Origin of the sequence: Plantibacter sp. MPB07, from assembly GCF_046619465.1 — a bacterium.
Lineage (GTDB): Bacteria > Actinomycetota > Actinomycetes > Actinomycetales > Microbacteriaceae > Plantibacter > Plantibacter auratus.
In genome coordinates, this window is record NZ_CP177043.1 from 3,243,557 (window position 1) to 3,300,376 (window position 56,820).

Sequence of the window (56,820 nt, forward strand, 5' to 3'; positions counted from 1 at the left end):
AGGAGCGCGCCGGCCAGGAGGGCGATGGCGGCGCTCAGGTACCACAGCAGCCCGGACCGACGGATGACGAGGTACAGCAGGCCGGCGATGCTGAGCCCGTCGAGCACCCAGACGAGTGGACCGTCGATGACGTCGAGGTTCCACAGCCAATCCATCGATGCTCCATCCTGCGTACCGCGATGGTTGTCAGGCTAGGCGGCCGCCCTGAGCGGGACAAGGGCCGTTGGGCGTCCTCACGGGCTCGCCCATAGGATTGAGGGGTTCCGGGAGCGGGCGCCAGCCAGGCGTCAGCACCGGAAGGTACCGCCGCGTGGCAAGCGGCACGGAGGATCCACACCCATGGCAGAGCAGTCCCATCTCGAGTCCGTCATCACCCTGGCCCAGCACCGCGGCTTCGTCTTCCCGTCGGGAGACATCTACGGCGGCACGCGGTCTGCGTGGGATTACGGGCCCCTGGGTGTCGAGCTCAAGGAGAACATCAAGCGCCAGTGGTGGAACGCGTTCGTCCGCGGCCGCGGCGACATGGTCGGTCTCGACTCCGCCGTCATCCTGCCCACCCCGGTCTGGGAGGCGTCCGGTCACGTCAAGGTCTTCAGCGACCCGCTGACCGAATCGCTCATCACCCACAAGCGGTACCGGGCCGACCACCTCTTCGAGGCGTACGAGGCCGAGCACGGCCACCCGCCGGAGAACGGCCTCGCCGACATCCCCGACCCCGAGCACCCCTCGAAGGTCGGCCAGTGGACCGAGATCCGTCAGATGTCCGGCCTCCTGAAGACCTTCCTCGGCGTCGTCGACGACGAGTCCGGTCTCCACTACCTGCGTCCCGAGACCGCCCAGGGCATCTTCACGAACTTCGCGAACGTGCTGCAGACGGCCCGCAAGAAGCCGCCGTTCGGCATCGGCCAGATCGGCAAGGCGTTCCGCAACGAGATCACGCCCGGTAACTTCATCTTCCGCACCCGCGAGTTCGAGCAGATGGAGATCGAGTTCTTCGTCGAGCCCGGCACCGACGACGAGTGGCAGCAGACCTGGATGGACCTGTGCTGGGCCTGGTTCATCGACCTCGGCATGACGCCCGACAACATCCGTTGGTTCGAGCACCCGCAGGAGAAGCTGGCGCACTACTCGAAGCGCACCGTCGACATCGAGTACAAGTTCGGCTTCGCCGGCAGCGAGTGGGGCGAGCTCATGGGCGTCGCGAACCGCACCGACTACGACCTCAAGGTGCACGCCGAGCAGTCCGGCAAGGACCTCAGCTACTTCGACCAGGCCAAGAACGAGCGGTACATGCCGTACGTCATCGAGCCGTCCTTCGGTCTGACCCGTGCGCTCATGGCTTTCCTCGTCGACGCGTACGAGGAGCAGGAGCTGCCGCCGAACGCCAAGGGCAAGATCGAGAAGCGCACCGTGCTGCACCTCGACCCGCGTCTCGCGCCCGTCAAGGTCGCCGTGCTGCCGCTGTCCCGCAACGAGGCGCTGTCGCCGCTCGCCCGCCAGATCGGCGACGAGCTGCGCGGCTCGTGGAACATCGACTTCGACGACTCGGGCGCGATCGGCCGCCGCTACCGTCGTCAGGACGAGATCGGCACCCCGTACTGCGTGACCGTCGACTTCGACTCGCTCGAGGACAACGCCGTGACGGTCCGCGACCGCGACAGCATGCAGCAGGAGCGTGTCGCCATCGACGAGCTGTACGCCTACCTCGCCACCCGCCTCAAGGGCGCGTAGGCCTCCGCCGTTTCACCCGAACGCCCGCTCGCCCATGTTTGGGCGAGCGGGCGTTTCTTCGCCCAGAAACGGGCGAACGGACGTGGATGGCTCGGGCTAGGCGTTGCCGAGTGAGGTGTCGAGGAACGCGAGCGTCTTCACCCAGGCGTCGGCGGCCGCGTCCTCGCGGTACGTGATCGTGTTGGTGTCGTTGAAGAAGGCGTGACCGGTGTCGGGGTAGACGGTCGCGGTGAACTCGACACGCGCGTCCTCCATCGTCGTGGTCAGCTCGGGCAGGCTCTGCATGAGGCCCTCGTCCTGGTCGCCGTAGAACGCGAGGACCGGGCAGGCGATCTCCGTCACGGCCTCGGGCTCCGGCGGGTAGCCGTAGAACGGGACGGCGGCACGGATGCGACGGTCGGCCGCGGCGAGCGCGAAGCTGTAGCCGCCACCGAAGCAGAAGCCGACGACGGCGACGCGCCCGTCGATCCCCTCCTCGTCGAACAGGGCGTCGACGGCCTTCACCAGGTACCCGAGCGCCTCCTCGGCGTACTCGGGCGACTTCGAGGCCGAGAGCTTCTCGCGCAGCTTCGGCTGTGCCGCGGTCCTCGTCGCCTCGTCACTGTTGAAGACGAGGCTCTCGAGCTCCGCACCGATCTCGGGTGTGACGCCGGCGCCACTCAGGATGTCGGGCGCGATGACGAGGTACCCCTCCGCGGCGAACCGGTCGGCGACGTCGGTGATGTGCGGGACGAGGCCCCAGATCTCGTGGATGAGCACGAGCCCGCCGCGGAGCTCGACGCCCTTCGGCGGATCGGCGCGGTAGGCGGTGAGGCCCTTGGTCAGCGTGATGGTCGTCATATCGCCAGTGTTCCAGCCGACCCTCCGCACCGGCTGGGGGTTGCGCTGCCCGCGAGTTATCCACAGATTCCGAACGAGCAACCGAACTGATGTTTCAGATGACTACAGTCGAGCTGTGGCGTGCCCACGGGCCAGCTCTCCTCACCGCGAGGTGGCCCCTGGACCTCGACCTACTCCGCTCGGAGTCGTCGACATGCCGACCTGCCCCCTCGTTCCATCCGCGATCAACACCCTCGGAGGTTCTCTCGTCGTGCCCGTTCGACCACTCGCCATCGTCGGCCTGTCCGCCCGCTTCGGTGGCGCGGCAGACGCCCACCAGTACTGGCGCAACATCCTGGCGGCCCGACGCAGCGGCTCCGCCGTCCCCCGCTCGAGATGGGATCACGCCTCCTTCTTCGCGCCGCACGACCCCCGAGCGGTGCATCACGCCTACTCCGACCAGGGGTCCTTCATCGACGGCGTCGAGCAGTTCGCGGCTCGGCACTTCCGCATCCCACCCAGTCGCGCGCACGCGATGGACCCGCAACATCGCCTGCTCCTCGAGGCAGCGCGAGCCGCCTGGATCGACGCCGGGTTCGAACGTCGTCGCATCGACCGGTCGTCCATCGGCGTCTTCGTCGGGATGGCTGCGAACGATTACCGCGAACTCTCCTCGCTCCGCATCCGGGCGCAACTCCTCGGCGACGACTCGGTCCACGCGGAACACGCCGGCCCCGACCTCGCGGCGGCGATGGGCGCGCGCGTCGCCGGTGTGCGCCCGTTCCACGCGTTCTCGATGCCGGGATGCCTGCCGAACATGGGGCCGGCGCTGGTGAGCAGCACGCTCGACCTCGGCGGCCCGAGCTTCGCGGTCGACGCCGCGTGCTCCAGCAGCCTCGTCGCGCTCCACCAGGCGATCGCCGCCATCCGGTCCGGGCAGTGCTCGGCGGCGCTCGTCGGCGGCGTCAACCTGAGCCTCGTCCCGGATGCGATGGTCGCCTTCTCCCGGATCGGTGCGCTGTCACGGAGCGGGGTGTGCCGACCGTTCGACGGCGATGCCGACGGATTCCTCCTCGGCGAGGGCGCCGGCATGATCGTCGTCAAACCGCTCGAGGCCGCCATCGACGACCACGACGACGTCTACGCGGTCATCCGCGGCTCCGGGGTGTCCAACGACGGCCGGGCCGAAGGGCCGATGACGCCGACGGCCGACGGACAGCTGGCAGCGCTCCGCCGGGCCTACGAGGACGCCGCTGCCGACCCCGCCGACCTGGGCGTCGTCGAGGCGCACGGCACGGCCACCCCGGTGGGCGACCGCACCGAGCTGGAATCGCTGGCGGCGCTGCGTCGTCTCGGGACATCGCCGCACCGGACCGCCACGGTCACGGCGGTGAAGGCGCTCGTGGGGCACACCATGGCGGCGGCCGGGATCGCCAGCATCGTCAAAGCAGCGCTCATGGCGAGGCATCGGGTCGTCCCCGGGCAGCCCCGCCTGCGTTCCGAGGCGCACGCCGAGACCCTCCGAGACGGCCGCCTTGCGCTCGCCTCCCGCACCATCGACCCGGGCGACGACGGTCTGGGCCTCATCGGCGTCAGCTCGTTCGGGTTCGGCGGCACCAACGCGCACGTCGTGCTCGAATCACCGCCAGCGCAAGCAGGTCGAGTCCGTCGGCGTGCCGCTGGGGGACCGGCCGACGAAACGCTCCCGCACCTCCTCGTGTTCTCGGCCGCCGATCCCACGCTGCTCGGCGAGCACCTCCGTGCGGTCCTCGCCGTCCTCCAGGCCGCCGACGCACCGTCCATCGCCGGCCTCGCACGGACCTTGAGCTTCCGCTCGCTCGCGAGCACCCGTCTGGCGATCGTGTGCCGCACCGCCGCCGAGCTGATCTCCGGGCTGTCGGCCGCCGTGGAGCAGCTCGCCCACGGCGCCACCGGGGTGATCTCCGCGGACGTCTGCACTGGTGTCCGTGTCGACGAGGTCGCTCGGCGGATCGCCTTCGTCTTCCCCGGGCAGGGCAGCCAGACCCCGCGGATGCAGTCGGACCTCCTCGATCGATTCCCCGCCTTCCGTGCAGCGGCCGAGACCTTGAACGAGCAGGTGCTCGACGAGACCGGGGTCGATGTGCTCGCGGCGCTCTCCGCGGCCGACGCCGACACCCCCTCCGGAGTCGACCGTCTCACGTCCACCGAGGTCTGCCAACCCGCGCTCGCGGTGACGGCGCTCGCCGCCGTGGCGCAGTTGCGCGAGATCGGCGTGGAGCCCGACCTCGTCATCGGGCACAGTGTCGGCGAGCTGCCCGCCATGGCGACGGCGGGCGCGCTCGATGCGCCCGAAGCCGTGCGGCTCGCCGCGGTCCGCGGACACCACATGCGGTCGGCTGCGACGCGACCCGGCGACGGCATGACGGCCCTCGGCTGCGACGCCGAGCGGGCCGCAGCGCTCCTCAGCGGCATCGACGACGCGTGGATCGCGGCCGCCAACGATCCCCGGCAGACGGTGGTGAGTGGAACCGGCGAGGCCCTGCGCACTGTTGCGGAACGGTGCGTCGAGCACGGGGTTTCGACACACCCGCTGCGCGTCGCCACCGGGTTCCACTCGCCCCTGCTCGAGCCGATCCGGCCGGCCCTCGTGGCGGACCTGTCGCGATTCCGGCCTCGCGCGCCGCAGGTGCAGCTCGTCTCCACCGTGACGGGCCGCACGGTGGAGACGAGCGAGGAGCTGGGCCGCCAGCTCGAGGAGAACGTGTTCTCCACGGTGCAGTTCCGCGAGGCGATCGAGTCGGTGTCCGCATCCGACGTCGGTGTCTACGTCCAGATCGGTGGGGGTTCGGCGCTGCTCGGGTCCATCCGGCGCTCCCTGGGCGATGCGCCCGACGTGCACGTCATCCCGAGCAGCGCGTCGGCGCCGGACGACGCGGCGACCTTCCTCCGACTGCTCGGTCGGCTGACGGTGCTGGGCGCCGACCTCGACCTGGCATCGCTCGTCCCACCAGACACCGCGGGTGTGGCGCTGCCGATCGCGCCGCTGCCGACCGAGCCGTACTGGGTCGTCCGACCGGACGCCACCGCCCCGACGACCACACCCCGAGAACCCACATCCGAACCGCACCGACCACCCTCCCCCGTCGAACAGGATCCCCACTCCATGCACCACAACCCTCGCGATCTGCCGTCCTCCCCCCTCGCCGGACCACCGTCGGCACGACCGCCGATCCAGCCGCGAGCCGCCGACGCCCAGGCCGACCACCTGCCCGGACTGCTCGCCCTCATGAACCGCCAGCTGAGCCTCATCGAGGGTTCCGGGCAGGCCGGTCACGTGCCCGTGTCGACGGATCCGTTCCGCTGGTCAACGGAACCCGGCTCGCCGCAGGCGGAGGTGGTCGCACGGATGGGCCTCGCAGCCTCCCGGTCGCATCGCGCCGAGTCCGACGCGGTCATCCTCGGCATGGTGTCGCGCATCAGCGGGTTCCCGCTGGACCTGATCCGGCCCGACATGCACCTCGTCGAGCAGCTCGGATTCGATTCGCTGATGATGCGTGAGCTGATCACCCAGCTGCACACCGAGTGGCCATCGCTGCCGACCCCCGCCCAGCTCGGCGAGCGCTTCGCCGGGCGGCCCACGGTGGAGCAGGTGCTGGACGGCGTCGGGTCCCTGCTGCACCCGTTCGCCGAGGAGCCGCAGCACCGGCTTCCGCGGGTCGAGACGGAACCGGTGGCTGCCGCTTTCCCGGCGCCGGCCGACCGCCCGACCCGATGGACCGAGGCCGACGCCCGCATCGAGTGCTTCCCGGAGGCGGTCGCCATGCGGGAACGCCGGCAGCAGACGGACCGCAACCCCTACTTCTTGCTCCATGAGGGGATCATCGACGCGACGACGACGATCGGCGACGCCCAGCTCGTGAGCTTCTCGAGCTACAACTACCTCGGTGTCACCGGCCACCCCGTGGTCGCCGAGACGATCGCCGACGCCGTGGCCCGATACGGCAGCTCGGTGTCCGCCAGTCGGTTCCTGTCCGGTGAGCGCCCGATCCATGCCGAGCTCGAGCAGGAGCTCGCCGACCTCCTCCAGGTGGAGTCCGCGCTCACCCTGGTGAGCGGCCACGCGACGAACGTCAGTGTCATCGGGCACCTGGTGGAACCGGGCGATCTCATCGTCCACGACAGCCTCGCGCACGACAGCATCATCCAGGGGGCGAAACTCTCCGGAGCCACCCGGCGGTCCTTCCCCCACAACGACCTGAGCGCGCTCGACGAGCTCCTCGGCGCGATCCGCGGCGGGTTCCGCCGAGTCCTCATCGTCGTGGAGGGCGTCTACAGCATGGACGGCGACCTCGTACCGCTCCCGCAACTCATCGAGCTGAAGAAGCGACACGGCGCACTGGTGCTCGTCGACGAAGCGCACAGCATCGGGACGGTCGGCGCGAACGGGGGCGGGGTCGGCGAACACTTCGGTGTCGACCGCGCGGACATCGACCTCTGGTGCGGCACGATGTCGAAGTCGCTCGCCGGATGCGGCGGCTACGTCGGTGGCACCGCCGCCGCGGTCGACTACCTCAAGTACTCGGTGCCCGGGTTCGTGTACAGCGTCGGCATCACCCCGGCGAACGCAGCCGCGTCGCTCGCCGCCCTCCGGCTCATGCGCGACGAGCCCGAGCGCCTCAGCCGCCTGCGGCAGAACGCCGACCGCTTCCGCGAGACGGCCCGGGCCGCCGGCATCGACATCGGCGACAGTGCCGACTCGCCCGTCGTGCCGTGCATCGTCGGCAGCTCGGAACGGGCGCTGGCACTGGCGACCGCGCTCTTCGACCACGGCTTCAGCGTCAACCCGATCCTGTACCCGGCCGTGCCGGACGACCAGGCGCGGCTCCGATTCTTCATCACCGCGGAGCACACCGCCGAGCAGATCCAGCGGGTCGTGGACATCACGGCATCCGAACTCAACCGCATCACCCACGACATCGAGGTATCCGCATGACGAACCACTCCAGAACGACTCCCAGACGACGGGCGGTGATCACGCTCCTGATCGGCCTGGTGTTCGCGATCGTGGCGGGCATCGCGGGGGCCGACGTCCTCGACAACCTCAAGACGGGCGGGTTCGACGACCCGCAGTCCGACTCCGTGGCTGCAGCGGACGTGCTCGCCGACCGGTTCCCCGGCAGCGACCCGAAACTCGTCCTCGTCGTGGACGTCTCCGACGGACTCGACAGCGCCGCCGGCAGGGAGGCGCTCGACGACATCGTCGGCGCTGTTGACGATGTGGACGGCGCCAGCGTCACCGGCTCCTACGCCGACTCGGAGCAGCTGCGGAGCGACACCGACCGCGGCGTCGTGCTCGTGGCGCTCGCCGGAGACGAGGACACCGTGCAACGCGCGACCACCGCGCTCCGCGGGACGATCACCGAGGAGGTGACGTCGGCCACGGTCCGGTTCGGCGGCATCGCGGGGATCAACGACGACCTGAACGCGCAGGTCAAGACGGACATCATCGTCGCGGAGACGATCGCCATCCCGATCACCCTCGTGCTGCTGTTCTTCGCGTTCCGCGGTGTGGTGGCCGCGCTGCTGCCCGTCGGCGTCGCGGGCGTCACGATCCTCGGTTCCCTCGGCCTGCTGAACGTGGTCGCGCAGCTCACCTCGGTCTCCCTGTTCGCAGTCAACCTCGTCACCGCGTTGGGCCTCGGACTCGCCATCGACTACTGCCTGCTGTTCCTCACCCGCTATCGGGACGAACGCTCGGGCGGAGCCACCGACGAGGAGGCGTTGCGGATCGCTCGGCGGACGACCGGCCGGACCATCGTGTTCAGCGGCGTCGTCGTCGCCGCGGCGCTCGCCACGCTGATGCTGTTCGACCAGTACTTCCTGCGCTCGTTCGCCATCGCCGGACTCGTCATCGTGGCCTGCTCCGTGGTGGGCGCGGTCGTCCTGCTGCCCGCAGCCCTCACCCTCCTGGGGCGCCGGATCGACTGGGGCCGTCTGCGCTCGCGGCGCCCGGCCGGGGCCGAGGGTCGATTCTGGTACCGGGTGGGCGACCACGCGTATCGCCGTCCGTGGTTGGCAGTGCCCGTGATCGCGCTGCTCATCGCCATGGCCGCGCCGTTCGCGCACGCGGAGTTCGGGGTACCCGACGAACGAGTGCTCCCCGCCGACGCCGAGAGTCGTGTCGTGGCGGACATCATGCGGTCCGACTTCGACGTCGCCGAGGCGGACGCCGTCTCCGTCGTCACCGAGGACTGGGCGGGGACGGACCGCGAGCTCGAGGAGTACGCCACCGGACTCTCCTCGATCGCGGGCGTCGAGGCCGTCACGACGTCCCTCGGCAGCTTCGTCGACGGACGCCTCGTCGTCCCGGCCGACGCGCGGACGGAGCAGCACTTCCGCGACGGTTCGGCGCTCTGGCTGCAGGTCGCGACCGACGTCGTCCCGTACTCGCCCGAGGGCTCGGAGCTCGTCCGCGACGTCCGTGCGGTGGACCCTGGAGCCGGCTCGACCGTCCTGGTCGGTGGCCTCGCGGCGCAGATGATCGACATCGGTGACTCCATCTCGGCGCGTCTGCCGTTCGCCGCCGCGGCCATCGCGCTCATGACGCTGATCATCCTCTTCCTGTTCACGGGGAGCGTGCTGCTCCCGATCAAGGCGCTGGTGCTGAACGTGGTCGGGCTGGTCGGCATCCTGGGCGTCATCGTGTTCCTCTTCCAGGACGGCAACCTGTCGGACGTGCTCGGCTTCACCCCGTCGCCCATCGCCATCTCGATCCCGATCCTGCTGTTCTGCATCGCCTTCGGACTCTCGATGGACTACGAGGTGTTCCTCCTCGCGCGGATCCAGGAACGGTTCCGTGCCACGGGCGATCTCGCGGAGGCGGTGCGGAGCGGGCTCGGTGCGAGCGGCCCGATCATCACGGCCGCTGCGGCGATCCTCGCGGTGTCGTTCTTCGCCATGGCGACCTCCGGGGTGTCGATCATCAAGATGCTCGGCATCGGTACCGGTATCGCGATCCTCATCGACGCCATCCTGATCCGCGGCGTGCTCGTCCCGGTCTTCATGCGCGTCGCCGGACGATACAACTGGTGGGCGCCGCGGTGGCTCGCGGCGATCCACCGTCGCATCGGGATCACGGAGGGCTGAATGGACGCGCGGTTCAGCGGCCTGTCGGCCGATGACGACCTCTCGGCGCTCGTGTCCGAGGCGGCTCGTGCGGCGAACGCCCACAACACGCAGCCGTGGGGCGTGGACTGTCAGGGCGACGAACTCGTCCTCCGCCGGGATCGCACTCGCACCCTCGGCGCGAGCGATCCGCGAGGACGCGACACGATGCTGTCGTTCGGGGCGTTCGTCGAGTCACTCCTCATCTGTGCGGCGTCGGCCGGTGTCGGACTGCGCTTCGAGGCCTCCGCCGGCGGTGACGCGGAGACCGATGAGGTCGGCCGGTTCTCGCGCCACCCGGAGGGCTACCAGACGACGTTCTCCTCGGCGGACGTCCGTGGACGACGCGTCTGGCGAGGGCGATGGCGGGACGGCGCTCCTCCGCCCGACGTCCTCACGGCGGCCGCTGCGGAGGCGGAGCGTGCAGGGTTCCGGCTCGTCTCGATGCCGACCCGGGACGCCCGTCCGTTCCTCATCCGAGCCAACCGGTGGTTCTTCGGCGACGCGGCGATCGTCGCCGAGCTCCACCGGTGGACCCGCCTGTCGCCGCGCCACCCCGACTACGGCGAGGACGGACTCAACGACGCGATGCTCGTGCTGTCGAAGGTCGAACGAGCCGGCCTGCGGACGCTGATCAGCCCGCGGGTGTTCCGCGCGCTTCGCGGCGTCGGGCTGCCCGGGTTGTTGGCGAGGATGTCGGCCTCCGCGACCCAGGGCTCCGGCACCGTCCTCGGCGTGGTCAGTCCCACCGAGGCTCCACAGGAACTCGCCGCTGGGCGACTGCTCACCCGGCTCTGGCTCGGCTTCCAGCGCCACGGCCTGTACGTGCATCCCCAGAGCGCGCCGCTCGACTGTCCGGAGACCAGAGCCATGCTCGAAGAACGCTGGCAAATCGCCCGGGACGAGCAGCTCGTCGCCTGGTTCCGGCTCGGCATCCCCGCCTCCGACCCCGCGGCGCGCGTGGCGTCCCCGCGTCGGTCGGGTGGTTGAATCCGCAGCCGCGGTCGTCGACGCTCTCCGGATGCAGGTGCCGTCGGGCGTCGTCGTCTCGGCGTCCGTCGGCACCGCACCCGGGCCGTTCGGGGCCCGTCCGACTCAGGCTCTTCGGAGCACCGAATCCCGCTCGGCGCGCGACTGCGCCGGGGCGGCACTCGCGATGCTCGGCCAGCGCTCCACGGACATCCCGACGGGGGAGGGCGGGCAACCGGTCTGGCCGACCGGCTTCGTCGGGAGTCTCTCGCACTGCCCCGGTTTCACGATCGCAGCCGTCGGTCGCGTCGGTGTCGCGAGTGCCATCGGGATCGACGTCGAGGTGCACCGGCCCGTCCGTCCTGCCGTCGCGGCGACGATCGTCTGCGGGAGTGAGGCGTCCATGCTCACGCGGCTCGCCTCGAGCCATCCGGCCGTCGCGTGGAGCGCAGTGCTGTGGAGCGTCAAGGAGAGCGTCTTCAAAGCGTGGTATCCGCTCACCGGCCGATGGGTCGACTACACGGCGTGTGAGGTGGTGATCCACCCGGTTCGTGGGTCGTTCGATGCGCGGGTCGTCGCGCCGGCCGGCCCGACAGAGTGTTCGACCATGCCGCGGGCCTTCGCCGGCCGGTGGTCGGTGGTGGGCACCCACCTCTGCAGCGTCGTCATCGTCCCGGCCTCGCAGCGACAGGACGGGTGATCGGCTGATCCGGTCGGCGCGGGTACCGTTGAGGACGATGTCGTAGACCGCAGGAGGAGGGGCCATGTCGGACGAGGAACGGACGACGACGGACTGGCGTGCAGTGGCCGCCGCCCTCGCGAACGACGACGCCCGGACGGTGTACGCGCAACTCGTCCTCGGGCAGGAGCCCGACCTCGGCGCCACCCAGCGTGCTGTGCGGCGAGCCGAGCAGAGCGTTCAGGCGTTGTCTCGGGTGGGCCTGCTGGACGTTGACGGACGCACTTCGGGCAGGGCGTTCCGGGACCTCCTCGCGGCCGCCGCACCGCCGAAGCGCGAAGGGATCGACCGCTTCCTGGTCGACGGTCGGATCGTGCAGTACCCGTCGAATCCGGACGAGCGGCAGGCGCTGTTGCAGCGCGTCGCGGCATCAGCGCTCCAGCCGGGCGAGGTGGTCGACGAAGCCGAGATCAACGAGCGGTTGTCCGCGTTCCACGACGACGTCGCGGTGCTCCGGCGGTACCTCGTCGACGCGCAGCTCGTCGAACGCACGCGCTCGGGGACCGAGTACGCGCTCGTCACCTGAGGAGGCCGCCCTTCGACAGGCTCAGGGACTGGGTGTAGCTCGGTGACCGGCGGCACGCCCACGGCCCGCCGGCCGGCGTCAGGCGCGGATGTCCTTCGTGAGCTCCTCCACGAGGGCGGCCCGCTGCTCGCGGGTGGACGGCCGACCCTCGGCGTCGGGACGCTCCTGCCACGGGAACGGTCCCGAAGCGCGGCGGTACTCGACCCCGAGGGCGTCGAGGCGGGCGAGGTGCTGCTGCAGCCGCGCCTCGAAGCCCGCGAGGTCGCGCTCGCGGCCGACCCAGGCGACCTCGGCGAGGGCGCACAGCCGCGGGTATGCCTGGTAGTCGATGACGCGGGCGGAGTCCATGTGCTCGGTCCAGATGTTCGCCTGCACCCCGATGATGTGCTCGGCCTGCGCCTCCGTCAGCTCAGCCGGCACCGGCTCGAAGGTGTACACCTCCGCGACGGTCAGCGGTGGCCCGACCGGGATCGGCTCACCTGGCAGCTCCGACTCGCGGTAGTCGAGGTAGACGCGGTCGTCCGGGCAGGCGATGACGTCGTACCCCTGGCGTGCGGCGGCGACCGCACCGAACTCGCCGCGCCATGAAGCGACGGTCGCGTCCTTCGGCAATCCGCCGCCCTCGAGGATCTCGTCCCAGCCGTACAGGCGTCGGCCGGCGGCGGACAGGTGCGCCTCGAGCTGGCGGATGAACCACGCCTGCAGCGCTTCGACGGAGTCGAGCCCGCGCTCGGCCATGAGGGCTCGCGTTCGAGCGCTCGCTGCCCAGCGGGTCTTCTTCGCCTCGTCGCCACCGACGCCGATGAAGGTCGATGGGAAGAGCTCCATGACCTCGTCGAACACGGTGCGGAAGAACGCGACCGTCTCCTCGCCCATGTCGAGGATCGCCTCGTTGATGCCCCACCTCGTCCACACCGACGGCTCGTCCGCGTCCTGCGCCACATCCGGCACGCCCAGCTCCGGGTACGCGGCGATGATCGCTCGCGCATGACCGGGCAGGTCGATCTCGGGGACGACCGTGATGGACCGCTCAGCGGCGTAGGCGACGATCTCGCGCAGGTCGTCCTTCGTGTAGAAGCCGCCGTGCGGGCGGCCGTCGCCGGGAGCGTGCCGTGCTGCGCCGTGCTGGCTCTCGGTCCGCCACCCGCCGACCTCGGTCAGCTTCGGGAACGCGTCGATCTGGATCCGCCAGCCCTGGTCGTCGGTGAGGTGGAAATGGAGGACGTTGAGCTTGTGGCGCGCGGCGAGGTCGATGAACCGCAGCACGTCGGACGTGGGGAGGAAGTGCCTGGCCACGTCGAGCATGACGCCGCGCCACCCGAAGCGCGGGGCGTCGTCGATGGTCGTCGCCGGGACGGTCCAGTCGACGCCGGGGACGAGCGCACGGCGGTTGACCGCAGGGGGGAGGAGCTGGGTCAGGGTCACCGCGCCGGAGAACGCGCCGGAGGCGTCGGCGGCGACGATGCGCACACCGTCCGCGTCGACCACGAGCCGGTAGCCGCCGGCCGCGACGGTGTCGTCGTGGATGAACGCGATGCTGTCGGTCCGCAGGTCGATCCGTGCGTCGAGGTCGAACCCGGTCGACGTCTGCAGCACCCCGCGCAACCAGCGGGTCGCGGCCGAGAAGCGGCGGTCACCGCCGAGCCCGGTCGTCTCGCTCAGCGTGAAGGCGCCGTCGTGCTGCTGGATGGACACGGGCAGTGGAAGCATCGGTGGTTCTCTCCTCGAGTGCTGATGGGCCGTTCTCAGGACATCTGCGGCGCGGCTGGCCGGGAACCCGGTGACACGCCGGAGGACTCCTGAGAACGGTCCCGGATGGTGGAGGTCAGGACGGGCGGTCGACGAGGGTGGTGAGCCGGTCGGCGATCAGCGTATCCGAGACGACGGTGAGCGGCGACTGACCGGCCTCGGCGGCGAGCTCGGCGATGCTGCGGCCGACGAGCTCGCGGAGGTCGGGGTGCGACACCTGCGCAATGCGCACAGCGGACCAGTCGACGCGCTCGTCGAACGGCGGCTCGGCGAAGGCGCGTTCGAGTTCGTCGACGATGGCGTCGTCCCGGAGACGGTCGATGACGGCGTCGCCGCCACCGCCCGTCACCCAGGTGGGCAGCAGGGCGGTGAGGGCGGTGCCGCGGAGGACGCCGCCCGGGAGGATGGTGCCGGTGCCGTGATCCATGGGCCGCTCTCCAGTCGTCGGGCGATTGCGCATGTTGCAACGGGGGTTGTGTCAATGCCCGACAACAGTAAAGGGTCCGAACAAACGTGTCAACGCTGTGGAGACGGGGTTGCGGGGGAGGGTTGCTCGGCACTTCGACAGGCTCAGTGACCGGGGAGGGGTGGGCCTCGTGACCGGGGAGGGGTGGGCCTCGTGACCGGGGAGGTGGCTCAGCACTTCGACAGGCTCAGTGACCGGGGAGGGGTGGGCGTCGTGACCGGGGAGGTGGCTCAGCACTTCGACAGGCTCAGTGACCGGGGAGGGGTGGGCGTCGTGACCGGGGAGGAGTGGGTCTCGTGACCGGGGAGGTGGCTCAGCACCCAGGGCCCCTCCGTACCCGGCTCGGCTACTCCACCAGGCGGAGGCGGACCGCCATGAACTGGCGGCCGGGCAGGTCGACCCGGACGGTACCGGTGTACGTGCCGGGCAGGGTCTCGACCGTCATGTTCCAGGTGTCCAGCACGTCGACGTGGAACTCGCCCTCGGGGAGGAAGACGTTGCGGAACCGCGGCCGGTTGAAGCCGAAGTAGCCGATGACGTACCGGCCGGCCACCCCGCCCCACGGCACGTCCCAGTCGCCGGGGAGCGGGTCGAGGACGCCCGTCGGGGACTCCGCCGAGATGCGCTCCAGGAACGCGATGCGGTCGGGACTCGAACCGATGAGCGGACCGCCCTTCGACCAGAACAGCTCCTCCCGGTCGTTGAGGTAGGTCTCGCCGTGGCCGACGTAGCCGCCGCGGATCGCCCCCTCCCAGAACCGTCGCACCATCTCCTCGCCGGTGATGTTGCCCCAGCCCTGGTCGATGTCGCCCTCGTAGGCGCACTCGTCGATGACGATCGGCTTGCCCCACTGCTCGCGCCAGGCGTCGGTGTTCTCCGCGGTCCGGTAGACGTCGACGCGCTGCACGCTGCAGTGCGTGATCCAGGGCTTCGTGTAGTCGTAGAACCCCTGGCAGTTGTGGATGGAGTTGAGGTGGCCGTGCGGGTCCTCCGCGCCGACGACCGCCGCGAGCCGCTCCCAGTCGTCGTTCGTCTTCGCCCAGAGCAGGTCGTACTCGTTCGCCATCGACCACCACACGTTCGCGAACGCGGCGAGCCGGCGGACGGCGTAGCGGAGGTACCGTTCGTCGACGGCCGGACCGAGGTCCGCGAAGCCCCAACGGTCGTAGGCGTGGAAGAGGATCAGGTCCGCTTCGATGCCGAGCGCGCCGAGCTGGGTGATGCGCCGCTCGAGGTTCGCCCAGTACGCCGGGTCGAAGCGCTCGTGGTCGAACCCGTCTGCGAGTGAGCCGACGAAGGGGAACGTCTCCGGCTCGTTCGCGTTGTAGAGGTATGACTTCGGGAACACGCACATACGGATCTTCGTGAACGGCGCGGCTTCGAGGGCGCGGAGCGTCTCCTCCTGCAGTTCCTCGGGCTGGTGCGTCCAGGCGTAGGCGGTCGTGCCGAGCGGGCGATGGCGGGTGCCGTCGGCGTGGGCGAAGTGGAAGCCGTCCACGCGCACCGGTCCGTGGCTGCCCGTCGTCGCGGCCGACACGGTGAACGCGCCTGCGACGCCGTCGAGTGATCGGGCGGTCGAGCTCGTGGTGAACGACCACTCGCCCTGCTCCTCGGCGAGCAGCCGCACCAGGTACCGGCCGTCGCCGTCGTAGAACCCGCCGACGGTGAGCTCGCGTGCGCCGTTCGTGAACGTCGCGCCGAGTTCCACGTCGACGAACGGGTTGCCGTGCGACGGCCCGTCCAGCCGGATCTCGACGACGCCGTACTGCGGGACGTCGCCGGGGACCGTCAGGGTCGCCGAGCCGCGCGGGACGTCCTGGCCCTCGTAGTCGGGAGCGGGCTCGATCGCGGCGCCGTAGGGTGCGCGGGCGTCGGGACCGTCGTCGACCTGTGCGAGCGCCGCCCAGAGACGATCCTTCGCCGCATCGTCCTGCAGCTCCGGCACGATCGCCGACAGCTGCCCGAGACGGATGCTGCGGAACTGCTTGGCCATCGGCGAGGCGGCGATGCCGGGCAGGAACTGCTCGAGGACGGTGCGACCCGCCGGGCTCTCGATGACGTCTCCGAAGGCGGAACTGCGGTCGAACATGGATCTCCTGTGATCAGCCGAGCGGGTCGGCGGCGGGTGCTACTGGTGCAGGCGGTGCGAGTGTTGCACGTGGAACAGTCGAGTGGGGGTTATCGCGCAACTCCTGATGCCGGAGTGGCTGCAGCAAGCGCTGCGTCCACGTCGTCGAGCATCGACGGCGGCGTGAACATGAGGAGCTGACGGACGGTCCGACCACGACTCCACTGGGTGCTGCGGCGGATGTCGTCGGCCTTGGCCTGATCGTGGGCACCCACCGAGCTGAGGAGGGCGTCGTACGCGGCCGGTCGGTCGATGATCTCGGAGAGCGGCGAGTCGAGGCCGAGCGTGATGTCGTCGTCGGCACTCGAGCCGGCGTCGGGGACCTCGACCGTCCAATCGTGGCGACCGGACCCGATCGTCTCCTCCGCGGCACCCGGCAACGCGACCGTCGCCGTCGTGTTCGGCGGCACGACCGCCGACACCCGGAGGGACGACCCTTCGCGCCGCCACGCCACCGACGCCTCGCCGTAGGGCGTGACGTGTCGGGCCTCGGCGTGGTCGAGCCCGTCGATCGGCCGCGGTGCGATCCGGAGTTCGCGGTAGCCGGGACCCGCGGGAGCGAGGCCGGCCACGGTGCGGTGCAGCCAGTCGGCGACGGCGCCGAGCGCGTAGTGGTTGAACGAGGTCATCTCGCCCGGGTTGACCGAGCCGTCCTCGAGCAGGCTGTCCCAACGCTCCCAGATCGTGGTCGCGCCCTTGGTGACGGGCGAGAGCCAGGAGGGGTTCTCGGTCTGGAGCATGAGGCGGCCGGCCGCGCGGAGGTGTCCGCCGTCGGCGAGTGCGTCGGTGATGAGCGGCGTCCCCACGAAGCCGGTGCCGATGCGGTAACCGTCGGCGCGGACGAGGTCGGCGAGGCGGTCCGCGAGGCGTTGCCGCAGGGCGGGGTCGTCGACGAGGTCGAACCGCAGGGCGAGGGCGTACGCGGTCGGCGCGTCGGACATCATCCGGCCGGCGGGCGTCACATACTCGGCGGTGAAGGCCGCCCGACTCCGCTCGGCCAGGTCGCCGTACCGCTCCGCGTCCGCCGTCTCCCCGAGGAGCCCGGCGGTGTCGGCGAGGATCCGGAGCGATCGCGCGTGATAGGCGCTCGCGACGATGTCCGAGTCGACCCTGGCCTTCGCCGGCTGGTCCGGCGGCGCGCTCGGGTCGAGCCAGTCGCCGAGCTGGAAGGTGTTCGACCAGAGACCGTCGGTGCTCACCCGGAGCACGGCCTCCACCCAGGAACGCATCGACGGGTACTGCTCGCGCAGGATCCCGAGGTCGCCGTAGCGCTCGTGGAGCACCCACGGCACGACGGTCGCGGCGTCGCCCCAGGCGGCCGTCGGCCCGCCGCCGGCGAATCCGGACAGCGCGGCCGGGACCACCATGGGGACGACACCGTCCTGGTGTCCCTGCTCGAGCGCGAGGTCGCGCAGCCAGGAGTCGAGGAAGGCGGAGCTGTCGTAGAGGAAGCTCGCGGTCGGGGCGAAGACCTGCAGGTCACCCGTCCAGCCGAGCCGTTCGTCGCGCTGCGGGCAGTCGGTCGGGATGCTCAGGAAGTTGCCGCGCATGCCCCAGACGACGTTCTCGTGGAGGCGGTCGAGCAGCTCGTGCGAGGAGGAGAACCAACCCGTGCGCGTGAGGTCGCTGTGGAGGACGACGGCGGTGACCGACGCCGGGTCGAATGCGCCCGGCCAGCCGTCGATCTGCGCGTAGCGGAAGCCGTGGAAGGTGAAGCGCGGCTCGATCGTCTGTTCGCCGTCGCCGTCGCCCGAGAGCGTGACGTGGTCGGTGGCTGCGGCGTTGCGGAGGGGACGCAGGGCGAGTTCGCCCTCGTCGAGGACCTCGGCGTGCCGGAGCGTGAGCGTCGTGCCCCGCTGGCCGGCGACGGTGAGCCGGAGGCGGCCGACGAGGTTCTGGCCGAAGTCGAGGATGGTCGCGCCCGACGGCGAGGTGAGCACCTCCGCGACCGCGCGCTCCTCGATGCGGCGGACGGGCGCGGCGATCCGGGCCTCCGGCACCGGGTGCGCAGCGTCGTCGACGAGGGCCGGGACCCAGGTGGACGCGTCGAGCGCCGTCGTCGACCAGCCGGGTTCGACCAGGGTGGTGTCGATCGCCTCGCCGGCGTAGATGCCGCTGTCGACGAGCTCGGCACCGTCTGCCGCCGACCAGCTCGCATCGGTGACGAGCGTCTCCGTCGTCCCGTCCAGGTAGTCGAGCTGCAGCTGGGCGGCGAAGCGTGGCTGGTCGCCGTAGATGCGCTCGGCGAACTGGAAGAACCCGTACCGCTCGGTGTACCAGGCGCCGGCGACGGTCGCGGCGATGACGTTCTCACCCGGCTCGACGAGCGCGGTGACGTCGACGGTCTCGTGCACGAGGCGGTCGCCGTAGGCGGTCCAGCCGGGGGAGAGGACGTCTTCCGAGGCGGGCATCCCGTTCAGCTGCGGTTCGGCGGCACCGAGCGCGGTCCAGAACAGCCGGGCGCGACGGACGGGCCCGCCGACCGTGAAGGTGCGGCGCACCCGGATCGGTTGCGCAGGACGCTCGGGCGCTGCGAGACCGATGAAGCGGGCGGTCCAGGCTCCGTCGGCCAGGAACGCGGCCTCGACGACGGTCGGCTCGCTCCAGGGTGTCTCCTCCCCAGCAGTCGACGCGGCACGGACCTCGACGGTGCGCACCTCGTCTGGGCCGAGTGGTGGGAACGGCCAGGAGACGAGGACGGAGTCGCGGCCCTCGACACGTGCCGTGGCACCACTGCCGTCCCGGAGCTCGGCCCAGGCCTGCACCCAGTCGGAGCCAGCGGTCTCGACGGTCCAGCTCAACCGAGGCGTCGGCGTCGCAACCGCGGGGCTGTCGTCACGGGTCTCCGCCCGCAGTCGGCCGATCCGCGCGACGTGCGCGGTCATCGGGAGGTCCCGGCTGCGATGGTGACGACGTGCTCGTCCACGAGGTCGACGACGGACGATCCGATCCGGAGGGTGACGTCGCCTGGCTCGACCTGCCAGCCGTCCGCCCAGTGGGCGAAGACCCGGGCGGGCAGCGCGACCTCCCAGGCGACCGACTCGCCGGCGCCCGCGCGGACGACGGCCGATCCGACGAGCCAGCGTACGGGGCGGTCGACCGAGGAGTCCGGTCGCTCCGCGTACACCTGGACGACGTGCTTGCCGGCGCGGTCGCCGGTGTTCGTCGCGGTCCCGGAGACGCGGGCGTCACCGGAGGCGATGTCACCCGAGACCTCGCCACCGTCGATGGACCAGCTCGTGTACCCGAGCCCGTGGCCGAACCAGTAGGCGGGCGTGGCACCCGAGCGGAGCCACGCGCGGTAGCCGATGTGGATGCCCTCCTCGTAGCGGAGCACGCCGTCCACCGGGGTGACGTCGAGCACCGGGACCTCGTCGAGCGCCGCAGCCCAGGTGGTGCTCAGGCGACCACCGGGTTCGGCGACCCCGAGCAGCACGTCGGCCAGGGCGTTGCCCATCTCCTGTCCGCCGAACCAGCCGAGGAGCACGGCGGCGACCTCGTCGCTCCAGGGGAGCAGGACCGGGGCGCCGGAGTTGACGATCACGACGGTGCGCGGGTTCACGGAGGCGACAGCCCGGACGAGCTCGTCCTGACGGCCGGGGAGTGTGAGGTCGCTGCGGTCCCAGCCCTCCGATTCGACCTTCGAGTTCGTGCCGACGACCACGACGGCGACATCGGCCGCGCGGGCCGCCTCGACCGCCTGGGCGATGAGGGCGTCGGGGTCGGAGTCGTCGGGAGCGCGACCGACGGTGACGCTGATCGCGCCGAGACCGTTCTCGCTCGGGGAGAGGTCGAACTCCGCACGGAGTTCGACGGCGACGTCGGCCTGGGCGGCGAACGCCCCGGTCGCCGACGGCGGGGCGAGCAGCGCCGCGCCGAGGTCGTTCCCGACGACCACGGGTTGCTCGTCGACGAGGAGGACGCCGTCGACGAAGAGTCGGCCGTGGAGCCCCGTGGCGAAACCGAGTCGCAGTTGCTCGGTGGCCTCCGGCGTGTACGTGGTGGTGAGGACGAGCTGCGACGCCGTGGTGACCGGGGCGTCGCCGCCGAACCAGACGAGCGCGGTGGACCGGCGGTCCTCGGTGAAGAGTTCCGCGCCGTCGGCATCGAGGAACGTGGCGACGAGACCGGGGTCACCCGTGCGCGGGTTGGTGAGGCGCTCGAGCGGAAGCTCGGCGACGCCCTCCTGCACGATCGCGCCGACGGCGTAGTCGATCGTCGCCTCGGGGAGCGCGAGTCGGAGTCCCTCGAGTGGGCTGACGGTGTGCTCGGGGAGGACCGTCGCACTGCCGCCGCCCTGGGTGCGCGAATCGCGGGCGTTGTGCCCGATGACGGCGACGCGGGTGAGCGAGGCCGCGTCGAGGGGGAGCGTGCCGTCGTTGTCGAGCAGCACGATGCCCTCAGTCTCGGCCTCGCGGGAGAAGGAGACCCCGTCGACCGGAGCGGGCGCCAGTGCTTCCTCGCCGAGGGCACCGACGCGGACCGCGAGCGCGAGGAGCCGGGCGACCTTGCGGTCGACGTCGGCTTCGGCGACGCGGCCGTCGCGGACGGCCTCGACGAGGGCCGCGCTCCATGCGGGAGCGGGGCCGGGCATGGCGAGGTCCTGGGACGCCGGCGCCGAGCCGAGGCTGCGGACGCCGGTCCAGTCGCTGACGACGACGCCGTCGAAGCCCCACTCCGAGTTGAGCGGCGTCTCCAGGAGGTCGTTCTCGCTCATCGTGACGCCGTCGACGGAGTTGTAGGCGCTCATGATCGCCCAGGTGCCGGCCTCGGCCACCGTGCGCTCGAACGGTGCGAGATAGAGCTCGCGGAGGGCACGCTCGCTCGCATGCACGTCGACCGTGAAGCGGTCGGTCTCGGAGTCGTTGGCGACGTAGTGCTTCGGGGTCGCGGCGACACCGTTGTCCTGCAGGCCACTGACGTAGGCGGCCGCGAGCGAACCGGTGAGTTCCGGGTCCTCGCTGAACGCCTCGAAGTGCCGCCCGCCGAGCGGGGAACGGTGGAGGTTGATGGTCGGGCCGAGGACGACGTCGACGCCCTTTCGGCGGGCCTCGGCCGCGGCGACGGCGCCGTATCGGTAGGCGAGCGACGGATCCCACGAGGACGCCAGCGCGGTCGCTGACGGGAGGTTGATCGACGGCGAGCGCTCGTCCCACAGCGGACCGCGGACGCCGGCCGGCCCGTCGGACAGGACCATGGCGCGCAGGCCGATCTTCTCGAGCGGCACCGTGGTCCAGAAGTCGGCGCCGGAGACGAGCGCGACCTTCTCCTCGAGGTCGAGTCGGGCGACGAGGGCGTCGATCGCCGCGGTGTCGACGGACTTCGTGGTGGCGGCGTGCCGGGGAGTGGTGATGGTCATGCGATGTGGGTCCGTTCTGGGGTGGCCCTTCGACAAGCTCAGGGACCGGATGGTGGGTCTCAGGGACCGGATGTGGGTCTCGGGGACCGGTGGTGCGCCCGGCCGGCCAGGTTCCTGGCCCCGGCCGACCGGGCGGTCGTGGTGATCCGGACGGATCAGGCGGCGGACTCCGCCGCACGCTGCTCGTCGATGAGGCGGCGTCGCTCCACCCGGCGGTCCTCCTGGCGGTCCGGGTCGGGGATCGGTGCCGCCATGAACAGGCGCTGCGTGTAGGGGTGGGCCGGGTGCGCCGTCACCTGGTCGCCGTCGCCGGACTCGACGATCTCGCCGTGGTACATGACCGCCACGCGGTGGCTGATGTGCCGGACGACTGCGAGGTCGTGCGAGATGAACAGGTAGGCGACGCCCGTCTGCTCCTGGATGTCGATGAAGAGGTCGAGGACCCGCGCCTGCGTCGACAGGTCGAGGGCCGACACCGGCTCGTCACACACGATGAGCTTCGGATCAAGGGCGAGCGCCCGGGCGATCGCGATGCGCTGCCGCTGGCCGCCCGAGAACTCCCGGGGGAGCCGTGAGGCTGCGCCGGTCGGCAGCTGCACCTGGTCGAGCAGGGATCCGACGCGCTTGCGGGCGTCGGCACCGGAGACACCGCGGACGGTGAGCGGCTCGGTGAGGATCTGCTCGATCGTGAGCGAGGGGTTGAGTGAGGAGTACGGGTCCTGGAACACGACCTGGATCTCCGAACTCAGCGCTCGGCGCTCCTTGCGCTTCAAATGCCCGATCTCCTGGTCGCGGTAGCGGATGCTGCCGCCGGTGACCGGGGCGAGGCCCAGCACGGCGCGACCGAGCGTGGTCTTGCCGGAGCCGGACTCGCCGACGAGACCGACGGTCTCACCGGGCTTGATGTCGATCGACACGCCCTTGAGCGCCTTGAACGACTGGGCACGGAACCCCTTGCCCGGGTACTCGACTTCGAGGTCCTTCACCTCGAGCAGTGACGACGTCATCGGGTCTCTCCTGTCAGGTTCGTCGCGAGTGCCGGTCGGGCGGGACCCTCGTCGAGGATCGCGCCGAGCAGCGACTGCGTGTACGGGTGCTGCGCGTGGTTGAAGATCGAGCGCACCGGCCCGGTCTCCACGATGAGACCGTTCTGCATGACCGAGACGCGGTCGCAGAGGTCGGCGACCACCCCGAAGTTGTGCGTCACGAGGAGCATCGCCATGTGGCGCTCCGCCTGGAGGTCGCGCAACAGGTCGAGGACCTCCGCCTGCACGGTGACGTCGAGGGCGGTGGTGGGCTCGTCGGCGATGATGATGTCCGGGTCCGTGGAGACGGCGCCGGCGATGAGCACACGCTGCGCCATACCGCCCGAGACCTCGTGCGGGAACGCGGCGAAGGTGCGCTTGGGGTTCGGGATGCCGACCCGCTCGAGCAGGGCGAGCGCCTTGTCCGTCGCCTCCTTCTTGCTCAGGCCGAGGGTGACGCGCAGGGGTTCGACGAGCTGGCTGCCGATCGTGAACGCCGGGTCGAGGTTCGACATCGGCTCCTGCGGGATGTAGCCGATGCGCTTGCCGCGGATGGCCGTGTACTCGCGCTCCCCGAGGGTGTCGAGTCGGGTGCCCTCGTAGCGGATCGTGCCGTCGGTGACCCGGCCGCCGCGGGGCAGGAGTCCGAGGACGCCCCACGCCGTCTGGGTCTTGCCCGAGCCGGATTCACCGATGAGGCCGTGGACCTCGCCCTTGCGGATGTCGAGGTCGACGCCGTGGACGACCTCGGTGACCCGGCCGCCCTCCTGGTCGTAGCCGACGCGGAGGTCGCGGACGCTGAGGACGAGCTCCTCGGCGCGAGCGGAGGCGCGGGCGTCGTCGTCGTGACGGATGGGCGGGACGCCGACGATCTCGTCCTCGCTGATCCCGGAGGTGCTGATCGACTGGGTGACGATCGTGTTGGAGCCCGTCTTCGACGTCGTCACGATCTTGCGACGGCGCCGACGGACGGACACGGTGCGCTCGAGCTCGTCGCGCATCGCGTTGGCGAGCAGGGTGAGCGCGATGCAGGTGAGTGCGATTGCGAGCGACGGCCAGACCATGAGGATCGGTGCCTTGTAGATGTTCGTGAAGCCGTCGTTCAGCATCGAACCCCAGGTCGGCACCGACAGGTCGCCGAGACCGAGGAACTCGAGGCCGGACTGGATCGCGATGGCGATACCCGCGATGATCGCCGACTGGATGATGATCGGTGCGCGGACGACGGAGAGGATGTGCTTGCCGATGATGCGCGGGTCGCTGAGGCCTGAGACCCGGGCGGCGTCCACGTAGAGCTCCGAGCGCACGGCCGTGACCGCCGCATAGACGAGGCGGAAGTAGGAGGGCGAGAGCAGGATGCCGAAGATCGCCATCGAGATCCAGACCGACGGGCCGAGGACGGCGCGGGCGGCGAGGAGGACGACGATGCCGGGCAGCGCCATGATGAGGCCCGTGAACCAGGACGACACGGAGTCGAACCAGCCCTGGTAGTACCCGGCGATCAGCCCGGCGACGACCCCGATGACGATCGCGACGACGAGGGCGAGGAGTGCTGCGGCGACGCTGATCTGGGTGGCGGCGAGCAGACGGGAGAACACGTCGCGCCCGGCGCTGTCCGCTCCGAGGAGATGGTCGGCGCTCGGTGGCGCCAGGACCTGCTGCAGGGACGCGAGGTTCGGGTCCTGCGGGGCGATGAGCGGTCCGAAGATCGCGACGACCCCGATGAGCGCGAGGAACACGAGCGACGCGGCGCCGATCGGGCGCTTGAGGAGCCGACGCAGGAGGTTGACGCGGACCTGCGGGGTCGGGACGGTGAGGGGGGTTTCGATGGCGGTCATGACAGTCGCACCTTCGGGTTGAGCGCAGCCTGCGCGAGGTCGATGAGCAGGTTGACGACGACGACGATGATGGCCGTCGCGATGACGACCCCCATGACGATGGGGATGTCGCCCTGAGTCGTGGCCTGCACGGCGAGCTGACCGATCCCCGGGAGGGCGAAGATCTGCTCGATGATGACCGCGCCGCCGAGGAGGCCGATGAACTGCACGGCGAGGACCGCGAGGGCCGGGCCGCCGGCGTTCCGCAGCACGTGCTTGTAGATGACGCGGCCCGTGCCGAGCCCGCGACTGCGGAGCGTCCGGACGTAGTCCTTCGACATCGCGTCGACGACCGAACCGCGCACCTGCTGCGAGACCGTCGCGATGGCACCGATCGCGAGGGCGATGATCGGCAATGTCACCGAGGCGACCCAGCCGGAGAAGGACGTGGTGATCGGGATGTACCCGGTGGCCTTGAACAGGCGGAGGTTGATCGCGAAGGTGATGACGAGCACGAGCGCGATGAGGAAGCTGGGGATCGCGAAGCCGATGACGGAGATGAACTGGACGACGTTGTCGATCCATCCACCGCGACGGGCGGCGAGGACACCGAGGATGACGGACACGATCGCGGCGATGATGGTCGCGCCGAGCACGATCGAGAGGGTGACGGCGAGGCGGCCGGTGACGCCGGAGGAGACGAGCTGGCCGGTGAACCACGAGCGGCCGAGGTCGCCCTGGAAGGCGGAGGTGATCCAGTCGAAGTACTGCACCGGCAGCGGGCGGTCGAGGCCGAGTTCAGCCGCTTTCTTCGCGACGGTCTCGGTGGTGGCGCTCTGGCCGAGGATCCGGCGGGCGATGTCGCCGCCGCCGAGGTAGAGGAGGGAGTAGGCGATCACGGAGATCACGAAGATGAGGACGACGCCGGACACCAGGCGTCTGAGGATGAATCCGAGCATGGGTCACTCCAGGAAGTGGGTGAGTGAGGGGTGTTGGGGCCGGCCCGTCCGAGCGCTGGGCACTCGGGCGGGCCGGGGTCGAACCGACGTGCAGCCAGCCGGTCCCGGTCCCTGAGCCGGTCGACGGGCGAACCCCTCGACCGGCTCAAGGATCAGCGGACTACTTCGGCTGGATGTCGTAGATGGACGGGTACGCGTTCGTCGGGATCATCTTGACGGTCGTGTTGGCGTCCGTCGCGAAGCTGCCCTGCACCCGGTAGAAGGGGGCGAACCAGGCCTGCTCGACGATGTAGGCGTTCAGTTCCTTGGCGACCTTGCCCTGCGTCGCCTCATCGCCGTACTGGATCTGCTTGATGTACTCGTCGACCTTCGGGTCGTCGTACTTGAAGGGGTTGAAGACGGCGTTCGGGGCGATCATGAACTGGATGAGCTGCCAGTCCGGGTTCTGCTCCAGCGCCATGAAGGAGACGGGGAACTTCGGGGCCAGGAGGTCGGCGATGAAGTTGTTGCCCGGGTCCGTGTACTCGGCGGTGATGCCGACGTCGGCCAGCTGCTGCGAGATCAGCGTGTAGGTGGTGGCGCCGAGCACCGTGGAGGACGGCATCGAGAGCGTCAGGCCGTCGGCGTAGCCCGCCTCGGCGAGCAGTTCCTTGGCCTTCTCGGGGTCGTAGCCGTAGCGGTCGTCGAGCGACTTGTCGTAGGCGGGGGAGTTCTCCGGGAAGACCTGACCCGTGACCGTGCCGTTGTCGTTCTGCAGCGCCTTGAGCAGTGCCGGGCGGTCGAACGCGTAGTTGATGGCCTGACGGACGCGGACGTCGGCGATCGCCGGGTTCATCGTGCCGGCGCGGTCGAGGAGCAGCATGCCCTGGAAGTCGAGCTCGTTGGCGTTGACGGTCCAGCCGGCGCCCTCGACCTCGGCGAGGTTGTCGTTGTTTGCGAGCTTGATGCCGTTGACCTCGCCAGACTTGACGGCGTTCAGGCCGGCGGTCGCGTCCTGGAGGACGTTGATGGTCAGCTTGTCGTAGTGCTGCCAGTCCTTATTCCAGTAGTCGGGGTTCGCGGTGTAGCTGTAGCTCGTGCCCGTGACGGTCGCGGCCGTGTCGAGCATGTACGGTCCGGAGCCGACCGGGTTGGTGGCGAGGTCGGGGCTGTCGAACGACTCGGCGCTGGCGATCAGGCCGGGGTCGCGGGTGAGGTAGTTGAGCATGGCCGGGTCGGGTGCACTCAGGGTGATGACGACGGTGGTGTCGTCGGGTGCCTCGACGGAGGCGACCCCCGCGAAGTAGCCGGCGTCGGGGGAGGTGCCGGTCTTGAACCGCTCGAGGTTCTGCTTGACGACGTCGGCGGTGAGCTTCGACTTGTCGGTGAAGGTGACGTCGTCACGGATCTTGAGCGTCAGGACGGTGTTGTCGTCGTTGTACTCGTAGGAGGTCGCGAGCGACGGGACGATCTCACCGTCGGCGGTGGCGACGAGCAGGGTGTCGAAGACGGCCTGGTAGAAGGGCGAGCGGTTGCCCCACTCGGAGCCGGCCGGGTCGAACGTGGTGGGGGGAGTGATCGCACCCAGGATCAGGGTGCCACCGGAGCCGCTGTCAGAGCCGGAGGTGCTACCGGAGCATCCGGTGAGCACGAGTGCAGCAGCGGTGACCGCGACGGCTGCGGTCGTCTTCCATCGGAACATCTTTGTCCATTCGCTGTGAGCAATCCCTCATCGGATCGCTGGTGATTGAGGACGCTAGCATGAAACCCGAGTGGTCACTAGCTTTTTGTTTTCGGCCATGTCACAGTTGGATCACGACCAGGCCGCGGCGTTCGACGGGGAACGCGATATCGTGAAGCCGTCCGAAGGGGGAGGTCGTCCGATGACATCGGTCAAGACCGGGAACAAGCCGCAGGGGAAGCCCCGCGGCGCATATGCGAAAACCGGTATGAAGCGCGTCGCGATCCTCGACGCCGCGCTCGCCGTCTTCGCCAACGGGGGATATCGCGCGGGTTCGCTACGGGAGGTGGCCGCGCAGGTGGGGATGAGCGAGGCCGGGCTCCTGCACCACTTCCCGAACAAGAGCGCATTGCTCGCCGCCGTGCTCTCGCACCGCGACGACCTCTCGGCGACGCTCGTGCCGATGGACGGCGACGACCCGATCGAGACGCTCCGGGGGCTGGTCGCGCTCGCCCGGTACAACGCTTCCGTGCCCGGCGTGGTCGCGCTCTACTGCACGCTCTCGGCGGAGGCCACCTCGCCCGACCATCCGGCGCACGACTACTTCGTCGAACGCTACGAGGGCACGCGCGGGCGGCTCGAGCGCACCTTCGGGCTACTCGTCTCCGCAGGACGGGTGCGGGCTGACTTCCCCACCACCAGCGCGGCCTTCATGACCCTCGCGCTCATGGACGGACTGCAGGTCCAGTGGCTGCTCGCACCGGAATCGGTCGACATGGCGGACGAGCTCCACGCCTTCCTGTCGGGGCTCCTCGGCCAGGAGCTCTGAACCCGCGCCTCCTAGGCGTCGTGTGTGGCCCGCGAGGGCGGGCCGGCCTGCACGGCGGCGGAGCGCGCGTCTCGCAGCCCGGTCCCGGTGACCGCGAACGAGAGCCCGCGGTGCTGTCTCGTGAAAGGGACCGAGACGACGGCCGTCGTGACGATGACGAGGCTGAGGAGCGCGACCGCGCCGGACACGGTCTGGGTCAGTCCCTCCGCTCGGCCGGACAACTGGCCGGCCGACGTGGTGGCGATGTAGGGGACGGCGACGAGCGAGGCACGGTAGAGCCGTCGGGCCACCGAACCGCGGCCGTCCGGCCACTCGGGCTGCAGCCACACCAGCCGCTGGCCGAGGGACGCTCCACTGCCGACCAGTGCCGGGAGGACGACGACGAGGATCACCGTACCGGCACCGATGCTCAGCACCTCCGGGAGCGTCGGATCGTTGTCGGGGCCCGTCGCCCCGGTGAGGAGTACCCGCGGCACGACGAACACGAGCGACAGCACCGTGATCGACACCTGCACGGCCACGGCGTCGAGCACCATCGCGAACCACCGACGCCAGACCGTGATCGGACGCGCGCGATCGCGGCCGGCGCGGAGGACGCGAGTGCTCGGCATCCAGCTGAGGACGATCGGGGCGATGAGTGCCCCGACGGCCGCGCCGAGGGTGTTCGTGATGACGTCGTCGACGTCGGCGACCCGGTAGGCGCATTCGTACAGTCCCCAGATCCCGGTGTACTGCGTCGCCTCGATCAGGACGGAGACGAGGGCACCGAGCAGGATCGAGGAGCCGAGGCCGCGGCTCCAGTACCGGCGGGCGATGGCGCCGAACGGCACGAACAGGACCACGTTCAGCACGACCTGGAGGAACGCGTGGCTCGTGAGCGTGCTGAGGACCGAGAAGCCGGCGGTCTCGCGAGCGACGTCGGCGATCGAGTGCCCCGGGACGAGCTCGAGCGCACCGTGGGCCGTCGCGCAGTTCGCGCGCTCGTCGGGGAGTGGCAGCAGGGTGTAGGCGACGAGTGCCACCGCGTAGATGCTGACCCCTGCTGCGCCGAGCACCCGGGGGAGGGACATCTGGCCGTAGCGCCGTGTCTGGACGAGCAGGATCGGCCCGAGCACGGCGAAGAAGATCGCCGTACCACCGACGAGTCCGATCCACGCCTGCCAGGTCCACCCGCTCATGCCGACAACAGTAGGGCGAACGGGCCCCTCAGAGCATCAGTCGTCGGATGGATTCCCGGTGGGTCCGATCCTTCAGAGGTCGTACGCGTTCGCGCTGTCCGTCGGATGCCGGTCCTCGCTGGCGATCGACGGCGGTGAGGAGCGGAGCGCGATCTGCTCCTGCAGGTACGGCAGCGCGGTGGGGTTCTCGGGTTCGTTCATCGTGGAGTGGGTGGTCTCGCTCATGACGGGCGCTCCCGCATCGAGCAGCAGCGTCGCCTCCACCGACTGCCCGTCGGCACCGTAGGCCGAGACGGTCACCGAGTCGGCGTCTCCGGCGCGGGCGAGGAGCGCCGCGTACTCGAGGAGTGCGTCGGCCGTCGCATCGTCGATGAGCAGGGACTTGTCCGCGTAGGTCAGGTGCTTCATGCAATCGACCGTAGATCGATCAGAAATGTTGTCGGCGCGCTTGCAATTCGTCGTGAGGAGTGGGACCGCGTGCGGGCATGGGCGGGATCCGACCGGACCGATCGCCCGAAATGCAAGCGATCCGTCGGTGTTTCTCCCCCGGCGGGCAGCGGCGTACCGTCGTCGCCAGCGCATCGCTGGGAGGCCTGCATGGGAAAGATCATCTACGACGCCGACGTGAGCATCACCTTCGACGATCGGGTCATGGCGCATCTGCAGCACGTCATCGGCGTGAAGCTGCGCCGCTCGGAGAGCTTCTTCTTCAGCTGGCGGGACGATCCCCGAGCCGGCGACGGGCGCAGTGCGATCTGGTTGCACCCCGCCATGTCACTGCGGTTCAAGTACACCGGGAGCGTTCCGGTGGAACTCAACCGCGCCTGGCTGGACGTCCTCGCCGTGAGCGCCGACTCGTCGCAGGGCCTCGGTGTGCTGCCGGAGCCGACGGAGCGCCGCTCGTGAGCCGGCTCGAGATCCTCTACGACGGCGAGGTGTACACGGTGCCGGCCGAGGAGGACGCGTACCGGGCGCGGGTGCTCGAGCTCGTCTCGGACGGGGGGTTCCACTGGCTCGAGGTGAACCGCGGCGAGGGGCGTCTGGAACCCATCGGGCTCCTGATCGGTCCGGGCATCCCGATCGCGATCGGTGCTCTCGAGCCCAGCGCGCGCGCCGACGACGACGTGTACACCGCCCACGTCGAAGAAGCGTGAGGCTCCTCACTCCCGACGGGGCGATGGGGCTCCTCGTCGTCGCGGCTCCTCGGACGTCGAGCCGCCGGGGCCCGGTTCGTGGCTGAGGAACAGCCCGGCCGGGGAGGAGGCGGCGTCGAGCAGCTGCGCGATCCAGTCCTGGTTGATGTCGTCCATGACGTTGGCGTCGTCGATCACGAAGTGGAGCGGCAGGGCCGGGTGGATCCAGACGGTCTCCCGCCCCTCGCCGACCGTGTGGACGCGCCAGGTGAAGAAGAACGGTTCTCCCCGCCGCAGCTTGATGCCGACGACGACCTGGAGATGCCGCAGTGCGCGGTCCGGGATCGCGATGCTGAACTCGGACCCGTAGATGAGCTTGCCCATGATCGTCAGTGCGGCGACGCCGAGGAGCAGTTGATGGTCAACTCCCCGGAGTTCGCCTTCTGCATGAGCGCTTCGAGCAGCGGGCGGTCGAGCTCGCTGCGGTCGTCGCTCTCGAACCGGAACTGCAGCGGGATCGCGGGATGCAACCACAGGGTGGTGCGCCCCTGGTCGCTGTCGTCGAAGCGGATCATCAGGGCGAAGGACTCGTTCCTCCGCAGCTTCAACAGCGCGATCGCCTTGACGTGAGCCAGTTCCGGGTCCGGGAGCTGCACCTGAGCGCTCGAGATCCCGTAGACGAGTGTCCCCATGGTCGTGTTCATCCCCTCGACCCCAGGTGAGGCGCCGACGGGTACGCCGAACACGCACGCACGGTCCGACGGGGTCCGGGTCGAAGGTACGCGCTTCCAGGGTAGAAAACGTGGCCAGTTTCCGAAGAAGTATGGATACGCGACCGTAGCGTGACTATCATGCGGCTTCGGTCCGCCGGGGCCGTCCTGGCGTGCCGGAGGCAGCTGATCCGGGCGATGATGGGGTGTGCCAACCCTCATCGTGACCACTCATCCCGACGGCGACTCCCTCACCCGCTACCTCGCCGACCGCCTGGCCGAGGTGCTCACCCCCGACGCCGTCGAGGTCGCCGATCTGGCGGCGGAGGGCTTCGACCCGCGCTACCTGCTCAGTGACCGGCACACCTACCGCGTGGGCGGGGACTACACCCCCGATGTCGCGCGGGAACAGGATCGTCTCGACCGCGCGACGGATCTGGTGCTCGTGTTCCCCGTGTACTGGTGGTCGATGCCGGCGCTGTTGAAGGGCTGGTTCGACCGCGTCTTCGTCAACGGCTGGGCGTTCGGCGTCGACGCCGACGGCGGGATCGTGCGCAAGCTCGACCGCTTGCGGATCCACGTCGTCCCCGTGGCGGGCGACGACGCCGGCGTCTACGACCGTCACGGCTACGAGCAGGCGATGCGGACGCAGATCGAGCACGGCATCGTCGACTTCTGCGGAGCCCGGCGCGGGGTGACGGCGTACGTCCATGACTCGGAAGGCGAGGACGCGGATGCGCGGACGCGTGCGGTCGAGGCGGCGGTGGCCGCGGTCGTCGAGGCGATCCGCGCCTGACCGCCCTTCGACAGGCTCAGGGACCGGGACAAGCGCCCTTCGACAGGCTCAGGGACCGGGACTCGGTCACTGAGCCGCCCCCTCCGGTCACTGAGCCTGTCGAAGTGCTACGCCGTGAGCGTGCGGTTCAGTCGTTCGGTCGCGGTGTCCATGTGGTGCTGCATCGCGGCCGTCGCGGCGGCGGGGTCGCCCGACATGATCGCCTCGTAGACGGCCTCGTGCTCCTCGAAGGCGCGCTGGGCGTCGACGTCCTCGTGGATGCCGCGCTCCACCCATATGCGGAGGAGCGAGCGGATGCTCTGCAGGAGGTCGGACAGCACGCGGTTCCCGGTGGCCGAGGCGAGCTCCAGGTGGAACTTGAGGTCGGCCTCGATGAACTTGGTGCGGTTGGCACCCGCCTCGCTCATGGCGGTGAGGTGGTTGCGGAGCCGGTTGCGTGCCATGTCGTCCATGCGCGTCGCGGCGAGGCCCGCGGCGAAGACCTCGAGCTGCCCGCGCACCTCGATGAGTTCGCGGGTCCGTGGTTCGCCGAGCATGAGGCCCCAGCTGAGCGTCTCGGGGAGGAGCTCGGAGACGCTGCCGCGGAGGTAGGTGCCGCTGCCCGGGCGGACGTCGACGACGCCGAGGATCTCGAGCGCCGCGAGCGCCTCGCGGACGGCAGAGCGCCCGATGCCGAGGGATGCGGCGAGCTGGCGTTCCGGTGGGAGGCGGGTCCCCGGGGCGATCTCGCCGCTCGTGAAGTGGTCGAGCAGGCGCTTCGCGACGGCGGAGACGGCGGATCCCACGGCGACCGGTCCGAGGCTGGACGAGATGTCGTCGGTCGGCCGATCCGGGAACGCAGGCATGGGTTCACTGTATCGCGGCCCTTCGACAAGCTCAGGGACCGGGAGGGGTGCTTCAGGGACCGGGAGGGGGGCTTCAGGGACCGGGAGGGGGGCTTCAGGGACCGGGAGGGGTGCTTCAGGGACCGGGAGGGGTGTTCGGGGATCGGCAGAGGCTCGGGGGCCAGCGATGCTTGAATTGGTCAACCGGTTGATGTATCGTTCATTCCGGTCCGGCCCGGACCACGCCCTGCCCGCGGCATCGATGCCGCCCACCCGAGGAGTCATAGTGGACACCACCGCCCCCGCGGCCAATCCGGCTGTCGAGCGATCAGCCATCCGGAAGGTCTCGATCCGTCTCGTGCCGTTCGTGGCGCTGATGTTCTTCATCAACTACCTGGACCGCACCGCGATCGGGTTCGCCGCCCCCAACGGCATGAACGAGGACCTCGCGCTCTCCGCCGCCCAGTTCGGCTTCGCGTCCGGCGTCTTCTTCATCGGCTACATCCTGCTCGAGGTGCCCAGCAACCTCGCGCTCAACAAGTTCGGTGCCCGCCGCTGGCTCGCCCGCATCATGGTCACCTGGGGCATCGTCGCGGTCCTGTTCACCTGGGTCGCCAACTTCGAGCAGCTCGCGATCCTCCGCTTCGTGCTCGGTGTGGCCGAAGCCGGCTTCTTCCCCGGCGCGATCCTCTTCCTGAGCCTCTGGGTCCCGGCCAAGCACCGCAGCAAGATCCTCGCCCTCTTCTACCTGGCGCAGCCGCTCACCACCGTCATCGGCGCACCCCTCGCCGGGTGGCTCATCGGCCAGCACGGCGTGTTCTTCGGCCTCGAGGGCTGGCGGTTCATGTTCCTCGGCGTCGGTCTCCCGGCCATCCTCATCGGTGTCATCGCCTGGTTCTACCTGAAGGACCGCCCCGCGGACGCCAAGTGGCTGACCACCGAGGAGCAGGTCTGGCTCACGGCGGCTCTCGCACATGAGAAGGCCACCACGGAGCAGAAGCAGGGCCACGTCAGCCTCAAGCACGCGTTCACGAGCGGTCGTGTCTGGATGCTCGCGTTCATCTACTTCGGCTTCATCTACGGCCTCTACGCGCTCGGCTTCTTCCTCCCCACGATCATCGAGGGCTTCCAGGAGACGTTCGGGACCGAGTTCAACGTCATGCAGAAGGGCCTCATCACGGCGATCCCGTACGTGCCGGCCGCCATCGCCCTGTACTTCTGGTCTCGTGACGCGACGCGTCGTGGCCTGAAGACCTGGCACATCGTGATCCCCGCGATCGTCGGCGCCGTGAGCATCCCGCTCGCGCTCTTCGCCAACTCGCCCGCCCTCACCATCGCGATCATCGCGGTCACGGCCATGGCGATCTTCGCCGCGCTGCCGAACTTCTGGACGCTGCCCACGCAGTTCCTCACCGGTGCGGCAGCGGCTGCCGGCATCGCGCTCATCAACACGGTCGGCAACCTCGCCGGCTTCTCGGCGCCGTACATCACCGGCGCCGTCGCGGACCTCACCAAGGTCGGCGACACCCCGCAGTACGTCGTCCCGATGTTCATCGTCGGTGGCTTCATGATGATCTCCGCCACGCTCATGGTGATCCTCTCCAAGCAGCGGAGCTCTCGCGAGCTGCGCGTCTCGCACGACGACCTCACGGGCAAGACCCGATGACGCGCCTCTTCAACGACCCGGCGGACTTCGCCGACGAGATGATCGACGGCTTCGTCGCCGCGAACCGCAACCAGGTCCGGCGCGTGACCGGCGGCGTCGTCCGGAGCACCCGGACGCCCGAGGGCACGGTCGCGCTCGTCATCGGCGGTGGCTCCGGCCACTACCCGGCGTTCGGCGGCATCGTCGGACAGGGCCTCGCTCATGGCGCAGCGATGGGCAACCTGTTCGCGTCGCCGTCCGCCCACCAGGTCGAGTCGGTCGCGAAGGCGGCGCAGCGCGGGGGCGGCGTCCTCCTCAGCTACGGCAACTACGCGGGCGACGTGCTCCACTTCACCCAGGCGCAGGACGCGCTGAACGCGGCGGGCATCCCCACCCGCAGCGTCGCCGTCACCGACGACATCTCGAGCGCGCCCCTCGCCGAGAAGCACAAGCGTCGGGGCATCGCCGGCGACCTCACCGTCTTCAAGTCCGCCGCCGCCGCGGCCGAGGCGGGCTACGACCTCGACGAGGTCGTCCGCGTCGCCACCCACGCGAACGAGCGCACCCGGTCCTTCGGTGTCGCCTTCAGCGGCTGCACCCTGCCGGGCGCGACCGAGCCGCTGTTCACCGTGCCCGAGGGCCGCATGGCGGTCGGCATGGGCATCCACGGCGAGCCCGGTATCGACGAGACCGACGTGCCGACGGCCGATGAACTCGCCACCCTGCTCGTCTCCTCGCTGCTCGCGGAACTGCCCGAGGGCGTCTCCGAAGCCACGGGCGCTCGCGTCGGCGTCATCCTCAACGGGCTCGGCTCGGTGAAGTACGAGGAACTGTTCGTCGTCTACCGTGCGGTCGCCGCGCAGCTCGAGGCCGCAGGGGTGGAGATCGTCGACCCCGAGGTCGGCGAGCTCGTCACGAGCTTCGACATGGCCGGCGTGTCGCTCACGCTCTTCTGGTTGGACGAGGAGCTCGAGGGCTTCTGGGCTGCCGGTGCCGACACCCCCGCCTACCGCAAGGGCGTCGTCGCAGCGGCCGAGCAGCTCGACCCCTCGGAGCTCGTCGCCGAGACGGCTGCCGAGATCCCCGAGTCCACCGACGAGTCACGGGCCGCCGCCGCGGTCGTGGTCGAGGCCCTCGACGCGCTGGTCCAGGTCATCGACACGAACGTCGAGGAGCTCGGACGGATCGACGCCGTCGCGGGTGACGGCGACCACGGCATCGGCATGCAGCGCGGTGCTCGTGCCGCCGTCACCGCCGCACACGCCGCCGCCGATGCCGGGGCCGGTGCCCACACCGTCCTGCACCTGGCCGGCGACGCCTGGGCGGACCGCGCCGGCGGCACGTCCGGCGCCCTGTGGGGCCTCGCGCTCCGCTCGGTCGGAACCGCCCTCGGTGACGAGGCCGCACCAGGCCGCAGCGACGTCGCGACCGGCGTGCAGGCCGCGGTCGACGGCATCATGTCGTTCGGCAAGGCCGAGGTCGGACAGAAGACGATGGTCGACGCGCTCGTGCCGTTCACCACCACGTTGAGTGCAGCCGTCGCCGACGGTTCCGACCTCGTCGCCGCCTGGACGACCGCCGCTACGGCTGCCTCCGCCGCTGCCGCTGAGACCGCGGACCTCCTGCCGAAGATGGGCCGCGCCCGTCCGCACGCTGAGAAGAGTCTCGGTACCGTCGACGCCGGTGCCTACTCGTTCGGCCTGATCGTCACGGCGATCGTCCCCGTCCTCGAGCGCGCCGCCGGCACCACCGCACCGGACGGCTCCACCAGCACCACCACCAACGAAGGAGTACACGCATGACCGATCAGCTGCGCATCGTCATCGGCTCGGATGACGCCGGGTTCGACTACAAGGAGATCGTCAAGCGCGACCTCGAGCAGCACGATGGCGTCGCCTCGCTCGTCGACGTGGGCGTGGACGCCGATGGCCACACCGCTTACCCGCGCGTCGCGATCGCCGCTGCGGAACTCGTCGCGTCCGGCCAGGCCGACCGCGCGCTCCTCTTCTGCGGCACCGGCCTGGGCGTCGCGATCGCCGCCAACAAGGTCGCCGGCATCCGCGCCGTCACCGCACACGACAGCTTCTCGGTCGAGCGCGGTGTCCTCAGCAACAACGCGCAGGTCCTGACGATGGGCCAGCGCGTCATCGGCATCGAGCTCGCCCGCCGCCTCGTCCGCGAGTGGCTCACCTACCGCTTCGACGAGACCAGCGCGAGCGCCGAGAAGGTCGCCGTCATCGGTGAGTACGAGGCGACGGGCTCCTGCTGATGACCACCCCGTCCCCGTCGGCCGTGCCCACGTCGACCGCGCCCCGTGTGGTCGGCGTGAGCCTGAAGATGTATTTCGGCCACGCGCAGACCCTCGAGTGGATCGAGCAGGTGGGCGCCTTGGCCCGTCGGCACGAAGCCGTGGTCGATGGTCGCGTGCGATTGTTCGTCATCCCCGGCTACCTCGCGGTCGCGCCGTCGGTGGCGGCCCTCGCCGGGACGGGCGTGCTGGTCGGAGCACAGGACCTCGCGAGCGCGGACCGTGGCGCGTTCACCGGTGAGGTCGGCGGCCCCGAGCTCGCCGAAGTCGGCGTCGCCGTGGTCGAGGTCGGCCACGCGGAGCGCCGCTCCCTCTTCGGCGAGACCGACGAGGTCGTCGCCGAGAAGACCGCCGCGGCCCTCCGCAACGGCCTCTCGCCGGTCCTCTGCATCGGCGAGGTCGAGCGCACGACGCCCGAGGCGGCTGCGACGGAGTGCGTGCGCCAGCTGGACTCCGCGCTCGCCGATGCTGTGGCGGGGCCGGTGATCGTCGCTTACGAGCCCGTGTGGGCGATCGGTGCGGCTGAACCCGCGTCTGCCGAGTACGTGCGAGCCGTCGGCGCGATCCTGAAACAATCGATCGCCGAGCGTCCCGACCGGGTCGGCAGTTCCGTCATCTACGGCGGCAGTGCGGGTCCCGGTCTGCTGACCGCCCTCGGTGACGACGTCGACGGCGTGTTCCTCGGACGCTTCGCCCACGACGTCGCGGCGCTCGAGGCCGTGCTCGACGAGGCCCTTCGACAGGCTCAGGGACCGAGGACAGCATGATCGGCTTCGGCACCTACACCTTCTTCTGGGAGGGCTCCGAGCTCGCTCCCGAGCGCTTGAGCGTCATCGGCATGATCGAGCGCACGGCCGACGCCGGCGTCGAGCTCTTCCAGATCTGCGACGACGCCCGCATCGAGACGATGTCCGACGATGAGCTGCGCCAGATCGCCGAGGTCGCGCGCGAGCTCGGGGTCACCCTCGAACTCGGGACGAAGGGGATCGCGGTCGCGCACCTCGAACGCTTCCTCCACATCGCCACCGTGCTGGGCGCGAAGCTCCTGCGCAGCATGGTCACGTCGGGCGACGACCGGCCGTCCCACGCGGACGCCGTCGATCGACTCCGCGCGGTGCTCCCGGCGTTCGAAGCGGCCGGCGTGACGATCGCGCTCGAGACCTACGAGCAGCTGTCGTCGCAGGAGCTCGTCGACCTCGTGAGTGCCGTCGACCACCCGAACCTCGGGATCTGCCTCGACCCGGCCAACACCGTCGCACGACTCGAACACCCGAGCGACGTGATCGCCCGCACCGCTCCGTACGTCCGCAACATCCACGTCAAGGACTTCGCGTTCACCCGCCGGGGCGGCTGGGTCGGCTTCACCCTCGAGGGCGCCCCGCTCGGCACCGGCCTGCTCGACTACCCCGCCCTCACCGCCGTCGTCCGTCCGGACGAGCGCGGCGTCAACCAGATCATCGAACACTGGCTCCCGCTCGGCGACTCCATCACGGAGACGGTCGAGCTCGAGCGCACGTGGACCGCACACAACCTGCAGTACCTGAGAGAAGGAAGATCATGACCGACACCACCACCGTCGCGGACCAGCTCACCATCGCCGTCATCGGCGCGGGCGGCAAGATGGGCATGCGCGTCTCCAACAACCTCGTGAAGACCAGCCACACCGTCTTCTACAGCGAGGTCTCGCCCGCCGGCCAGGAGCGCGTGACCGAGGCCGGTCGCGAGCTCACCGAGACCGATGCGGCCGTCACCGACGCCGACGTCGTCATCCTCGCCGTCCCGGACCTCGCCCTGAAGGCCGTGTCCGCCGGCGTCGTCCCGCTCATGAAGTCGGGCGCCGTGCTCCTCACGCTCGACCCGGCCGCGGCGTACGCGGGTCTGCTGACGCGTCGCGACGACGTCATCCAGGCCGTCACGCACCCCTGCCACCCGTCGGTCTTCGTCGAGCGCCACACGCCCGAGGAGTACGCGGACACCTTCGGTGGCATCGCCGCTCTCCAGGACGCCATCGCGGCGATCGAGTCCGACGACGCCGAGAAGCAGGCGCAGGTCGAGGCCGTCGTCCGGGCGATCTTCGCCCCCGTCGGTGACGTCCACTGGGTCACGGTCAAGCAGCTCGCGCAGCTCGAGCCGACCCTCGTGGAGACGATCGCCTGCATGATCGGTGCGCTCCTCAAGGAGTCGCTCGACGAGGCCGTCAACACCATGGGTGTGCCGGAGCCGGCCGCTCGTGCGATCCTCCTCGGCCACACGCAGGTCGCCCTCGCGAACTCGCTCAAGGGCGACAACCCGTTCTCCGACGCGTGCCTCATCGCGATGGACTACGGCCGCAGTGCGATCATCAAGGACGACTGGAAGAAGGTCTTCCAGGACGACGAGCTCGACAAGAACCTCGCCGCCATGCTCCACCTCGACAAGATCGAGCGGTAACCCGCTTCCCCGACTGTTCGCAATTCAGGACGTGCCCGGCGCGTCGGCCCGCTCCACCCCCGATCCGGGCCGGCGCGCCGCGGTCGTCCTGAATTGCGAACGTCGCATGCGGTCAACCGGTTGTGCCGGATAGGCTGCAGACGACCCGATGCACCACCCCGCGACAGCCACTGCGACACCCGCGACACCACCCCCGCAACACCGCACGAGAGACAGGCGACGATGACTGGACGACTTGCAGGAAAGACCGCGCTCGTGACGGGTGCCGGATCGGGGATCGGACGTTCGGTCGCCGAACGGTTCGCGCGGGAGGATGCCGCCGTCGTCTTCTCCGACCGCGACATCCAGGCCGCCCGCGATGCGGCGGCACCCTTCCCGACCGCCATCGCCGTGCGACTCGACATCGCCGACGAAGCGAGCGTCGAGGCCGCCTTCGCGGTCATGGACGCAGCAGGCAAGACCCCGGACGTCGTCGTCGCGAACGCCGGCGTGCAGCTCTTCGGCCAGGACGCGAAGATCGCCGACCTCGACCTCGAGGTCTGGCAGCGCACGGTCGACATCAACCTCACCGGCACCTTCCTCACGACGAAGCACGCCGTCCGCGCCATGCTCGGCCGGGGCGGCTCGATCATCCTCACGGGCAGCCCGACCGGTCTCAACGGCGAGGGCGCCGACTTCACGGCGTACAGCTCCACGAAGGCCGGTATCCACGGCCTCGGCCGGACCGTCGCCGCGGCCTACGCCGATCAAGGCGTCCGCGTGAACACCGTCGTCCCCGGCTACACGGAGACCCCGCTCGTCACCGCGATCTCCGGCGACCCCGAGTCCCGCGCCGCGATCGTCGGGCGCATCCCGCTCGGTCGTCCCGGCCAGGCCTCGGACGTCGAGGGCATCATGGTGTACCTCGCCAGCGACGAGTCGAGCTTCGCCACCGGAGCGACCTTCCGGGTCGACGGCGGCATGACGAGCCTCTGAGCCGACGATCATGACCTCGCGTTCGGGAACCACCTTCCGCGTCGCATCCGACCTCCTGCTCGACCGCGAGCGCGACGCCCTCGCTGTCGGCCGGGGGCCCTGGTCGGCCTCGCTCCACGGGTCGGAGCTGGACGACATCGCCTTCGACGGCGAGCTCGTGCTGCGCAGCATCCGCTTCGTCGTCCGCGACCAGGACTGGAAGACGCTGCCGGTGGTGGTCGACGCGATCGATCGCACGACGAGCGGACTGCTGCTGCGCGGCAGGGTCGGTGACGACGGCGACCTCGTCGCCTGGATGCTCACGGTCGACCTCGGAGTCGCCGCCCTGCGGGTCCGGGTGCGGGCCGAGGTGACGGCGCCGTTCCGTCGCGCGCGCATCGGTCTAATCGTCCTGCAGCCGCCGCAGCTCGCCGGCACCGCTCTCGTGGTCGGTCATCCCGAGGGCTCGACCACCTCGATGACGCTGCCGGAACGGGTCTCGCCGCATCAGCCGGCCATCCGCATCGCCTCGCTCGCCTGGACCGGCGACCACGTGGCGACGACGGTGGGCTTCAGCGGCGACGTGTTCGAGATGGAGGACCAGCGCAACTGGACCGACGCCTCGTTCAAGACCTACTCGACACCGCTCTCCCTGCCGTTCCCGGTCGCCCTCGCGGTCGGCGACGTCGTCGAGCAGGCGGTTGAAATCGCCTGCTCGCGCGTGGACGACGTGTCGGCCGACGCGACGCCGGTCGCCGCAGCGCTGGCCGTCACGGTCGACCCGGAGACATCCGTGGCCGCGACCGCCGAGAGTGCTGCGCCCGACCCCCGGCCGGTGCGGCTCAGCGTCGGTCCGGTCCTCGACGCCGTCGTACCGACCATCTCGACGGCGGTGTCGAGCGACCCGGACGGCGGGCGCGGCGGGGCGGTCGTCCCGTCGTCCATCGGCATGATCCTCGTGGAGGTCGACCCGACGCGTGAGGACTGGTCTCAGATCCTCGATCGGACGATCCGGCAGGCGGACGGCCGCCCCCTCGACCTGCGGCTCGTCCTCGGTGCCGGGGAGGAGGCCGAGCCCGTCCTGCGACGCCTGCGCGACGCCGGCGTCCCGGTCGTGCGCGTCGGCACCTTCCACCGCCGCACCCATCTCTCCGAGGGCGCACTGCTGGCGTCGGTGCAGGGACTGCTCGACGGGTTGTGGGCGGCCGGGGCCACGACGCCACGACCGGAGCTCGTCGGGGGCACTCGGGCGCACTTCACCGAGTTGAACCGCAACCACGCGCGACTCGAGCGCTGGTCGGGTCCGCTCGCGTTCAGCGTCACCCCGTTCATGCACGACCGCGCGGGTCACCAGTTGGTCGAGTCGCTCAGCATGCAGGCGGTGGTCGTGGCGGATGCGGTCCGGATCGCCGACGGCCGCGCCGTGCACGTCGGGCCGATCACCCTCGGCGCCCGCTACAACGCGGTCGCGACGACGAAGGCACCGGCCGGTGGTGTGGCGGATGCCGAGCTCCGCGCGGGCTTCGGGGCGGAGCACGTGCCCGGTGCGACGGACGAGCGGCAGTCGGCGGAGGCCCTCGGCGCGTGGGTCGTCGGCAGTGTCGCGGCGCTGGCCGTCTCCGGGGTGGAGTCGCTGTCGTACTTCGAGGCGACCGGTCCGCGCGGACTCGTCGCGGCCGACGGGAGGCTCACGGCTGCAGGCCGGGCACTCGGGTGGATCGCCGAGCTCAGCGGCCGGCAGCGCGTCGTTGTCGAGATCGGCGAGGTGTCGCTCGGTGCCGGGTCGCCCATCGCCGTGGCGCCGGTCGCCGTGGCGCCGGTCTCGCCGGCCGGTGTGACCGCGATCGCCGCCGTCGATGCCGACGGCGAGACCGTCGTGATCCTCGGCAACCTCGGCGAGTCGCCGGTCCGGGTCGTCGTGACCGACGCGTCCGAGCCGCGCACTGTGGAGCTTGCTGCGGGTGCGGTCGCCCGGGTCGTCATCACGGGTCCCGTCCCCGGTTCGTAACTCCTGCATCCCGGGCGCGTACCCGGGGCCGGGCTGCTCCTGGGCGGTGTTCTGACCGACCAGCAGGAGTTGTGCGCAGCGCATCCGGGGCGGAGCGCCTCAGCCGGCAGGACGCCTCGCCGAGCTTCCCGCCGGCTCACAACTCCTGCAGTTCGTCGCGGGAGCGCAGCGGCACGCCGGGGCTGAGTCGATCTGCGAACGTGCGACCGACGCGAGCAGGAGTTGTGAACCGACGGGAGGGCTCAGGCGAGCGTGCGCCGGAGGATGGCGAGGTCCAGCCAGCGGCCGAACTTCGTCCCGACCTCCGGCAGCAGGCCGACCTGCTCGAACCCGAGCTTCGTGTGCAGGGCGATCGATGCGGTGTTCTCGGCCTCGATGAGGGCGAGCATGACGTGGTGGCCGTCGGCCGTGGCGCGTTCCAGCAGCTCGACCATGAGCGCCTTACCGAGGCCGCGCCCCTGTGCGTCCGGGTGCACGTACACGGAGTTCTCGACGGTGTGGCGGTACCCGTCCTTCGCGGCGTACGGACCGTAACTGCCGTAGGCGAGGACGTCACCCTCGGGGAGCGCGTCGTCGGGACCGTCGGCGATGGCGACGAGTGCGACCCGGCCCGGCTCCTGGTGGCGGGCGAGCCATGCCTCGCGCTCGGCGAGGTCGGGTGTGACCTCGGTCCAGATCGCGACACCGTTCGCGACGGCGTCGGTGTGGATGGCGAGGACGCCAGGCAGGTCGGCGGGTTCGGCGAGACGGATGTGCATGCATCGATCGTAGAGCGCCCTTCGACAAGCTCAGGGACCGGTGGAGTTGGGCTCAGGGACCGGTGATGTTGGGCTCAGGGGTCGGCCGTAGGGAGCCGGGGCGCCCTTCGACAAGCTCTGGGACCGATGGTGTGCGGCTCAGGGACCGACGGTGTCGGGCTCAGGGACCGGGAAGCCCAGGGCTCAGGGGCCCGGCGCCCGCGACAGGTAGATTCGAGGCATGTCCTCCTCCACTCCGCTCCCGATGGAGCAGCTCACCGCCGTCCTGAACGCCGAAGTCGCCCGCTACGCCGCGCGCGGATGGACGGTGTCGTCGGTGCAGGGCCAGCAGGCCGTGCTGCAGCGGCAGAAGCGCATCGGCTGGTTCTGGAACCTGATCCTGACGCTCATCACCGGCGGGCTCTGGCTCATCGTCGTGATCATCCGCGTCGTGAACCGGAAGATCGAGTCGCTCATCGTCACGGTCGACGCCTACGGCCGCATCTCCACGCGCCGCTGACGGCCGGAGCATGACCGACAGCGCTGAGCCCGATACGAGCAGCACCGCTACCATCGCGGGCATCACCGCCGAACGCGCGCGGGTGCAGCGGCGGACGCTCACCGTCGTCGTCATCAGCCAGGTGCTCGGCGGAGCCGGCCTCGCCGCCGGCGTGACGGTCGGTGCGCTGCTCGTGCAGGACATCCTCGGGAGCACGAGCCTCGCGGGCGTCGCGGCCGCCCTTCTCACCCTGGGGTCCGCGCTCACGGCGTTCCTCGTCGGCCGCGTCACGCAACGCCTCGGCCGGCGGATCGGGCTCGGCATCGGGTTCGTCGCGGGCGGGGTCGGCGCGATCGGCGTGGTCGTGGCTGCCACCACGGCGCTGGTGCCGCTACTGTTCGTGTCGCTGTTCGTCTACGGTGCCGGGACCGCCACGAACCTGCAGGCCCGCTACGCAGGCACCGACCTCGCGACCCCGGCTCGGCGCGGGACCGCGATCAGTGTCGCCATGGTGTCGACCACGCTCGGCGCCGTGGCCGGGCCGAACCTCGTGGAACCCCTGGGCGGACTCGCGACCGGGTGGGGGCTTCCGGCGCTCGCGGGCCCGTTCTTCCTCGCGGCCGTCGCCTACCTCGCCGCCGGCACGGCGTTCCTCGTGTTGCTGCGTCCGGACCCGTTCCTCCTCGCCCGCCGGCTCGACGCCGAGCTCGCGAAGCTTGACTCGGCCTCGGCAGGTGCGTCGACCGGCCAGGACCAGTCGACCGCGGGTCCGCGCCCAGGTGTGGGCGCCTACGTCGGTGCGGCGGTGATGGTGGTCACGCAGATCGCGATGGTCGCGGTCATGACGATGACGCCCGTGCACATGCGGGCGCACCATCACGGCCTGGGCGAGGTCGGTCTCGTGATCGGCATCCACATCGCCGCGATGTACCTGCCGTCGCTCGTCACCGGTGTCCTCGTCGACCGCATCGGCCGCACGCCGATGGCGATCGCCGCGGGCGTGACCCTGCTGCTCGCGGGTGTGACGGGAGCCCTCGCTCCGGTGGATTCGCTGGGCCTGCTGATCCTTGCGCTCGCGCTCCTCGGCCTCGGCTGGAACTTCGGCCTCATCGCGGGCACCGCGCTCGTCGTCGACCACACCGTGCCGGCCAACCGCGCACGCACCCAGGGCACGCTCGATGTCCTCATCGCCCTCGCCGGCGCAGGTGCCGGCGTCATGTCGGGTGTGGTGATGGCCGGGGTCGGCTACGAGGCGCTGTCGATCGCGGGCGGGGTGCTCGCGCTCCTGCTCATCCCCGTGCTGCTCTGGGCCCGGCGGGTCACGCCTCGCGGGTGAGCCCGCTCGCCGCTGAGCTGGCGACTTCAGAGGAATCGGTAGACATCCTGGGCGAACTTCGGCACACCCGCCTGAGCGAGCGACTGCAGCAACTCGTCCATCGTGAGCGAAGGCGACTCGTAGGTGGCGACGAGATGCTCGAGCACTGAAAGGGTGACACCCGGGTACAGGTCCAGCTGATCGAGGAGGAACTCGTCCGGATGGACGACCTCGATGTCGAACAGGCTCACGGACTCCGGTGGGAAGTCGGTGATGTTGAAGGTCACCAACACCTCGGCATTGGCGCGGACCGCCGCGGCCAGGACGTGGCGGTCCTTCGGATCACAGGTCATCCCATCGATCAGATCGTCGTATCCGCTCACCAACGCGTCGGGGAAGGCGCGCCCCATCGTGGACAGCCGTTTCTCGACGAGCGTCACGTCGACCCCGTGACCCCGAAGATTCCGGTCGAGCTCGGTCATGACGCCCACCGACCACAGCGGTCGGAACGCGCCGCGGTGGGCAAGTCACAAGAACACGTCATTCAGGGTCGAACCGTACAGCGCACACGTGTCGAAGAATGCGGGAAATGCCATGCCCTCGCGTCACTCCTCGTCGAGGCGCTTCAGCGTCGGCATCGACTCGGAACGAAGTGCGGATCCTTGGCCCGCCCGAGCCAGATCCGTCAGCGCGTCGCGACGTTCGCTCCGCGCTTGTTCCTGGAACTCGACGACATCGCGAAGCATCACCCGTCGGTGGCGTCCGCGCTTTTCGTGAGCGATCTCTCCCTGTTCGAGGAGTTTCACCAACGTCGGTCGCGATACGCCGAGGAAGTCGGCCGCTTCCTGCGTCGTCATCTGCGTGCTGTAGGGCGCGACCGTGACTCCGTGACCGTTGGCCAAGGCGTTCGCGACCTGCTCGAGCGCGCGGAAGATCTCGTCGGGGATGGACCGCTGGGAGCCGTCAGGAGCCACGAGCGCCGCCTGGCTCGCGTGTGTGGTGAGGTACGACTCGATCGCCCGGAGCGTCTTCGCGAAATCGACGATGTCGGCCCGGGTGTCGCCGTCGGGAAGGTAGGTGCGAGGCTTGCTGGTCGCGCGAGGCGTGTCGAGGGGATTCACAACTCGATTCTATTCGAAAGATTCGAAAAGAACCTGGCTATTCGGCTGCGGCGGGTACGCGGACGGTGAGGGCGCCGGGCTCGATCCAGGTGTTGATCGCGACGGCCTTGCCGAAACCGTCGCCGTCGAGCTCGATCTCCTCAGGCTTCGACATGCGGGCGACGAAGCGCTTCGCGGTGCCGTAGCGGAGCTCGCCGTCGTCCTTCTGCTTGCCGGCGAGGGCCTTGCCCGCCTTCGTCCGGCGGAGGACGCCGTTCACCCAGGCGACCTTCGCCCAGATGCGGATCCAGCCGAGGATTCCGCCGGGACGCATGAACATGAGGTCGAACAGCCCGTCATCGACGACCGCGTCGGGCAGCAAGAGGATGTTGGCGGGGAGCGAGCCGCAGTTCCCGATGATGACGGTGTGGACGGTCGCGCGCGTCTGCGGCTCGTCGTCGATCCGGAACCGCAGGTGCAGCTCGTCCGGGTCGCGCAACGACTTCACGATCGCATCGACGTAGGCGGCCCAACCGGCCTTGGCCTTGAGGTCGTCGTCGGTGTTCTTGATCATCTTCGCGTCGATGCCCATGCCGGCCATGACGACGAACACATGGCGGTCGCGGGAGTGGTCGGCGCGCTCGATGTCGATGACACCGAGGTCGATCGCCTTGTCCGTGCCGGTGAAGGCCGCGATGACGGAGCCGGGCAGGTCGTTGAGCATGAGGTCGAGGTTCCGGGCGAGCAGGTTGCCGGTACCCGACGGGAGCAGGGCGAGCGGGATGCCGCTGCCGCGGAGGCCCTCCGAGACGGCGCGGACGGTGCCGTCACCGCCGGCCGCGATGACGAGGTCGACGCCCGCTGCGATGGCCTCGGCGGTGACCCCCTGGCCGACGTCGTCGACGGACGTCTCGAACCAGAGCGACTCGGCCCATCCTGCGTCGGACGCCGAGCGCTCGACCGATTCACGGAGTGCGTCGAGGTCGACCTTCACCGGGTTGTAGATGATGGCGGCGACCTTCGTGGCGGTGGCGTCGGCCGGCGCGGTCGTGCTCTCAGGAGTCGTCATCCGATCAGCATAGGAGCGGAGACGCGGACGAGGGGGATCCCGCTCACGGGTTGACGCGGCACGTGGGTTCTGTAGGTGGCGGAAGAGTATCGTTGACTCCTTGCAGGCACCGTCCATGCCCGCCACGAACGCAGTGTCCGCGGCGGCCTCCCCATCGTGATTGCGACATCGTGAAGATCCTCTCCATCCAGTCAGCCGTGGCCTACGGGCACGTCGGCAACTCCGCGGCCGTGTTCCCCCTCCAGCGCATCGGCGTCGAGGTGATCCCGGTCAACACGGTGAACTTCTCGAACCACACCGGGTACGGCGCGTGGCGCGGGCCGCTCATCTCGCCGGAGCAGGTCGGCGAGGTCATCACCGGTGTCGAGGAGCGCGGTGCGTTCCCGCAGATCGACGTCGTGCTCTCGGGCTACCAGGGCGGCGTCGGTATCGGCGACGTCATCGTGGACGCGGTGCAGCGGGTCAAGGCGGCGAACCCCGACGCGCTGTACGCGTGCGACCCGGTCATGGGCAACGCGAAGTCCGGGTGCTTCGTCGCCCCCGAGATCCCCGACCTGCTGCGCGACCGTGTCGTGCCGAACGCCGACATCATCACGCCGAACCAGTTCGAGCTGGGCTTCCTCACGGGCACTGAGCCCGCCTCGCTCGAGTCCACGCTGGCGTCGGTCGAACTCGCGCGCGCGATGGGTCCGTCGGTCGTCCTGGTGACGAGCGTCGAGCGTCCCGACCGCGACCCCGAGACGATCGAGATGCTGGTCGTGGACGACGCCGGTCGGTGGATCGTCCAGACGCCGCTGCTGCCGTTCAAGGCGAACGGTTCCGGCGACGTCACGGCAGCCCTGTTCGCCGCGCACTACGGCGAGACCCGCGACGCCAAGCTCGCCCTCGAGCGCACGGCGTCGAGTGTGTTCGACCTCGTCGAGCTCACGTACCGCTCGGGCCAGCGGGAGCTGCAGCTCGTCGAGGCGCAGGAGTTCTACGCGAACCCGCGGATGCAGTTCACCGCGACGGCGGTCTGAGCCCGACTCCAGCTCCTCAGCTCCCCTTCCGGTCCCTCAGCTCCCCTTCCGGTCCCTGAGCTTGTCGAAGGGCGGGGTTGTCCGTGTGCACTTCGACAGGCTCAGTGACCGGGGAAGGTGTCTCGAACGGTTTCCGGTCCCTCAGCTTGTCGAAGGGCGGCACTTCGACAAGCTCAGTGACCAGGGTGGCTCAGCGACCCACGCTCACCGCACGGCGCGGCAGGCGAGGTGGAGCGCGAGGCGCACCTCCGGGTCCGCCATGTCGACGCCGAGGAGCTCCTGCGCGCGGGTGATCCGCGTCGCGACGGTGTTGCGGTGCAACCCGAGCGCGGCGGCCGTCGGTGCGACCGCGGACTCGTGGTCGAGGTAGGCGGACAGTGTCGTCAGCAGTTCGCCGTTGCCGGTCTGCAACGGTGCGAGGAGCGACCGCGCAGCCGGGACGAAGGTGTCGTTGCCGGTCCAGGCGAGCAGCAGCTGTTCCAGGCCGAGGCCGTCGACCCGCACGAACCAGCCCGTCGTGGACCGGTTCGCGGCGATGCGCACCGCGTCGGACGCCTCCCCGAGTGAGGAGGTGAGACCCGCCGATCCGCTCGCCAGCGATCCGACGGCCGTCGCGACGTTGAACGAGCGTCGCGCCTCGACGTGCAGGTCGCGGAGGGCGGCGATGTACCGCTCGACCTGCGGTGGCTCCGGTGGCTCGGCGAAGGTCAGCCAACCGCTCACCCCGCGTCCGCTCGTCGTCGCGTGGGAGTCCACGGCGATCCGCCCGAGTGCGCCGGTCACGAAGCGGAGGAGTTGCAGGGCGTCCACCCGGCTCCGGCCGACGATGCGGAACGCGAGGTGGTAGCCGGTCGTCCGCCAGCCCCGCTCGAGCATGCGGCGTTCGACGTCGGGATCGGGGCGGCCTCGGAGGTCCACGAAGTCCCGCAGGACGCCGGACGACACGGATGCGTCACTGACCTCGGCGACCTCGTCGATGAGGATCCGCGCCGCGACGGCGGGCATGGCGACCTCGGCGGCGACCGCGAGCGCACTCAGTTGTCGGTCGTCGAGTCCGTCCCCGAAGAACGCGACCCGGAGGCCCTCCCGGCTCGGGCTGTCGACCCGGACCGATGCCGCAGCGCCCTGCCCGGCCTTCGTCAGGTCGACCCAGGGGCCGAAGTCGATCGCCGCGTGCACCTCCGACGGCAACCGCCCGCCGGCCTCGAGCAGGACGCCCTCGCTGTCGATGAGGGCGATCCCGTGGCCGATGCTCGTCGAGAGGTGGCGGAGCAGGTCGGCCAGTCCCTCGGCGTGGTACTCGATGGACTGCGCGACCTTGCGGACGTACCCGAGGGTCAGGGAGTCGCGGGCCTCGACGAGCTGCCAGCACGCCTTCGCGAGCAGCATCGGTCGGTCGACGTGCAGGAGCGAGAAGCCGAGTCGGTCGGCGAGCGCGCGCGTCCCCGCGCCGAAGCCGTCGGCCTCCGGAATCGCCAGGGCGAGGAAGCCGCGATCCCGGGTGCGGCGGACGAGTGCGTCCTGCTGCCATGGCCTCGTGGGTGGGGCTCCGGTCACCACGGCGAGTCGGCCGGCCCCCTCCTCGGGGAGAGCCGCCTCGTTCGTCTCGACCACCACGCCGGCCCAGTTGGCGTCGGCCGGGCCGGCGACGAGCCGCACGCCACCGTTGTCGGGGTGCGCGAGGAGCGCGCCCAACTGCAGGCGATCGCTCATGCCGGGACCTCGTCGGTCCGGACTTCGTCGAGCTCGTCCAGGCCGTAGGCGGACGGGAGCACATGGCGGAGTCGTTCCGGGGAGCCGGACCACCAGTCCGGACCGTCGACCCGGATGACGGCGACGTGTCTCGCCATCGAGATCGCCGTGACCTCGAGGATGTCCCGCGAGACGGCGTCGACCACGACGATGAGGTCCGGCGCGGCGGCTTCGAGTCGTCCGTCGGTCATGAACGCGAGCGTCTCGGAGCGGGCGACGAGACGGTGCAGCGCGCCACTGCTCCCGTCGATCCCGAAGGTGAGCACGTGCGGGTCCCGGGAGTCCGGCTCGATGCTGCTGACCCGTCCCTCCGCGAGGAGCCGTCCACCCAGCGACTCGGCCAGGGCGGTCAACGGGCCGTCGATCCGTGCGAGGAACGCCCCGCCCAGCTCGAGTGCCCGGGCGGCGTTCCCGACGATGGCGTGCGCGCGGAGGTCGCCGACGGTGAAGCCAGCGAACACCATGCCGCCGCTGCCGCCGGCCTGCACGATCGCCGCGCGGACGACGCGTTCGATGTCGAGGGCCCGCTCGGTCTCGACGAGGGCGACCCCGCCGGCACCGGTGTCGCAGGTGACGACGATGCCCGGGACCTCGTCCACGAGGATCGACATCTGGTCGAGCGAGGGGACGGCACGCCCGGTCAGATCAGCGTCGACGATGGTCCGCCCCGCGGCGAACGCGAAGGGGGTGAGCCCGTTGACCCCGCCACCCTCCAACGAACAGATGGCCGGGATGCGGTGTCCGAGCCAGCGTTCCGCGGCCCCGATCAGCCGCCCGAACGGGTCCGTGCCGGGCAGGCGCTCACTGAGCAGCATCGTCGAGCCGACGAAGCCGACGGCGAGACACGGGGTCTCCGGGTCGAGGTCGTCGACGCTGTGGAGGTCGAACGGCCAGGCGCGCTCGTCGCGGAGGGCCAGCTCGAGCATCGTCGTCGCACCGCCACCTCCCGAGCCCAGGATCGCGAACCCCGTCGCCAGGGCGGGGAGGCGATCGCGCTCGAGGAGGGTCGGCATGCCCTCAGCCTAGGCTCGGACCGCCTGACCAGCTGCGAACGCATCCGCGGCTTTCGCAGCCGCTGCCTCGCCCTCCACCGGGACGAATGGCTCCGTCAGTCCGAACGCGGTCGGTCCGAAGGCGCGCAGCGCGTCGGGCGTGCGCATGAGTGCGGGCGTCGAGATCCCGAGGACCCGGACCCGTTGTCCGTAGCGGAGGCCCTCCGTGGTGATCGGCTCGGCGGTCTCGTGGTCGACGATGCAGATGAGGTCCGGCACGATCGCGACGACCTCGCCGTTCCACCGCGCGATGAGGTTCTCGTTCTGGAACGAGATCTCGAGGCGTTCGGAGCTCGACGGGTCGGCCGACCAGATGACGGCCGTGCCCTTGGCGAAGCCCTCGGTGGTGCGACGCTCCACGTCAGCCACCTTCCCGACGAACAGCTCCCGGACGTGCGAGTAGAGCGTCGTGGACAGCGTGTCGGCGATGGCGGCGAACGGCGAACGGTGCTCCTCGCGCGCGACCCGGATCGCCCGGCCGAGGGCCAGCGCCATCGAGATCGTCCGCGGCACCGCGGTGCGACGCACGTCCGCCCCGCTCATCGCGTACTCGGCGATGTGCGCGACGCCGCCGAGACGGATCGCGATGCCGCGCGCCAACCACTCCATCTGTCGGTCGTCGTCGCCGGTGTCGATGATCACGCGCTCGCCGCGTTCGCCTGCGATGGCGAGCGGCGAACCGTGCACGCCGTACACCGCGAAGGTCTCCATGGAGAGCTCCGGGAAGGCCCGGCCCATGCCGTCGGCGTCGACGACCGGCAGCCCGGTCTCGGCGGCCACGATGAGCGGGATCATCGAGTTGATGCCACCGCACTCGATCGGCATGGTCGCGTCGGCGGTGCGCCCGAGGTGCTCCTCCAGTGTCCGCAGGGCGAGTGTCGGTTCGAACCCGGCCGGGATCTTCTCGACCATGACCGTTGGAGCGCCCATCTGCGCGGTGGGGATGACGAAGAGGTCGTCGTCCAGGTCGTCGGGGTCGAGGATCGTGATGGAGCGGTCGCCGAGCACCTGCTTCACGAGCATCATGCCGATGTACGGGTCACCTCCGCCGCCGGTCCCGAGGAGGGTGGCGCCTCGAGCGAGGTCGGGCAGGTCGTCCGCGGTCAGCGTCCAGCTCATGCGGCGACCTCCGGCGCGTCCGGCGCAGGCGTCTCGGCCGTGCCGTCGAAGCGGTGCGAGGGCACCTCGTACCCGAAGTATCCCGGCCCGACCATCGCGAGCGCCGCCGGGCTGTGCCAGCGGTCGTCGCTCGGTGCCGAGATCACGCGGACGCGCTGTCCGTAGCGGAGCCCCTCGGTGGTGATGGGCTCGCCGGAGTCGTGCTCGAGCACCATGATGAGGTCGGGCGTCGTCACGAGGGTGGCGCCGTCGAGCGCCGCCATGAGGTGCTCGTTCTGGAAGGACAGCTCGAGGCTCGCGTCGACGCCGTCGATCCGGGCGCGACCGCGGGCGAACCCGGTGGTGGTCGCACGCTCGACGTCGACGACCTTGCCGGAGAACAGCTCGCGACCGCCGAGCAGCTGCACGGTCCGCTCCACAGGGTCGGCCTTCTCGGCTCGGGCCGCCTCGATGCCGTCGCCGATCTCGCGGCACAGCGACAGTGAGTCGGCGACGAGCGCCTCGCGGGCCTGCGCGCCGGACATCGGGAAGCCGGAGATCATGACCGAGCAGCCCATCTCGACACAGGCGACGCGGGCGATGCGTTCGGTCCAGCTGTTGTCGACGGTCGTGAGGACGCCGGTGTTGCCCTTCTCGTCGCTGAACGCGAGCGGGGAGGCGTCGATCCCGTACAGGGTCGGGAGCACCATCTGCAGCTCGGGGAAGGCCCGCCCCATCCCGTCGGCGTCGATGAGGGGGAGTCCGAGCGCTGCGGCTGCGGCGATCGGGATGGTCGAGTTCACCCCGCCGACCTCGGCGCACGCGATGTGCGTGACCGGGCGACCGAGGGAGGCACTGAGGGCGTGGACCGGTGCGACGACCTCGGTGAGGCTCGGCAGCTTCTCGACCATGACGGTCGGGGCGCCCATCATCGCGACGGTGAGGACGAGCGCGTCGTCGGGGACCTCGTCGAGGGTGACGACGGTGACGTCGCCGTGCTCGCGGAGCGCCTGCGCGGCGAGGAGCGCGCCGATGTACGGGTCGCCGCCGCCGCCGGTCCCGAGGACGGCCGCACCGCGGGCGAGGCCGGGGATGAGTTCGGCCGAGATGGTCCAGCTCATCGGAGGCCTCCCATGTCGAGGTCGCCGACGGCCTTCACCCGGATGCGCGTGGCGTTCCCGGGGAGATAGGGGATCGGGACCTCGTCGAAATCGACGATCGCGACCGACGCGGGGGAGGCGCCGGCCGCGATCGCCTTGTCGATCGCCTCGGCACGGACCTCGGCGATCGCCTCCTCACGCCGGCCGGGTTCGATGGCGTAGACCTTGTCGATCTCGCCCCCGACCTGCGCGATGGAAGCACCGATGGCATTCGCCACGGCGTAGTTGTCGGGCCGGTGGACGGCGCCGAAGATGGGGAGTTCGTCTGAGAGCAGGATCGACCCGCCGCCGACCGCCACCACGGGGATCGGCTCTGGAGAGGTGCGCATGCGGTCGACGGCCTCGGCGATGCGTTCGCCGATCCGCTCGAGGACGCGCTCCACGAAGACCGGGTCGAGGTGGGCGACCTTCGAGGCGTCACCGATCGACGCGCGACCGGCGGCCACGGCGATGTCCGTCGCCGTCAGGGTGCTGCCGCCGAAGACGAGGGCCTCGGTCATGAGCTTGTACCCGACGGATGCCGGGCCGACCTCGGCGGTCTCCTCGTCGACGATGCTGCCGCCGCCGATCCCGATGGACAGGACGTCGGGCATGCGGAAGTTGGTACGGATGCCGGCGACCTTGACCTCGTTCGCCGTCTCGCGGGGGAAGCCGTTGATGAGCAGACCGATGTCCGCCGTGGTGCCGCCGATGTCGACGACCGCGCACGTCGCGAGCCCGCTCGTGAGTGCCGCCCCGCGCATCGAGTTGGTGGGGCCGGAGGCGAACGTCGCGACGGGGTAGAGGCGCACGTAGTCCTCATCCATGAGCGTGCCGTCGTTCTGGCTGAGGAAGATGGGCGCCTCGATGCCCTGCTTCCGGACGGCGGCGGTCAGCCCGTCGACGATCTCCGAGGCGAGCTCGCGCAGGGCTGCGTTGATGATCGTCGCGTTCTCGCGCTCCAGAAGGCCGATGCGCCCGATCTCGTGCGAGAGCGAGATGGCGACGTCCGGGCCGAGGACCTCGCCGACGATCCGCGCCGCCTCGACCTCGAGGTCGTGGTTGACGGGGCTGAAGACGGAGGAGATCGCGACCGAGCGGATGCCGTTCGCGCGCATGTCCTCGGCGTGTGCCCGCAGCTCATCGGGGTCGATCGGCGAGATGGGGCGTCCGTCGAACTCGTAGCCGCCGTGCGCGAGGTAGCTGCGCGCGCTGATCGCCTCGACGAGCTCCGCCGGCCAGTCGACGAGCGGTGGCAGTGCGCGGGTCGCCGGGAGCCCGAGTCGCAGTGCCGCGGTGGGTGCCAGCCGCTTGGCCTGCACGAGGGCGTTGATGAAGTGGGTCGTCCCGATCATCACCGCGGTGATCTGCTCGCCGTCGAAGTGGTGACCCGCCCGCAGCTCGCCGATCGCCTGGACGATCCCGTCGGTCACGTCCGGGGTGGTCGCGTGCTTCACGGCCGCCAGGGTGGTGGTGCCGTCCATGAGCACGGCGTCGGTGTTGGTGCCGCCGACATCGATACCGATGTGCATATGAGGGGTTCGCTTTCTGTTGGTGCGGTGGAGCGGTGTGCGGTGGAACGGTGCGCCGGGCGCCGGGTCAGTTCGTGGCGGGGGAGGTGGCATCCGCCTGCTCGGGTGCGGCGATCTGCGAGGTGTGGGCGACGCCGACACCGCGGACCAGGCCGAGCTTGCCCGCCGCGATGTACAGCACCATCGAGAGGATGAGCGACAGGACGGCTGGGATGCCCCAGGTGACGAAGTACCCGGTGATCGCGGACACGGCCCAGATGATGATGGTCGCCGGAACGATGCGCGGCGCGGTCGTGGGCAGGCGGCCCGAGGCGCGGGTCTCGTCGAGCTCGCCGCGCCAGCGCTTCACGATGAAGTACTCGGCGACCATGATGCCGGCGATGGGCGGGAAGGCGACGCCGAGGATGATGAGGAAGCCGGAGAACTGCCCGAGGATGCCGACCGCCGCGAGGATGGAACCGACCACACCGAGCACGATGGTGGTGGTCACGCGGTTGAGGTTCTTGCCGAACGCGGTCGAGATGAAGTTGACCAGCCCGAGCGTCGACGAGTACAGGTTCCAGTCGTTGATCTTGAGCGTCCCGGTGATGACGATGATGAGGCCGATGAGCCCGACCGACGACGTGACGATCGCGACGACGTTGCCCGAGGCTGCGGCGTGGGCGAGCAGGACCCCGGAGAGGCCGATGACGAACTCACCGAGCGAGACGCCGACGACGGTCTGCTTGATGACGTCGGCGCGGGACCGGTTGAAGCGGGTCATGTCGGCGGTGATGATGGCGCCGACGATGAGGCCGCCCGCGACGATGCCGGTGCCGGCCCAGACGCTCATGGTGGGGCCGGGTGCCGGGCCGGTGACGAGTTCCATGAAGTCGTGCTGGGTGAGTTCGCTGATGATCGACCAGCCGACGAGGATGAGGAACAGCGGGACGGTGATGTTCGCGAGCCACTGCATGCCCTTGAACCCGTAGGCGACGATGGCGGTGACGGCGAGGCCGAAGATGAGGCTCCAGGCCCACACCGGCATGAAGCCGGGGAGGAGAACGTCGAGCGACTCGGCGGAGATCGCGCTCTGGATGCCGAACCAACCGATGAGGCTGATGCCGATCGCGAGTCCGACGAGTGATGCGCCGATCTCGCCGAAGCCGGTCCAGCGGGCGAGGAGGGCGGTGTTGAGGCCCTCCTTCTGGCCGATGATGCCGACGATGCACATGATCACCTCGAGGATGATCGAGCCGAGGAGCAGGGCGAGGAACGCCTCGCCGAAGGTCATGCTGTAGCCGAGGGTGGCGCCGAGGAGGAACTGGGACAGGGCCGACACCTGTCCGAAGCGCTGGACGGCGATGCCGAACCAGGGCTTCTGTGCGTCGGGACGGACGCGGGACAGGGCGAAGTCGTCTGCGTGTGCCATGCGAGCCATGCTGGTCTCCAGAAGTGGGGGAGGGAGCGGTGCGGGTGGCGGCAACGTTACTGACGGCCCGTCCGCAGCAGAATGTGCATGATGCAGGAATGTGCGCGCGATATCAGCACTCTGCACAGGCGCTCCGGTCTGCTGGCCCTCAGAGCGACGCCTGGATCGCCTCGAAGGTCCGTGCGCCGTCGAGTGCCGCCATATCGTGGCGGATGCCCGGGAACCGCGTGATGGTCCAGCCGAGCCGGTCGTACTGCTCGACGTCCGCTCGCGGAACGACGAGCTTCGCGTCGTCCGACAGCACCAGCGTCGAGGGGACGATCGGCGCCGACGGCGTCACCGGGTTCGCTGCGACGTCCTGCAGCACCTCCGCGATCATCGAGCGGTCCCACGCGGCATGGGCGGCCTCGGCGAGCGCGACGTTCGCGGGACCCGTCGCTGGGTCCGTGCGGTCGTAGAACCAGGCAAGGAGCCGCGGCAGCCCTGGGATGCTCCAGAACAGTCGTGCGCCGAGGCCTCGGCCCGGCAGTTTCAGGCCGAACCCGGGATCGAGGTAGATCGCGTGCGCCGGGCGGAGCGGCCCCACGATGTCGATGAGGAGCCGCCCGCCGAGGGAGTGGCCGACGATCGCGTCGAGGCCGGTCGGCAACGTCTCGACGAGGTCGGCCGCGAGCGAGGTGATGTCGTACTGCTCGCCCCGGGGCCGATCGGCTCGCGGGCTGGAGCCGTGACCGCGGAGGTCGACGAGCAGGAACGTGTACCGCTCCGGGTCGGCCGCTGCGACGACGTCGGTCCAGGCGGCTCCGTCGGCCAGGAATCCGTGGATGAGGGCGATCCGGACCGGGCCGTGCCCGCGTTCCTCGACGTGCAGTCGCATGGCCCTCCTCCGTCGGTGCTGGGGATGACTCTACGCGGCGACACCACGCTCCGTCGCTGCGCTCAGGACCGCACGAGCAACCAGGCGAAGGCACCGAAGGACACGAGTCCGAGTGCTGCGCCGACGATCGACCCGATGAGGCTGAAGGTGGGCCAGGGAGCGCCGGGTTGGCGACTCATCCTGATGCCCTGGGCCGCGAACAGCAGCGGCACGAAGCAGGCGAGCACCGAGAACGTCCATGACCCGCCGTCTCTCGCCGTCGACGCGACGATGAAGATCGAGAACGCGGCGATGGCGATGCTGAGGATCGCG

Annotated in this window: 49 protein-coding genes (2 of these 49 only partly in view); 21 read left to right on the forward strand and 28 right to left on the reverse strand. The window is 70.2% G+C overall.

Going from position 1 to position 56,820, the window contains the following annotated elements; all coding sequences use genetic code 11:
* Positions 1-155: the 5' portion of an alpha/beta hydrolase gene (locus ACLIME_RS14995; RefSeq protein WP_411557399.1), read on the reverse strand. It extends 1,150 nt beyond the left edge of the window; 155 of the gene's 1,305 nt are visible here — the first part of the coding sequence; its start codon is at positions 153-155; its stop codon lies off the left edge, out of view.
* 184 nt (positions 156-339) lie between these two features.
* Between ACLIME_RS14995 and ACLIME_RS15000 the strand changes: the two genes are divergently transcribed.
* Entirely contained in the window at positions 340-1,731 is a 1,392-nt protein-coding gene (locus ACLIME_RS15000) for a glycine--tRNA ligase (RefSeq protein ID WP_064295424.1), read from the forward strand.
* A 96-nt stretch (positions 1,732-1,827) separates the two neighbouring features.
* Here the strand turns inward: ACLIME_RS15000 and ACLIME_RS15005 are convergent, their stop codons facing one another.
* Positions 1,828-2,571 (reverse strand): dienelactone hydrolase family protein, encoded by a 744-nt coding sequence (locus tag ACLIME_RS15005; protein ID WP_411557400.1) that lies wholly within the window; start codon positions 2,569-2,571, stop codon positions 1,828-1,830.
* A 250-nt stretch (positions 2,572-2,821) separates the two neighbouring features.
* Here ACLIME_RS15005 and ACLIME_RS15010 point away from each other — a divergent pair, with 250 nt between their 5' ends.
* The 5 genes from ACLIME_RS15010 to ACLIME_RS15030 all read left to right on the forward strand — a co-directional run bounded on the left by ACLIME_RS15010 (position 2,822) and on the right by ACLIME_RS15030 (position 11,930).
* Positions 2,822-7,525, forward strand: a complete 4,704-nt coding sequence (locus ACLIME_RS15010; protein ID WP_411557401.1) for a type I polyketide synthase — start codon at positions 2,822-2,824, stop codon at positions 7,523-7,525.
* Between the two features lie 35 nt (positions 7,526-7,560).
* Complete coding sequence (locus ACLIME_RS15015) at positions 7,561-9,678, forward strand: MMPL family transporter (RefSeq protein WP_411557402.1); 2,118 nt, start codon at positions 7,561-7,563, stop codon at positions 9,676-9,678.
* On the forward strand, positions 9,679-10,686 hold the full coding sequence (locus ACLIME_RS15020) for a hypothetical protein (RefSeq protein ID WP_411557403.1): 1,008 nt from the start codon (positions 9,679-9,681) through the stop codon (positions 10,684-10,686). It abuts the gene before it with no gap.
* Positions 10,679-11,365 carry a 4'-phosphopantetheinyl transferase family protein gene (locus tag ACLIME_RS15025; RefSeq protein ID WP_411557404.1) on the forward strand — a complete coding sequence of 229 codons (687 nt, stop codon included), beginning with the start codon at positions 10,679-10,681 and terminating at the stop codon, positions 11,363-11,365. The genes ACLIME_RS15020 and ACLIME_RS15025 overlap by 8 nt, the downstream gene beginning before the upstream one ends.
* Positions 11,366-11,429: 64 nt before the next feature.
* A complete protein-coding gene (locus tag ACLIME_RS15030; protein ID WP_411557405.1) occupies positions 11,430-11,930 on the forward strand; it encodes a DUF2087 domain-containing protein in 501 nt (166 codons plus the stop codon).
* Between the two features lie 78 nt (positions 11,931-12,008).
* On the opposite strand, the gene ACLIME_RS15035 is transcribed toward ACLIME_RS15030, so the two are convergent.
* The 9 genes from ACLIME_RS15035 to ACLIME_RS15075 all read right to left on the reverse strand — a co-directional run bounded on the left by ACLIME_RS15035 (position 12,009) and on the right by ACLIME_RS15075 (position 27,114).
* The gene (locus ACLIME_RS15035) at positions 12,009-13,640 is read right to left on the reverse strand and encodes a beta-N-acetylhexosaminidase (RefSeq protein ID WP_411557406.1); all 1,632 of its coding nucleotides are present in this window, start codon (positions 13,638-13,640) and stop codon (positions 12,009-12,011) included.
* 115 nt (positions 13,641-13,755) lie between these two features.
* Positions 13,756-14,106 carry a hypothetical protein gene (locus tag ACLIME_RS15040; RefSeq protein WP_079704496.1) on the reverse strand — a complete coding sequence of 117 codons (351 nt, stop codon included), beginning with the start codon at positions 14,104-14,106 and terminating at the stop codon, positions 13,756-13,758.
* Between the two features lie 385 nt (positions 14,107-14,491).
* Complete coding sequence (locus ACLIME_RS15045; RefSeq protein WP_411557407.1) at positions 14,492-16,234, reverse strand: DUF5605 domain-containing protein; 1,743 nt, start codon at positions 16,232-16,234, stop codon at positions 14,492-14,494.
* Positions 16,235-16,323: 89 nt separating this feature from the next.
* A complete protein-coding gene (locus ACLIME_RS15050) occupies positions 16,324-19,158 on the reverse strand; it encodes a family 78 glycoside hydrolase catalytic domain (protein WP_411557408.1) in 2,835 nt (944 codons plus the stop codon).
* Positions 19,155-21,632, reverse strand: coding sequence for a beta-glucosidase family protein (locus ACLIME_RS15055; protein WP_411557409.1), 2,478 nt, complete (start codon positions 21,630-21,632; stop codon positions 19,155-19,157). The genes ACLIME_RS15050 and ACLIME_RS15055 overlap by 4 nt, the downstream gene beginning before the upstream one ends.
* Before the next feature lie 155 nt (positions 21,633-21,787).
* Positions 21,788-22,639, reverse strand: a complete 852-nt coding sequence (locus ACLIME_RS15060) for an ATP-binding cassette domain-containing protein (RefSeq protein WP_064295413.1) — start codon at positions 22,637-22,639, stop codon at positions 21,788-21,790.
* On the reverse strand, positions 22,636-24,495 hold the full coding sequence (locus ACLIME_RS15065; protein ID WP_124768000.1) for a dipeptide/oligopeptide/nickel ABC transporter permease/ATP-binding protein: 1,860 nt from the start codon (positions 24,493-24,495) through the stop codon (positions 22,636-22,638). The genes ACLIME_RS15060 and ACLIME_RS15065 overlap by 4 nt, the downstream gene beginning before the upstream one ends.
* On the reverse strand, positions 24,492-25,433 hold the full coding sequence (locus ACLIME_RS15070) for an ABC transporter permease (RefSeq protein WP_079704501.1): 942 nt from the start codon (positions 25,431-25,433) through the stop codon (positions 24,492-24,494). The genes ACLIME_RS15065 and ACLIME_RS15070 overlap by 4 nt, the downstream gene beginning before the upstream one ends.
* Before the next feature lie 160 nt (positions 25,434-25,593).
* Complete coding sequence (locus ACLIME_RS15075) at positions 25,594-27,114, reverse strand: ABC transporter substrate-binding protein (RefSeq protein WP_079704502.1); 1,521 nt, start codon at positions 27,112-27,114, stop codon at positions 25,594-25,596.
* Between the two features lie 247 nt (positions 27,115-27,361).
* Here ACLIME_RS15075 and ACLIME_RS15080 point away from each other — a divergent pair, with 247 nt between their 5' ends.
* Positions 27,362-27,922, forward strand: coding sequence for a TetR/AcrR family transcriptional regulator (locus ACLIME_RS15080; RefSeq protein ID WP_241160987.1), 561 nt, complete (start codon positions 27,362-27,364; stop codon positions 27,920-27,922).
* An 11-nt stretch (positions 27,923-27,933) separates the two neighbouring features.
* Here the strand turns inward: ACLIME_RS15080 and ACLIME_RS15085 are convergent, their stop codons facing one another.
* Positions 27,934-29,100, reverse strand: a complete 1,167-nt coding sequence (locus tag ACLIME_RS15085; RefSeq protein ID WP_411557410.1) for a VanZ family protein — start codon at positions 29,098-29,100, stop codon at positions 27,934-27,936.
* Between the two features lie 72 nt (positions 29,101-29,172).
* On the reverse strand, positions 29,173-29,508 hold the full coding sequence (locus ACLIME_RS15090; RefSeq protein ID WP_411557411.1) for a hypothetical protein: 336 nt from the start codon (positions 29,506-29,508) through the stop codon (positions 29,173-29,175).
* Between the two features lie 189 nt (positions 29,509-29,697).
* On the opposite strand from ACLIME_RS15090, the gene ACLIME_RS15095 reads away from it, so the two are divergent.
* Together ACLIME_RS15095 and ACLIME_RS15100 are read left to right on the forward strand one after the other, a co-directional pair.
* The gene (locus tag ACLIME_RS15095) at positions 29,698-30,006 is read left to right on the forward strand and encodes an ATP-dependent DNA ligase (RefSeq protein ID WP_411557412.1); all 309 of its coding nucleotides are present in this window, start codon (positions 29,698-29,700) and stop codon (positions 30,004-30,006) included.
* Positions 30,003-30,254 carry a hypothetical protein gene (locus tag ACLIME_RS15100; RefSeq protein ID WP_411557413.1) on the forward strand — a complete coding sequence of 84 codons (252 nt, stop codon included), beginning with the start codon at positions 30,003-30,005 and terminating at the stop codon, positions 30,252-30,254. Before ACLIME_RS15095 ends, ACLIME_RS15100 begins: the two co-directional genes overlap by 4 nt.
* 6 nt (positions 30,255-30,260) lie before the next feature.
* Here ACLIME_RS15100 and ACLIME_RS15105 read toward each other — a convergent pair whose 3' ends face one another.
* Complete coding sequence (locus tag ACLIME_RS15105) at positions 30,261-30,617, reverse strand: ATP-dependent DNA ligase (RefSeq protein ID WP_411557414.1); 357 nt, start codon at positions 30,615-30,617, stop codon at positions 30,261-30,263.
* A 5-nt stretch (positions 30,618-30,622) separates the two neighbouring features.
* Complete coding sequence (locus tag ACLIME_RS15110; RefSeq protein ID WP_411557415.1) at positions 30,623-30,937, reverse strand: hypothetical protein; 315 nt, start codon at positions 30,935-30,937, stop codon at positions 30,623-30,625.
* A 214-nt stretch (positions 30,938-31,151) separates the two neighbouring features.
* Between ACLIME_RS15110 and ACLIME_RS15115 the strand changes: the two genes are divergently transcribed.
* Entirely contained in the window at positions 31,152-31,739 is a 588-nt protein-coding gene (locus tag ACLIME_RS15115) for an NAD(P)H-dependent oxidoreductase (RefSeq protein WP_411557416.1), read from the forward strand.
* Positions 31,740-31,846: 107 nt separating this feature from the next.
* On the opposite strand, the gene ACLIME_RS15120 is transcribed toward ACLIME_RS15115, so the two are convergent.
* On the reverse strand, positions 31,847-32,584 hold the full coding sequence (locus ACLIME_RS15120; RefSeq protein WP_064295407.1) for a FadR/GntR family transcriptional regulator: 738 nt from the start codon (positions 32,582-32,584) through the stop codon (positions 31,847-31,849).
* 265 nt (positions 32,585-32,849) lie between these two features.
* On the opposite strand from ACLIME_RS15120, the gene ACLIME_RS15125 reads away from it, so the two are divergent.
* From ACLIME_RS15125 to ACLIME_RS15160, 8 genes are all read left to right on the forward strand, one after another.
* Positions 32,850-34,229, forward strand: coding sequence for an MFS transporter (locus ACLIME_RS15125; RefSeq protein WP_229940051.1), 1,380 nt, complete (start codon positions 32,850-32,852; stop codon positions 34,227-34,229).
* A complete protein-coding gene (locus ACLIME_RS15130; RefSeq protein WP_411557417.1) occupies positions 34,226-36,010 on the forward strand; it encodes a dihydroxyacetone kinase family protein in 1,785 nt (594 codons plus the stop codon). The genes ACLIME_RS15125 and ACLIME_RS15130 overlap by 4 nt, the downstream gene beginning before the upstream one ends.
* Positions 36,007-36,477, forward strand: a complete 471-nt coding sequence (locus tag ACLIME_RS15135; RefSeq protein WP_064295405.1) for a ribose-5-phosphate isomerase — start codon at positions 36,007-36,009, stop codon at positions 36,475-36,477. Before ACLIME_RS15130 ends, ACLIME_RS15135 begins: the two co-directional genes overlap by 4 nt.
* Positions 36,477-37,283 (forward strand): triose-phosphate isomerase family protein, encoded by an 807-nt coding sequence (locus ACLIME_RS15140; protein WP_411557418.1) that lies wholly within the window; start codon positions 36,477-36,479, stop codon positions 37,281-37,283. Before ACLIME_RS15135 ends, ACLIME_RS15140 begins: the two co-directional genes overlap by 1 nt.
* Positions 37,280-38,077, forward strand: a complete 798-nt coding sequence (locus ACLIME_RS15145) for a sugar phosphate isomerase/epimerase family protein (RefSeq protein WP_411557419.1) — start codon at positions 37,280-37,282, stop codon at positions 38,075-38,077. Before ACLIME_RS15140 ends, ACLIME_RS15145 begins: the two co-directional genes overlap by 4 nt.
* Positions 38,074-38,946, forward strand: coding sequence for a phosphogluconate dehydrogenase C-terminal domain-containing protein (locus ACLIME_RS15150; protein WP_411557420.1), 873 nt, complete (start codon positions 38,074-38,076; stop codon positions 38,944-38,946). Before ACLIME_RS15145 ends, ACLIME_RS15150 begins: the two co-directional genes overlap by 4 nt.
* A 222-nt stretch (positions 38,947-39,168) precedes the next feature.
* A complete protein-coding gene (locus ACLIME_RS15155) occupies positions 39,169-39,921 on the forward strand; it encodes an SDR family NAD(P)-dependent oxidoreductase (RefSeq protein WP_411557421.1) in 753 nt (250 codons plus the stop codon).
* Between the two features lie 10 nt (positions 39,922-39,931).
* A complete protein-coding gene (locus ACLIME_RS15160) occupies positions 39,932-41,908 on the forward strand; it encodes a hypothetical protein (protein ID WP_411557422.1) in 1,977 nt (658 codons plus the stop codon).
* Positions 41,909-42,150: 242 nt separating this feature from the next.
* Here the strand turns inward: ACLIME_RS15160 and ACLIME_RS15165 are convergent, their stop codons facing one another.
* Positions 42,151-42,666 (reverse strand): N-acetyltransferase family protein, encoded by a 516-nt coding sequence (locus ACLIME_RS15165; protein WP_411557423.1) that lies wholly within the window; start codon positions 42,664-42,666, stop codon positions 42,151-42,153.
* A 220-nt stretch (positions 42,667-42,886) separates the two neighbouring features.
* On the opposite strand from ACLIME_RS15165, the gene ACLIME_RS15170 reads away from it, so the two are divergent.
* Together ACLIME_RS15170 and ACLIME_RS15175 are read left to right on the forward strand one after the other, a co-directional pair.
* Positions 42,887-43,165 carry a hypothetical protein gene (locus tag ACLIME_RS15170; protein WP_411557424.1) on the forward strand — a complete coding sequence of 93 codons (279 nt, stop codon included), beginning with the start codon at positions 42,887-42,889 and terminating at the stop codon, positions 43,163-43,165.
* A gap of 10 nt (positions 43,166-43,175) precedes the next feature.
* Positions 43,176-44,480, forward strand: a complete 1,305-nt coding sequence (locus ACLIME_RS15175) for an MFS transporter (protein ID WP_411557425.1) — start codon at positions 43,176-43,178, stop codon at positions 44,478-44,480.
* Positions 44,481-44,506: 26 nt separating this feature from the next.
* Here the strand turns inward: ACLIME_RS15175 and ACLIME_RS15180 are convergent, their stop codons facing one another.
* The 3 genes from ACLIME_RS15180 to ACLIME_RS15190 form a co-directional block, all read right to left on the reverse strand.
* Complete coding sequence (locus ACLIME_RS15180; RefSeq protein ID WP_411557426.1) at positions 44,507-44,941, reverse strand: PIN domain-containing protein; 435 nt, start codon at positions 44,939-44,941, stop codon at positions 44,507-44,509.
* A gap of 123 nt (positions 44,942-45,064) precedes the next feature.
* On the reverse strand, positions 45,065-45,580 hold the full coding sequence (locus ACLIME_RS15185; protein WP_079704520.1) for a helix-turn-helix domain-containing protein: 516 nt from the start codon (positions 45,578-45,580) through the stop codon (positions 45,065-45,067).
* A 37-nt stretch (positions 45,581-45,617) separates the two neighbouring features.
* Complete coding sequence (locus ACLIME_RS15190) at positions 45,618-46,628, reverse strand: diacylglycerol/lipid kinase family protein (protein ID WP_411557427.1); 1,011 nt, start codon at positions 46,626-46,628, stop codon at positions 45,618-45,620.
* 170 nt (positions 46,629-46,798) lie between these two features.
* On the opposite strand from ACLIME_RS15190, the gene pdxY reads away from it, so the two are divergent.
* A complete protein-coding gene (pdxY, locus tag ACLIME_RS15195) occupies positions 46,799-47,647 on the forward strand; it encodes a pyridoxal kinase PdxY (RefSeq protein WP_079704522.1) in 849 nt (282 codons plus the stop codon).
* Between the two features lie 204 nt (positions 47,648-47,851).
* Here the strand turns inward: pdxY and ACLIME_RS15200 are convergent, their stop codons facing one another.
* From ACLIME_RS15200 to ACLIME_RS15235, 8 genes are all read right to left on the reverse strand, one after another.
* Positions 47,852-49,360 carry a PucR family transcriptional regulator gene (locus ACLIME_RS15200; RefSeq protein WP_159876834.1) on the reverse strand — a complete coding sequence of 503 codons (1,509 nt, stop codon included), beginning with the start codon at positions 49,358-49,360 and terminating at the stop codon, positions 47,852-47,854.
* Positions 49,357-50,412 (reverse strand): DUF917 domain-containing protein, encoded by a 1,056-nt coding sequence (locus tag ACLIME_RS15205; protein ID WP_124768041.1) that lies wholly within the window; start codon positions 50,410-50,412, stop codon positions 49,357-49,359. Before ACLIME_RS15205 ends, ACLIME_RS15200 begins: the two co-directional genes overlap by 4 nt.
* 9 nt (positions 50,413-50,421) lie before the next feature.
* Complete coding sequence (locus tag ACLIME_RS15210; protein WP_411557428.1) at positions 50,422-51,570, reverse strand: DUF917 domain-containing protein; 1,149 nt, start codon at positions 51,568-51,570, stop codon at positions 50,422-50,424.
* Complete coding sequence (locus ACLIME_RS15215) at positions 51,567-52,670, reverse strand: DUF917 domain-containing protein (RefSeq protein WP_411557429.1); 1,104 nt, start codon at positions 52,668-52,670, stop codon at positions 51,567-51,569. Before ACLIME_RS15215 ends, ACLIME_RS15210 begins: the two co-directional genes overlap by 4 nt.
* Complete coding sequence (locus ACLIME_RS15220; protein ID WP_411557430.1) at positions 52,667-54,220, reverse strand: hydantoinase/oxoprolinase N-terminal domain-containing protein; 1,554 nt, start codon at positions 54,218-54,220, stop codon at positions 52,667-52,669. The genes ACLIME_RS15215 and ACLIME_RS15220 overlap by 4 nt, the downstream gene beginning before the upstream one ends.
* Before the next feature lie 67 nt (positions 54,221-54,287).
* A complete protein-coding gene (locus ACLIME_RS15225) occupies positions 54,288-55,640 on the reverse strand; it encodes a purine-cytosine permease family protein (RefSeq protein WP_411557431.1) in 1,353 nt (450 codons plus the stop codon).
* Positions 55,641-55,779: 139 nt separating this feature from the next.
* Positions 55,780-56,508 (reverse strand): alpha/beta fold hydrolase, encoded by a 729-nt coding sequence (locus ACLIME_RS15230; RefSeq protein ID WP_411557432.1) that lies wholly within the window; start codon positions 56,506-56,508, stop codon positions 55,780-55,782.
* 62 nt (positions 56,509-56,570) lie between these two features.
* On the reverse strand, positions 56,571-56,820 hold the 3' portion of the coding sequence (locus ACLIME_RS15235) for a hypothetical protein (protein ID WP_159876848.1). The gene runs 38 nt beyond the window's last position; only the last 250 of its 288 coding nucleotides appear in the window; its start codon lies beyond the right edge, outside the window — the gene reads right to left on this strand; its stop codon occupies positions 56,571-56,573.

Excerpts from the sequence above, each read along its gene's own strand:
- ACLIME_RS15140 (WP_411557418.1), top strand. The coding sequence starts at position 36,477 with ATGACCACCCCGTCCCCGTCGGCCGTGCCCACGTCGACCGCGCCCCGT.
- ACLIME_RS15215 (WP_411557429.1), bottom strand. The coding sequence starts at position 52,670 with ATGAGCTGGACCATCTCGGCCGAACTCATCCCCGGCCTCGCCCGCGGT.
- ACLIME_RS15145 (WP_411557419.1), top strand. The coding sequence starts at position 37,280 with ATGATCGGCTTCGGCACCTACACCTTCTTCTGGGAGGGCTCCGAGCTC.
- ACLIME_RS15105 (WP_411557414.1), bottom strand. The coding sequence starts at position 30,617 with ATGGGCAAGCTCATCTACGGGTCCGAGTTCAGCATCGCGATCCCGGAC.
- ACLIME_RS15155 (WP_411557421.1), top strand. The coding sequence starts at position 39,169 with ATGACTGGACGACTTGCAGGAAAGACCGCGCTCGTGACGGGTGCCGGA.
- ACLIME_RS15000 (WP_064295424.1), top strand. The coding sequence starts at position 340 with ATGGCAGAGCAGTCCCATCTCGAGTCCGTCATCACCCTGGCCCAGCAC.
- ACLIME_RS15030 (WP_411557405.1), top strand. The coding sequence starts at position 11,430 with ATGTCGGACGAGGAACGGACGACGACGGACTGGCGTGCAGTGGCCGCC.
- ACLIME_RS15175 (WP_411557425.1), top strand. The coding sequence starts at position 43,176 with ATGACCGACAGCGCTGAGCCCGATACGAGCAGCACCGCTACCATCGCG.
- ACLIME_RS15165 (WP_411557423.1), bottom strand. The coding sequence starts at position 42,666 with ATGCACATCCGTCTCGCCGAACCCGCCGACCTGCCTGGCGTCCTCGCC.
- ACLIME_RS15070 (WP_079704501.1), bottom strand. The coding sequence starts at position 25,433 with ATGCTCGGATTCATCCTCAGACGCCTGGTGTCCGGCGTCGTCCTCATC.
- ACLIME_RS15230 (WP_411557432.1), bottom strand. The coding sequence starts at position 56,508 with ATGCGACTGCACGTCGAGGAACGCGGGCACGGCCCGGTCCGGATCGCC.
- ACLIME_RS15005 (WP_411557400.1), bottom strand. The coding sequence starts at position 2,571 with ATGACGACCATCACGCTGACCAAGGGCCTCACCGCCTACCGCGCCGAT.
- ACLIME_RS15220 (WP_411557430.1), bottom strand. The coding sequence starts at position 54,220 with ATGCACATCGGTATCGATGTCGGCGGCACCAACACCGACGCCGTGCTC.
- ACLIME_RS15095 (WP_411557412.1), top strand. The coding sequence starts at position 29,698 with ATGGGAAAGATCATCTACGACGCCGACGTGAGCATCACCTTCGACGAT.
- ACLIME_RS15065 (WP_124768000.1), bottom strand. The coding sequence starts at position 24,495 with ATGACCGCCATCGAAACCCCCCTCACCGTCCCGACCCCGCAGGTCCGC.
- ACLIME_RS15085 (WP_411557410.1), bottom strand. The coding sequence starts at position 29,100 with ATGAGCGGGTGGACCTGGCAGGCGTGGATCGGACTCGTCGGTGGTACG.
- ACLIME_RS15205 (WP_124768041.1), bottom strand. The coding sequence starts at position 50,412 with ATGCCGACCCTCCTCGAGCGCGATCGCCTCCCCGCCCTGGCGACGGGG.
- ACLIME_RS15225 (WP_411557431.1), bottom strand. The coding sequence starts at position 55,640 with ATGGCTCGCATGGCACACGCAGACGACTTCGCCCTGTCCCGCGTCCGT.
- ACLIME_RS15110 (WP_411557415.1), bottom strand. The coding sequence starts at position 30,937 with ATGAACACGACCATGGGGACACTCGTCTACGGGATCTCGAGCGCTCAG.
- ACLIME_RS15090 (WP_411557411.1), bottom strand. The coding sequence starts at position 29,508 with ATGAAGCACCTGACCTACGCGGACAAGTCCCTGCTCATCGACGATGCG.
- ACLIME_RS15170 (WP_411557424.1), top strand. The coding sequence starts at position 42,887 with ATGTCCTCCTCCACTCCGCTCCCGATGGAGCAGCTCACCGCCGTCCTG.
- ACLIME_RS15150 (WP_411557420.1), top strand. The coding sequence starts at position 38,074 with ATGACCGACACCACCACCGTCGCGGACCAGCTCACCATCGCCGTCATC.
- ACLIME_RS15040 (WP_079704496.1), bottom strand. The coding sequence starts at position 14,106 with ATGGATCACGGCACCGGCACCATCCTCCCGGGCGGCGTCCTCCGCGGC.
- ACLIME_RS15035 (WP_411557406.1), bottom strand. The coding sequence starts at position 13,640 with ATGCTTCCACTGCCCGTGTCCATCCAGCAGCACGACGGCGCCTTCACG.
- ACLIME_RS15055 (WP_411557409.1), bottom strand. The coding sequence starts at position 21,632 with ATGACCATCACCACTCCCCGGCACGCCGCCACCACGAAGTCCGTCGAC.
- ACLIME_RS15200 (WP_159876834.1), bottom strand. The coding sequence starts at position 49,360 with ATGAGCGATCGCCTGCAGTTGGGCGCGCTCCTCGCGCACCCCGACAAC.
- ACLIME_RS15160 (WP_411557422.1), top strand. The coding sequence starts at position 39,932 with ATGACCTCGCGTTCGGGAACCACCTTCCGCGTCGCATCCGACCTCCTG.
- ACLIME_RS15045 (WP_411557407.1), bottom strand. The coding sequence starts at position 16,234 with ATGTTCGACCGCAGTTCCGCCTTCGGAGACGTCATCGAGAGCCCGGCG.
- ACLIME_RS15130 (WP_411557417.1), top strand. The coding sequence starts at position 34,226 with ATGACGCGCCTCTTCAACGACCCGGCGGACTTCGCCGACGAGATGATC.
- ACLIME_RS15210 (WP_411557428.1), bottom strand. The coding sequence starts at position 51,570 with ATGAGCTGGACGCTGACCGCGGACGACCTGCCCGACCTCGCTCGAGGC.
- ACLIME_RS15060 (WP_064295413.1), bottom strand. The coding sequence starts at position 22,639 with ATGACGTCGTCACTGCTCGAGGTGAAGGACCTCGAAGTCGAGTACCCG.
- ACLIME_RS15075 (WP_079704502.1), bottom strand. The coding sequence starts at position 27,114 with ATGTTCCGATGGAAGACGACCGCAGCCGTCGCGGTCACCGCTGCTGCA.
- ACLIME_RS15080 (WP_241160987.1), top strand. The coding sequence starts at position 27,362 with ATGAAGCGCGTCGCGATCCTCGACGCCGCGCTCGCCGTCTTCGCCAAC.
- ACLIME_RS15190 (WP_411557427.1), bottom strand. The coding sequence starts at position 46,628 with ATGACGACTCCTGAGAGCACGACCGCGCCGGCCGACGCCACCGCCACG.
- ACLIME_RS15050 (WP_411557408.1), bottom strand. The coding sequence starts at position 19,158 with ATGACCGCGCACGTCGCGCGGATCGGCCGACTGCGGGCGGAGACCCGT.
- ACLIME_RS15020 (WP_411557403.1), top strand. The coding sequence starts at position 9,679 with ATGGACGCGCGGTTCAGCGGCCTGTCGGCCGATGACGACCTCTCGGCG.
- ACLIME_RS15120 (WP_064295407.1), bottom strand. The coding sequence starts at position 32,584 with ATGCCTGCGTTCCCGGATCGGCCGACCGACGACATCTCGTCCAGCCTC.
- ACLIME_RS15180 (WP_411557426.1), bottom strand. The coding sequence starts at position 44,941 with ATGACCGAGCTCGACCGGAATCTTCGGGGTCACGGGGTCGACGTGACG.
- ACLIME_RS15135 (WP_064295405.1), top strand. The coding sequence starts at position 36,007 with ATGACCGATCAGCTGCGCATCGTCATCGGCTCGGATGACGCCGGGTTC.